General features: G+C 66.6%; 55 protein-coding genes, 1 tRNA gene and 1 pseudogene (2 of these 57 only partly in view). 23 read left to right on the plus strand and 34 right to left on the minus strand.

Annotated elements, in window-relative coordinates; genetic code table 11:
• From CDO44_RS21105 to CDO44_RS21155, 11 genes are all read right to left on the minus strand, one after another.
• Positions 1-279 carry the 5' portion of a RidA family protein gene (locus tag CDO44_RS21105; protein WP_087782253.1) on the minus strand. 141 nt of this gene lie to the left of the window's left edge, so 279 of the gene's 420 nt are visible here — the first part of the coding sequence; its start codon is at positions 277-279; the stop codon falls past the left edge of the window.
• Positions 280-328: 49 nt separating this feature from the next.
• Positions 329-1348 (minus strand): aromatic ring-hydroxylating dioxygenase subunit alpha, encoded by a 1020-nt coding sequence (locus tag CDO44_RS21110; protein ID WP_087782254.1) that lies wholly within the window; start codon positions 1346-1348, stop codon positions 329-331.
• Between the two features lie 10 nt (positions 1349-1358).
• The gene (locus CDO44_RS21115) at positions 1359-1586 is read right to left on the minus strand and encodes a recombinase-like helix-turn-helix domain-containing protein (protein ID WP_198951414.1); all 228 of its coding nucleotides are present in this window, start codon (positions 1584-1586) and stop codon (positions 1359-1361) included.
• Complete coding sequence (locus CDO44_RS21120; RefSeq protein WP_087782256.1) at positions 1583-1906, minus strand: hypothetical protein; 324 nt, start codon at positions 1904-1906, stop codon at positions 1583-1585. Before CDO44_RS21120 ends, CDO44_RS21115 begins: the two co-directional genes overlap by 4 nt.
• A gap of 84 nt (positions 1907-1990) precedes the next feature.
• Positions 1991-2962, minus strand: a complete 972-nt coding sequence (locus tag CDO44_RS21125; RefSeq protein ID WP_087782257.1) for a VOC family protein — start codon at positions 2960-2962, stop codon at positions 1991-1993.
• A 14-nt stretch (positions 2963-2976) separates the two neighbouring features.
• On the minus strand, positions 2977-4452 hold the full coding sequence (locus tag CDO44_RS21130) for an aldehyde dehydrogenase (protein ID WP_087782333.1): 1476 nt from the start codon (positions 4450-4452) through the stop codon (positions 2977-2979).
• A gap of 6 nt (positions 4453-4458) precedes the next feature.
• The gene (locus CDO44_RS21135; protein WP_087782258.1) at positions 4459-6138 is read right to left on the minus strand and encodes a thiamine pyrophosphate-binding protein; all 1680 of its coding nucleotides are present in this window, start codon (positions 6136-6138) and stop codon (positions 4459-4461) included.
• Complete coding sequence (locus CDO44_RS21140) at positions 6131-6928, minus strand: SDR family oxidoreductase (RefSeq protein ID WP_087782259.1); 798 nt, start codon at positions 6926-6928, stop codon at positions 6131-6133. The genes CDO44_RS21135 and CDO44_RS21140 overlap by 8 nt, the downstream gene beginning before the upstream one ends.
• Positions 6928-7770 carry an IclR family transcriptional regulator gene (locus CDO44_RS21145; RefSeq protein WP_087782260.1) on the minus strand — a complete coding sequence of 281 codons (843 nt, stop codon included), beginning with the start codon at positions 7768-7770 and terminating at the stop codon, positions 6928-6930. Before CDO44_RS21145 ends, CDO44_RS21140 begins: the two co-directional genes overlap by 1 nt.
• Before the next feature lie 271 nt (positions 7771-8041).
• A complete protein-coding gene (locus tag CDO44_RS21150) occupies positions 8042-8359 on the minus strand; it encodes a chaperone modulator CbpM (protein WP_087782261.1) in 318 nt (105 codons plus the stop codon).
• 2 nt (positions 8360-8361) lie between these two features.
• Positions 8362-9291 carry a DnaJ C-terminal domain-containing protein gene (locus tag CDO44_RS21155; protein WP_087782262.1) on the minus strand — a complete coding sequence of 310 codons (930 nt, stop codon included), beginning with the start codon at positions 9289-9291 and terminating at the stop codon, positions 8362-8364.
• 226 nt (positions 9292-9517) lie between these two features.
• Here CDO44_RS21155 and gluQRS point away from each other — a divergent pair, with 226 nt between their 5' ends.
• Complete coding sequence (gene gluQRS, locus CDO44_RS21160) at positions 9518-10423, plus strand: tRNA glutamyl-Q(34) synthetase GluQRS (RefSeq protein WP_087782263.1); 906 nt, start codon at positions 9518-9520, stop codon at positions 10421-10423.
• A 21-nt stretch (positions 10424-10444) separates the two neighbouring features.
• Here the strand turns inward: gluQRS and CDO44_RS21165 are convergent, their stop codons facing one another.
• Positions 10445-11851, minus strand: coding sequence for a DEAD/DEAH box helicase (locus CDO44_RS21165; protein WP_087782264.1), 1407 nt, complete (start codon positions 11849-11851; stop codon positions 10445-10447).
• A gap of 181 nt (positions 11852-12032) precedes the next feature.
• On the opposite strand from CDO44_RS21165, the gene CDO44_RS21170 reads away from it, so the two are divergent.
• Together CDO44_RS21170 and dinB are read left to right on the plus strand one after the other, a co-directional pair.
• Positions 12033-12767, plus strand: coding sequence for a glycosyltransferase family 2 protein (locus CDO44_RS21170; protein WP_087782265.1), 735 nt, complete (start codon positions 12033-12035; stop codon positions 12765-12767).
• Between the two features lie 39 nt (positions 12768-12806).
• Positions 12807-13883, plus strand: coding sequence for a DNA polymerase IV (gene dinB, locus CDO44_RS21175; RefSeq protein WP_087782266.1), 1077 nt, complete (start codon positions 12807-12809; stop codon positions 13881-13883).
• Here dinB and CDO44_RS21180 read toward each other — a convergent pair.
• The 10 genes from CDO44_RS21180 to sugE all read right to left on the minus strand — a co-directional run bounded on the left by CDO44_RS21180 (position 13850) and on the right by sugE (position 21962).
• A complete protein-coding gene (locus CDO44_RS21180; RefSeq protein ID WP_087782267.1) occupies positions 13850-14059 on the minus strand; it encodes a heavy-metal-associated domain-containing protein in 210 nt (69 codons plus the stop codon). The genes dinB and CDO44_RS21180 overlap by 34 nt on opposite strands.
• Before the next feature lie 60 nt (positions 14060-14119).
• Entirely contained in the window at positions 14120-15388 is a 1269-nt protein-coding gene (locus tag CDO44_RS21185) for a TIGR03862 family flavoprotein (protein ID WP_255407811.1), read from the minus strand.
• Entirely contained in the window at positions 15376-16215 is an 840-nt protein-coding gene (locus CDO44_RS21190) for an IclR family transcriptional regulator (protein ID WP_087782268.1), read from the minus strand. The genes CDO44_RS21185 and CDO44_RS21190 overlap by 13 nt, the downstream gene beginning before the upstream one ends.
• Before the next feature lie 85 nt (positions 16216-16300).
• The gene (locus CDO44_RS21195; protein WP_233146297.1) at positions 16301-17071 is read right to left on the minus strand and encodes an SDR family oxidoreductase; all 771 of its coding nucleotides are present in this window, start codon (positions 17069-17071) and stop codon (positions 16301-16303) included.
• A gap of 21 nt (positions 17072-17092) precedes the next feature.
• On the minus strand, positions 17093-17941 hold the full coding sequence (locus tag CDO44_RS21200) for an ABC transporter permease (RefSeq protein ID WP_087782270.1): 849 nt from the start codon (positions 17939-17941) through the stop codon (positions 17093-17095).
• Positions 17941-18936: an ABC transporter substrate-binding protein gene (locus tag CDO44_RS21205; protein WP_087782271.1), complete on the minus strand. Its 996-nt coding sequence runs from the start codon at positions 18934-18936 to the stop codon at positions 17941-17943. Before CDO44_RS21205 ends, CDO44_RS21200 begins: the two co-directional genes overlap by 1 nt.
• A gap of 62 nt (positions 18937-18998) precedes the next feature.
• Positions 18999-19784 carry an ABC transporter ATP-binding protein gene (locus CDO44_RS21210; RefSeq protein WP_087782272.1) on the minus strand — a complete coding sequence of 262 codons (786 nt, stop codon included), beginning with the start codon at positions 19782-19784 and terminating at the stop codon, positions 18999-19001.
• Between the two features lie 355 nt (positions 19785-20139).
• Positions 20140-20685: a GTP cyclohydrolase I FolE gene (gene folE, locus CDO44_RS21215; RefSeq protein ID WP_087782273.1), complete on the minus strand. Its 546-nt coding sequence runs from the start codon at positions 20683-20685 to the stop codon at positions 20140-20142.
• Positions 20686-20831: 146 nt separating this feature from the next.
• Positions 20832-21638, minus strand: a complete 807-nt coding sequence (gene murI, locus CDO44_RS21220; RefSeq protein WP_087782274.1) for a glutamate racemase — start codon at positions 21636-21638, stop codon at positions 20832-20834.
• A 9-nt stretch (positions 21639-21647) separates the two neighbouring features.
• The gene (gene sugE, locus CDO44_RS21225; protein ID WP_087782275.1) at positions 21648-21962 is read right to left on the minus strand and encodes a quaternary ammonium compound efflux SMR transporter SugE; all 315 of its coding nucleotides are present in this window, start codon (positions 21960-21962) and stop codon (positions 21648-21650) included.
• A 317-nt stretch (positions 21963-22279) separates the two neighbouring features.
• Between sugE and gdhA the strand changes: the two genes are divergently transcribed.
• Positions 22280-23623 (plus strand): NADP-specific glutamate dehydrogenase, encoded by a 1344-nt coding sequence (gdhA, locus tag CDO44_RS21230; protein WP_198951415.1) that lies wholly within the window; start codon positions 22280-22282, stop codon positions 23621-23623.
• Positions 23624-24062: 439 nt separating this feature from the next.
• Here gdhA and CDO44_RS21235 read toward each other — a convergent pair whose 3' ends face one another.
• A complete protein-coding gene (locus CDO44_RS21235) occupies positions 24063-25127 on the minus strand; it encodes an AI-2E family transporter (RefSeq protein ID WP_087782276.1) in 1065 nt (354 codons plus the stop codon).
• A gap of 117 nt (positions 25128-25244) precedes the next feature.
• Positions 25245-26156: a LysR family transcriptional regulator gene (locus tag CDO44_RS21240; protein ID WP_087782277.1), complete on the minus strand. Its 912-nt coding sequence runs from the start codon at positions 26154-26156 to the stop codon at positions 25245-25247.
• Between the two features lie 104 nt (positions 26157-26260).
• Here CDO44_RS21240 and CDO44_RS21245 point away from each other — a divergent pair, with 104 nt between their 5' ends.
• The 6 genes and pseudogenes from CDO44_RS21245 (at position 26261) to CDO44_RS21265 (ending at position 32672) form a co-directional block, all read left to right on the plus strand.
• A complete protein-coding gene (locus CDO44_RS21245) occupies positions 26261-27298 on the plus strand; it encodes a TauD/TfdA family dioxygenase (RefSeq protein ID WP_158213373.1) in 1038 nt (345 codons plus the stop codon).
• A 207-nt stretch (positions 27299-27505) separates the two neighbouring features.
• Positions 27506-28178, plus strand: a pseudogene (locus tag CDO44_RS28415) (Bug family tripartite tricarboxylate transporter substrate binding protein).
• 134 nt (positions 28179-28312) lie between these two features.
• Positions 28313-29044 (plus strand): N-acyl homoserine lactonase family protein, encoded by a 732-nt coding sequence (locus tag CDO44_RS28420; RefSeq protein ID WP_369824702.1) that lies wholly within the window; start codon positions 28313-28315, stop codon positions 29042-29044.
• A 172-nt stretch (positions 29045-29216) separates the two neighbouring features.
• Complete coding sequence (locus CDO44_RS21255) at positions 29217-30194, plus strand: tripartite tricarboxylate transporter substrate binding protein (RefSeq protein WP_158213374.1); 978 nt, start codon at positions 29217-29219, stop codon at positions 30192-30194.
• A 4-nt stretch (positions 30195-30198) separates the two neighbouring features.
• Positions 30199-31602, plus strand: a complete 1404-nt coding sequence (locus tag CDO44_RS21260) for an MmgE/PrpD family protein (protein WP_087782281.1) — start codon at positions 30199-30201, stop codon at positions 31600-31602.
• A 2-nt stretch (positions 31603-31604) separates the two neighbouring features.
• Entirely contained in the window at positions 31605-32672 is a 1068-nt protein-coding gene (locus CDO44_RS21265; RefSeq protein ID WP_087782282.1) for a mandelate racemase/muconate lactonizing enzyme family protein, read from the plus strand.
• Here the strand turns inward: CDO44_RS21265 and fusA are convergent.
• Positions 32669-34780 (minus strand): elongation factor G, encoded by a 2112-nt coding sequence (gene fusA, locus CDO44_RS21270; RefSeq protein ID WP_087782283.1) that lies wholly within the window; start codon positions 34778-34780, stop codon positions 32669-32671. The genes CDO44_RS21265 and fusA overlap by 4 nt on opposite strands.
• Positions 34781-35002: 222 nt before the next feature.
• Between fusA and prpF the strand changes: the two genes are divergently transcribed.
• The 4 genes from prpF (at position 35003) to CDO44_RS21290 (ending at position 39287) form a co-directional block, all read left to right on the plus strand.
• Positions 35003-36172, plus strand: a complete 1170-nt coding sequence (prpF, locus tag CDO44_RS21275; RefSeq protein WP_087782284.1) for a 2-methylaconitate cis-trans isomerase PrpF — start codon at positions 35003-35005, stop codon at positions 36170-36172.
• Positions 36173-36306: 134 nt separating this feature from the next.
• Complete coding sequence (locus CDO44_RS21280; RefSeq protein WP_087782285.1) at positions 36307-37260, plus strand: tripartite tricarboxylate transporter substrate binding protein; 954 nt, start codon at positions 36307-36309, stop codon at positions 37258-37260.
• A gap of 53 nt (positions 37261-37313) precedes the next feature.
• Positions 37314-37796, plus strand: coding sequence for a tripartite tricarboxylate transporter TctB family protein (locus CDO44_RS21285; protein ID WP_087782286.1), 483 nt, complete (start codon positions 37314-37316; stop codon positions 37794-37796).
• Positions 37797-37799: 3 nt separating this feature from the next.
• Complete coding sequence (locus CDO44_RS21290; RefSeq protein WP_087782287.1) at positions 37800-39287, plus strand: tripartite tricarboxylate transporter permease; 1488 nt, start codon at positions 37800-37802, stop codon at positions 39285-39287.
• Positions 39288-39333: 46 nt separating this feature from the next.
• Here CDO44_RS21290 and CDO44_RS21295 read toward each other — a convergent pair whose 3' ends face one another.
• The gene (locus CDO44_RS21295) at positions 39334-40092 is read right to left on the minus strand and encodes a DUF2238 domain-containing protein (protein ID WP_087782288.1); all 759 of its coding nucleotides are present in this window, start codon (positions 40090-40092) and stop codon (positions 39334-39336) included.
• Positions 40093-40286: 194 nt separating this feature from the next.
• Here CDO44_RS21295 and CDO44_RS21300 point away from each other — a divergent pair, with 194 nt between their 5' ends.
• The 3 genes from CDO44_RS21300 to CDO44_RS21310 all read left to right on the plus strand — a co-directional run bounded on the left by CDO44_RS21300 (position 40287) and on the right by CDO44_RS21310 (position 43316).
• Entirely contained in the window at positions 40287-41045 is a 759-nt protein-coding gene (locus CDO44_RS21300) for an SRPBCC family protein (RefSeq protein ID WP_158213375.1), read from the plus strand.
• A gap of 350 nt (positions 41046-41395) precedes the next feature.
• Positions 41396-42400, plus strand: a complete 1005-nt coding sequence (locus CDO44_RS21305) for a Bug family tripartite tricarboxylate transporter substrate binding protein (RefSeq protein ID WP_369824700.1) — start codon at positions 41396-41398, stop codon at positions 42398-42400.
• 61 nt (positions 42401-42461) lie between these two features.
• A complete protein-coding gene (locus CDO44_RS21310; RefSeq protein ID WP_087782290.1) occupies positions 42462-43316 on the plus strand; it encodes an alpha/beta hydrolase in 855 nt (284 codons plus the stop codon).
• A 2-nt stretch (positions 43317-43318) separates the two neighbouring features.
• Here CDO44_RS21310 and CDO44_RS21315 read toward each other — a convergent pair whose 3' ends face one another.
• The 3 genes from CDO44_RS21315 to CDO44_RS21325 all read right to left on the minus strand — a co-directional run bounded on the left by CDO44_RS21315 (position 43319) and on the right by CDO44_RS21325 (position 44707).
• Positions 43319-43534 carry a hypothetical protein gene (locus CDO44_RS21315; RefSeq protein WP_087782291.1) on the minus strand — a complete coding sequence of 72 codons (216 nt, stop codon included), beginning with the start codon at positions 43532-43534 and terminating at the stop codon, positions 43319-43321.
• A 61-nt stretch (positions 43535-43595) separates the two neighbouring features.
• Positions 43596-44123, minus strand: coding sequence for a chromate transporter (locus CDO44_RS21320; protein WP_087782292.1), 528 nt, complete (start codon positions 44121-44123; stop codon positions 43596-43598).
• Entirely contained in the window at positions 44120-44707 is a 588-nt protein-coding gene (locus CDO44_RS21325) for a chromate transporter (protein ID WP_087782293.1), read from the minus strand. The genes CDO44_RS21320 and CDO44_RS21325 overlap by 4 nt, the downstream gene beginning before the upstream one ends.
• A gap of 148 nt (positions 44708-44855) precedes the next feature.
• Here CDO44_RS21325 and CDO44_RS21330 point away from each other — a divergent pair, with 148 nt between their 5' ends.
• From CDO44_RS21330 to CDO44_RS21340, 3 genes are read left to right on the plus strand one after another with little or no spacing between them, the layout of a single operon-like run.
• Positions 44856-45608: a GntR family transcriptional regulator gene (locus tag CDO44_RS21330; RefSeq protein WP_087782294.1), complete on the plus strand. Its 753-nt coding sequence runs from the start codon at positions 44856-44858 to the stop codon at positions 45606-45608.
• A 55-nt stretch (positions 45609-45663) separates the two neighbouring features.
• Entirely contained in the window at positions 45664-46629 is a 966-nt protein-coding gene (locus tag CDO44_RS21335; protein WP_233146298.1) for a tripartite tricarboxylate transporter substrate binding protein, read from the plus strand.
• Between the two features lie 28 nt (positions 46630-46657).
• Positions 46658-47359: a DUF1028 domain-containing protein gene (locus CDO44_RS21340; protein WP_158213376.1), complete on the plus strand. Its 702-nt coding sequence runs from the start codon at positions 46658-46660 to the stop codon at positions 47357-47359.
• A gap of 26 nt (positions 47360-47385) precedes the next feature.
• On the opposite strand, the gene CDO44_RS21345 is transcribed toward CDO44_RS21340, so the two are convergent.
• On the minus strand, positions 47386-48414 hold the full coding sequence (locus CDO44_RS21345; RefSeq protein ID WP_087782297.1) for an STAS-like domain-containing protein: 1029 nt from the start codon (positions 48412-48414) through the stop codon (positions 47386-47388).
• A gap of 157 nt (positions 48415-48571) precedes the next feature.
• Positions 48572-48650: transfer RNA gene (locus tag CDO44_RS21350), tRNA-Ile, on the minus strand.
• 69 nt (positions 48651-48719) lie between these two features.
• Between CDO44_RS21350 and CDO44_RS21355 the strand changes: the two genes are divergently transcribed.
• Both CDO44_RS21355 and CDO44_RS21360 read left to right on the plus strand, forming a co-directional pair.
• Positions 48720-49526 (plus strand): AraC family transcriptional regulator, encoded by an 807-nt coding sequence (locus tag CDO44_RS21355; protein WP_087782298.1) that lies wholly within the window; start codon positions 48720-48722, stop codon positions 49524-49526.
• Between the two features lie 76 nt (positions 49527-49602).
• Complete coding sequence (locus tag CDO44_RS21360; RefSeq protein ID WP_087782337.1) at positions 49603-50241, plus strand: LysE family translocator; 639 nt, start codon at positions 49603-49605, stop codon at positions 50239-50241.
• A 50-nt stretch (positions 50242-50291) separates the two neighbouring features.
• On the opposite strand, the gene CDO44_RS21365 is transcribed toward CDO44_RS21360, so the two are convergent.
• The 3 genes from CDO44_RS21365 to prpB all read right to left on the minus strand — a co-directional run bounded on the left by CDO44_RS21365 (position 50292) and on the right by prpB (position 53995).
• Positions 50292-51743 (minus strand): bifunctional 2-methylcitrate dehydratase/aconitate hydratase, encoded by a 1452-nt coding sequence (locus CDO44_RS21365; protein WP_087782299.1) that lies wholly within the window; start codon positions 51741-51743, stop codon positions 50292-50294.
• Positions 51744-51894: 151 nt separating this feature from the next.
• Complete coding sequence (gene prpC, locus CDO44_RS21370; protein ID WP_087782300.1) at positions 51895-53070, minus strand: 2-methylcitrate synthase; 1176 nt, start codon at positions 53068-53070, stop codon at positions 51895-51897.
• Between the two features lie 34 nt (positions 53071-53104).
• Positions 53105-53995, minus strand: a complete 891-nt coding sequence (prpB, locus tag CDO44_RS21375; protein ID WP_087782301.1) for a methylisocitrate lyase — start codon at positions 53993-53995, stop codon at positions 53105-53107.
• Between the two features lie 216 nt (positions 53996-54211).
• On the opposite strand from prpB, the gene prpR reads away from it, so the two are divergent.
• Positions 54212-55587, plus strand: the 5' portion of a protein-coding gene (gene prpR, locus CDO44_RS21380; RefSeq protein ID WP_087782302.1) for a propionate catabolism operon regulatory protein PrpR. The gene runs 607 nt beyond the window's last position; only the first 1376 of its 1983 coding nucleotides appear in the window; its start codon is at positions 54212-54214; its stop codon lies beyond the right edge, outside the window.

Consider the following 55587-nt stretch of genomic DNA (forward strand, 5'->3'; position numbering starts at 1 on the left):
GACTTCCTCCTTGTCCTGGATGCTCGTCACGTAAATCACCAGTTTATAAATATTTTGCACCCCTCCGCCAGCCGCCTCGACCAAAGCGCGGATTTTGCCCAGCACAATAAGGGTTTGTTCGTAGGTGCTCAGCGGGGCGGCTGCGGTCGACTCCGGGTTGGCGGTCATGCCCGACATGGCGATCTCGTTGCCCAGGACCAGGCAGTTGGACCAGGTCGCCGTCTCGCGCTCGGGCACGGACGGCGCGACCACGCGCCGGGCTACGCTAGCTTGATTCATCGCGTCCTCCGTTGGCGGAGGCGATTCCCCAGACGGGGAATCGCCCCTCTCACAGCGCCTTGCCCTTGAGCTTCTCGAACTGGTCGGTAGCGAGGTTGCGCAGGTGGCGACGCAGGCGCACCAGCCCGATGTCGTGCTGGTACAGGTTTTCACGCTGGTTGGCGTCGGGCTCCATCACCTCCAGCACTTCGCGATCCTGCTCCAGCACGGCCCAGTGGCGGGCTTCCAGGCGGTTGCGGTACAGGAACTGCCAGGCGTGGCGCTGCCAGCCCGAGACCTTGCGGCAGCGCCAGTGGAAAACGGCAGCCAGGTTCTCGGAGATAGGCGTGTAGGTACCGACGATGGCGAAGCTGCCGCCGGGGCCGCCGGTAGCCGGATACGGAATCTCCAGGCGCAGCCAGTGCAGGCCGGTATTGGCCCACTCGGTCCAGTCGAAGTTCACGCCGCGCTGGCCCTTCTTCTCGAACACGAAGCCGTGCTCGGTGTCGCGCACGCCGAACTCGGCCACGGAAGACCCTTCGGCCATCGAGTGCGACTGCTTGTGCAGGTAGGTCCCGTGCATGGGATCCATGACGTTGTCGATGACGTAGCGGTAGTCACCGCGCCATTCGGTGTAGCACAGGAAGGAAGCGAACTCGTCCGAGGTCAGCTCTTCCGGCAAGGTGAAGTCGGGCGCTTCGTCGACGTTGGTGGCCGAGTTGTACAGGAACACCGCGCCGTTGCGCTCGACCACGTGGAAGGCGCGCGCGGCGCGCTTGCCTTCGAGGCTGCAGCCGGGGCTGCCCGGCACGCTGGTCACCACGCCATCGTTGCGCACCTGCACGCCGTGGTAGCCGCAGGCGATGCGGTCGCCCAGCAGGATGCCGCGCGACAGCGGCGCGCCGCGGTGCGGGCAGTGGTCTTCCAGCGCGTACAGCTTGCCGGCCTCGTCGCGCCAGAACACGAGTTTCATGCCCAGGCGGCGCAGCGAAACCGGCTTGTCGGCGATGAAGTGGGACGGACAGATCGCGTACCACGTGTCTTTCAGGCCGTTCGCCAGCAGGGCGTCGGGGCTATCGATCTTGGTCATGACGGACTCCTCAGGCGGTCTCGGCCAGGCGGGCCAGTTCGGATTGCAGCAGTTCCTCGGTCCAGGGCACGCCATTGGGTGCCGGGGGTCCGGCCTGGTTCAGGTATTCGACGATCGGCGCGAGCTCATGCTTGCCCGCCGCGAAGGCGCGCTCGAGCGAGTCGCCCAGCAGGCTTTCCCATTCGGTGGGGGGACGGCGCCGCGCCTGATGCGGTTCCAGATAGCGATCTTGCATCATTTACCTCCGTTGCGTACGCGTTCGCGGATGCGTTCGCGAACGGGAACAAAGTCATAAGTGGGATAGCACTCGGTGCGGAACACCCCCCAGGCCGAGCGCTCGAGTTCGACATTGACCGTGGCCAGCAGATGCGGCGGCACCTCGAGCGTCACGATCTGCCCCAGCCCCATCGCCACGGTCCAGGACACGATCTTCACGCCTTCGGGCGGGAACCGCTCCCACCAGTCGGCTTCCTTGAGCTTGGTCTGGACCGCGTCCAGATTGTTCGACTGATCGTGCTTGAGCAGCACGGTCAGCATCACATTCGATGATTCAGCCATGGTTTCTCCAACGTCCCCCAGACGCAGGATGCGGCGGATCCGGCTCCGCCGGACCACCCGCATCGTCCCCCTGGGGGGCGCGCGTCAGCGCCTAGGGGGGGTCTTGTCCGTCAGAAACTTGCCGTCGGGCGCTTTCGCGTTCTTCTGGCGGCGAGTGTTGCCGTCCAGGCCGCCGTCGATCGCCCATTCGGCGAACACCGTCGGACCGGGCTCGAAATCGCGGGCTTCCCACTCGGCATCGAGGTAGTCGTCGTCGGCGTAATACTCGATGAGGCCACCGCCCGGGAAATTGAAGTACCAGAAGTAGGCCGACGATATCGGATGCCGGCCCGGACCGAGCTGCGTGCTCCAGCCATGGCGGGCCATCGCCATGCCGCCGCCGAACACCTCGTGGATATCGCGCACCGCGAACGCAACGTGGTTCAGGCCGGCGCGCGGCTCGGGCGGCTGCAGCAGGAACAGGTCGTGGTGGCCGCCTTCGGGCGCGCAGCGCATGAAGGCGCCCTTGCCCGGATAGCGGTCGGAAGCCACGAAGCCGAAGTTCTCGGCGTAGAACTGCTCGCAGGCCTTCACATCCTTGACGAAGAACACCACGTGCCCGACTTCGATGGGCGTGGCGCGCTCGTAGATCGGGCTGCGCTGGTTGCGGCGGGCCTTGGTTCCCCAGGTATTCATGCCCGGGCTGTCGAGATCGATGTCGATCTTGCGGGTGGTCTGGAAACGCACGGCCAGACCGTTGGGATCGGTACAACCGACCCGGCCGCCGTCGTTCACGTAGCCCGGCTTGTCCTTCAGGCGAGCCGCGAAACGCTCCAGCACTTCGTCGCTGGACACGCCCCACACCACTTCACGCAGCGTCGGGCCATCCTCGATCGCCGGCGGCAGCCCAGGGAAATCGGTGGTCTTCACGATCACCCGGCACTTGTTCAGCGATTCGAACACCAGCGACTTGTCCGTTTCCTCGACCAGCGTCAGGCCCCAGTCGGACAAGAACTGTTTGCACGCGGCCAGATCGTCGGCCCCGTAGGTGATTTCGTCTATACCCAATACGTCCATTTGGCTCTCCTACCTCAGTTTGCCCAAGGCAAAGGATTCTGGTTCAGACCCCAGTACATGCCCTTCTGTTCCATGTACTGCAGGATGCCGAGTCGGCCCTTCTCGCGGCCGATGCCGCTGTCGCGCCAACCGCCGAACGGCGTGGAGATCGAGAAGAACTTGTAGGTGTTGATCCACACCGTGCCGGCCTGCACGGCGCGGCCCACGCGCCAGGCGCGCTTGTAGTCGCGGGTCCAGATGCCGGCGGCCAGCGCGTACACGCTGTCGTTGGCCTGCTCGATCAGGCTTTCTTCATTGTCGAACGGCATCGCCACCAGCACCGGCCCGAAAATCTCTTCCTGGCTGATCCGCGCCTGGTTGGTCAGGCCTTCGATGATGGTGGGGCGATAGAAATATCCCTTGTCATAGATGCCGCCCTCGGGACGCTGGCCACCCGTGCGGATGTGCCCACCTTCTGAGACACCCATCTCGACGTAACGTTCGATGGATTCGCGATGGCGGCCCGTGATCAGCGGCCCCATCTGGGTACGCTCGTCGGCGGGATCGCCCACGCGCAGCGCCGCGGCGCGCTGGGTCAGGCGGTCGAGGAATTGTTCGTAGATCGACGAGGCGACGAACAGTCGCGAGCCGGCGATGCAGGACTCGCCAGAGGAGCTGAAGATGCCGTACAGGACGCCGTTCACGGCGTGGTCCAGGTCCGCGTCCTCGAACACCATGGTGGGCGACTTGCCGCCCAGTTCCAGCGACACGGGCATCATCTTGTCCGCGGCGATGTGGGCGATGTGCTTGCCGGTGGTGGTGCCGCCGGTGAACGACACGCGCTTGACCAGCGGATGCTTGGTGATGGCGTCGCCGATGACCGAGCCCTTGCCCGGCAGCACGCTGATGATGCCCTTGGGCACGCCCGCTTCTTCACAGATGCGGGCCAGGTCCAGCGCCATGATGGGCGTGACTTCGGCCGGCTTGACGACCACGGCGTTGCCCGCGGCCAGGGCGGGGGCCAGCTTCTGCGCCTCGCTGGCGATGGGCGAGTTCCACGGCGTGATGGCAGCCACCACGCCCATGGGGTCGTACACGCTCATCGACACATAGTCCCCGCGCGACGGCGTAATGACTTCTTCCAGCGTTTCGCAGGCCGCGGCGAAGAACTGGAAGGTGCCGGCGGCGCTGGCTACCAGCGCGCGCGTCTCGTTGATGGGCTTGCCGTTGTCCAGGCGCTGGCGCTGGGCGAGGTCCTCGGCGCGCTCCCGGATCAACTGGGCGATGCGGTAGAGCACGGCGGCCCGCTCATGCGGCTTGCGCTGGGCCCAGCCGCTGGTGCGGAACGCCTTGTCGGCGCCTTGTATCGCTTCTTCCACGTCGTCCAGGCTGGCCGCGTTCAGATAGGCCACCGGTTCGCCGGTGGCGGGATAGAGCGTGGCGTAGCGTTCGCCGCCGCCCTCGCGCCAGGTGCCGGCGACGCAGATCGGAAGGGTCTTGTCGGAAATCATCATGGTTCAGGCTCCCGCCTTCTCGGCCGCGGCCTTGACCGGAGGGCCGGCGAACTTGGTGTTGAAACCGCCCACCGACAGCATGTCGATCTCGACGATGAACGGCCCCTTGACGGCCAGGCCCTGCTTGATCGCGCCTTCCAGTTCGTCCAGGTGCCTGACCTTGGCGTGGCCCAGTCCCATGGACTGAGTCAGGAGCGCATAGTCGGGGGTATGCAGTTGCACGTAGTGCTTGCGGCCGCCGTAGACGGCGTCCTGGATGTTCTTGATGACGCCGTACGACTGGTCGTTCATCAGGATGATGAGCATGTCGGCCTGCTCCTGGACGGCGGTCGCCAGCTCGCCCAGGTTCAGGATAAAGCCGCCGTCGCCGGCCAGCGTGAAAGTCTTCTTGCCGGAAGCGGTCACGGCCGCGCCGACGGCGGTACCCACCCCCATCGCCAGGCCCAGGCCGATGCCGCCGCCCAGCGCGTGCACGCCGGCCTTCGGATCGTGCAGGCACGGCAGGCGGTTGCCCCAGATGCTGTTGGACAGCGTCACGTCGCGCACCCAGTTGAAGGACTCGCCCACCACGGACTGCAGGGTGTCGATCAACTTGGTGTAGGGACCGACGTCGTCGCGCAGCTTGGCCATCGCGGCCTGCTTGGTGGTCTGGAGGTCGTCGATGAATTTCGGATCGACGGCCATCCGGCCTTCCAGGCGGTCGGCCAGGCCCTTGAGCGCCAGCGTGGCGTCGCCATTGACGAAGAAGTCGCTGGTGTAGGCGCGGCCATCGGCCTGCGGATCGGCGTCGATGCGATAGCGCGTGGCGGGCAGCTTGAGCGCGTACTTCAGCGTTTCGTTGCTGCGCAGCCGCGAGCCGACCACGACCAGGGCGTCCACGGTCTGGTACAGGTTCTCGACCGGCTTGACCGCGGTGAACGACCCCAGGCAGGCGGGATCGTTCTCGGGAATCACGCCGCGGCCCTGGGTGCTTGTGATCACGCCGAAGCCCAGCTTGACCAGGCGGCGGACCTGTTCGCCGGCCTTGCGGGCGCCGCCGCCCAGCCACAGCAGCGGGCGCTTGGCCTGCGCCAGGCGGTTGGCCAGCTCGTCCAGGGCGGCTTCCGAGGGTACCAGGTCGGCGACCGGCAGCGGGTTCAGGTCGGCGGGCATGTCGATCAACGCGGCCTGCACGTCGATCGGGATCTCGATGCTGACCGGGCCGGTGGGCGCCGTCATGGCGATCTGTACGGCGCGCTTGATCGTGCCGATGGCGGTTTCCGGCGTACGGATGCGGAAAGCGGCCTTGGACACGGCCTTCAGCATTTCGAGCTGGTGGTTGGCCTCGTGGATGAAGCCCAGGTTCTGATCCAGGTAGGGGCTGTCGATCTGGCCGGTGAGGTGCAGGAGCGGCGTACCGGCGGTGATGGCTTCCACCATCGAGCCGGCGGCGTTGCCGGCGGCCGTGCCGGTGCTGGTCACGGTCACGCCCAGGCCGCCCGTGGTACGCGCGTAGGCGTCGGCCATGTTGGTGGCGCCCGCCTCGCCACGCGCCATCACGAAGCGGATGTTGCCGCGTTCGCCGAAGGCGTCGAGGATAGGCATGTTGTGAATCGAGATGACGCCGAACGCCGCCTTGACGCCGCAGTTTTCCAGAAACTGCGCGATGGCGGCGCCCACGGTGATGCGGTTGGCATTAGGCATGACGGCAAACCCCTCCGGAGATATCGATATGGCTGCCCGTCGTGTAGGAAGACAAGGGCGTGGCAAGGAAAAAGATGGCGCGCGCGGGCTCTTCCGGGCGGCCGAGGCGGCCCAGCGGGATCTGTTTCTCGGCGGCGATGCGGGCCGTCCACTGTTCCCACGTGAGCGAGCGGTCTTTGCGTTCTTCGTAGCGGCGGCGCCACTGGCCCGATTCCACCAGGCCCAGCAGGATGCCGTTGACGCGGATCTTCTTGGGGCTCAGTTCGAAAGCCAGCGAACGGACCAGGTTGTGGATGCCGGCGCGCGCGGCCGAGGTGGCGACCATGTGGGGCTCGGGCTGGATTGCCAGGAGCGAGTTCACGCAGACGATGGCGGCGTCCTCGCTCCGCTCCAGTTGCGGAATGAAGCTGCGCGTCGGGTTGATGACCGAGAAGAACTTCAGTTGCACTTCATCGAGCCATGCCGAATTCTCGGTGCTGGCAAAGGTCGAGACGCGCCCCTGGCCCGCGTTGTTGACCAGGATGGAGGCCGTCCCGAGTTCCCGCTGCACGTCGGCGGCGAAGGCCTCGACCTGCTCGGGAACCAGCACGTCGCAGCGCGACGCGAAGATGCGGGCCTGGGGAAAGCGCGCCAACAGGCCGTCCTTGGCCTGCTGGAGCTTTTCCTCGTTGCGGCCGCAGAAGGCAACGGCCGCGCCGGCCTCGAGCAGCAGTCCCACCGTCGCCAGTCCGATGCCCGAGGTCCCCCCGGTGACGACGGCGACCTTTCCGGCCAGGTTATACATAGTCATTAGGCAACCATTCCGTTCAGTTTTTTATCGAAGCCGTAGGCGTCGTCCTGCCCACGGTAATTAAGCAGTGAAGAAAGCTCGGCGGCGCTGTCGCAAACGCTGCGCGCCAGGCGTTCGAGCCTCGAGTCTTCCAACGGCACGGCCGGCATCGCCACGCCCAGCGCGGCGACGATGGCCCCGCCCTGGGTGCGGACCGGCGCGGCCAGGGTGGAAATACCGGACTCGAAAAACCCCTCGTGCAACAGGTAGGGACGCCTCCGGTCCCGCTGCAGCAGCGCATGAAGCTCTTCGACGCTGCGCGGCGTAAAGGAATTCACCGCGGCCAGCGTTCCGTCGGGATAGAGCGCGCGCAGCTCGTCCAGCGCCATCTCCGCCATGAGCACGCGCCCCAGCACCGTCGCGTGGGCGGGCAGCCGTGTACCGACGTTGACGGAACTGGCCAGCGGCGTGTTCGCCGCGGCCTTCGCCACATAAACGATATCCGGACCATCGCGCACGACCAGATGGCACGACAGGTTGAATTCATTGCGCACGCGCTCGAGCAGCGGCGCGCCCAGCTGCGTGAGTTCCAGGGATGCGAGGTATTCGAAACCCAGGCGCAGCACCGCCATGCCCAGGGAATAGTCGCGGCCGTTCTCGGCGCGCTGGACGAACCCCAGGCGCTCGAGCGTCGCCAGCAGGCGAAAGACCGTGGTGCGCGGCACGCCCAGGCGGCGCGCCAGGTCGGGCGCCGTGACCGTGCCGTCCCCCTTGCCTACTTCGCAGAGCACGCGCAGCCCCCTTTCCAGCCCTGGAACGACATATTTTTCCTGCGCGGCGTCCGATGAGGAGAGGGGTTTCACGGCGAGAGACGAGTAAAGGAGCGATCCCGGGCGTCCGTTTCAAATATGAACTATCAAACCATCCACGGAACAAGACAGAATATAGCGGTTGAAAAGAACGTGTGCGACTAGGGTAAACCCTCGAAATGTGGGGAATTCAGCTTGGGCCTCGCCGCGGGCAAACGGCACGGGTCCGCTGGATCGGCGAAGGCCGGCGCGCTCGGTGAACGACGGGGAACCCCGACGACGCGCGCCAATGTCCAATGTCTCGCCGGGACAAGGCCCGCGTGCGTCAGATGGCGTTGACGTCGACGCCGAGCACGCGCAATTTCGTCTTGAGCCGGCGTATTTCGTTGCTCATGTCCAGAATCAGCGCGGCGGCGTCCAGGCTGGCGTCGAAGTCGCGCTGCAGGCTGCGCGCCGCCAGCGCCCGCTGGAGCGCCCCGCTGTCGAAGCGCCAGTCGGCCGGGCGGCCGCTGGCCTCGATGATGCCTACCTTCACCAGTTGCAGCACCCAGGCCTCTTCGGCGCCGCAGGCCCGGGCCAATTCCCCGGCGTCGAGCGGCTTTTCGCTTCCCACCAGCGTGGCGGTGACGGCCACCGTCTTCATCGTCAGTCTCCCAGGTTCCGGCGCGGATCGAACGGCACTTCCTGCGCCAGGTTTCTATAGGCCTGCCTGGCCTTTTCGGTGTCGGCCGGCGGCCATACCACCTCGAGCACCAGGTAGAGGTCGCCCGCCGGATCGCCCGGTATGCCCCGGCCCTTCAGGCGCAGCTTGCGTCCGTTGCGCGAGTTCGCCGGCACCGTGACGTCGACCGGCCCGCCCGGAGTGGGCGCGCGGACGGACGCGCCCAGCATGGCTTCCCAGGGAGCAACCGGCAGGCTCATGTACAGGTCCCGGCCCTCGACCCGGTACCGGGAATGGGGCTTGAAGCGGATCTCCAGGTAGAGATCGCCATTCTCGCCCCCGCCCATGCCGGGCATGCCCTGGCCCGCCAGCCGGATGAACTGGCCTTCGCGCACGCCGGCGGGAATGCGGACATTGAGCGTGCGTTCCTGCAACCTGGGCTGCCCTCTCTCGTCGTGGCCGATGGAGCGCAGCGAGATGTCGCGCGTCGCGCCGTGCAGGGCATCCTCGAGGTCGATCTCGATGGCCGCGTGATGATCTTCGCCGCGGGCGCGCATGTGTGCGCCGCCGGGACGCCGGCGGCCGCCGAACAAGGACGAGAAGAATTCGCTGAATGCCGCATCGTCGCCCGAGCTCGCGCCGCGGAACTCGAATCCGCTGTCCCAGCCGGGCGGCGGACGGAAATCGCCTCCCGCCGACACGCCGGCGGCAAGGTTGTCGTACGCGGCGCGCTTCTCCGCATCCTTCAAGACCTGGTAGGCCTCGTTGACGTCGCGCATGCGCTGCTCGGCGTCGGCCTCCTTGCTGACGTCCGGATGGTACTTGCGCGCCAGCTTGCGGTAGGCATGCCGGATGTCGTCGTCCGACGCGCCCCGTTCGACGCCCAGGATAGCGTAGTAGTCCTTGAACTCCATAGCCGCGGTCTCGCAAGAGATGAAGCCGGCAGGGCACGCGGCCGGGCCGGCTGATTACTCTAGAGATGAGGACGCACCCGCCGATTTCAATCGGCCCCGAGCCCGCCCGGGCTGCGGGGGGCCGCCCGGACGGCTCTTCCCGTGCCAGTCTATCAGGGAGCGGCGCGGAATTTGTATCGTATGCTTGAGGGCCTCATTGAACATTCCTTGGACGATCTCCGTCCCGATGCAAGCGCTTTCGTCCAGACCGCCCCAGGATTACGTCGGCCGCTTCGCGCCCAGCCCTACCGGACCGCTGCACCAGGGCTCGCTGGTCGCCGCGCTGGCGAGCTACCTCGACGCCCGCGCCCATGGCGGGCGCTGGCTGGTCCGCATCGAAGACCTGGACGCGCCGCGGGTGGTAGACGGCGCGGACCGCGTCATACTGGGCCAGTTGCAGGCCCTCGGCCTGGCGTGGGACGGCGAGGTGCTGCGCCAGTCCTCGCGCCATCACGCCTATCGCGAGGCCTTCGACCGGTTGCGCCGGCAAGGCGCGGTTTACGCCTGCGGCTGCACCCGCAAGGAGATTGCCGACTCCATCCTCCATGCGCGCGGCTATCTGCCCGCGGGCGAATTGCCCTACCCCGGCACCTGCCGCGACGGACTGCATGGCCGGCCTGCGCGCGCCTGGCGCCTGCGGGTGCCGCAAGGCCGGGTGCGCGTCGTCGACCGCTGGATGGGCCCGGTCGAGCAGGACGTCGCCGCGGAGGTCGGGGATTTCGTGCTGTTCCGCGCCGACGGCATGTGGGCGTACCAGCTCGCCGTGGTGGTGGACGATGCGGCGCAGGGCGTCACCGATGTCGTGCGCGGGGAAGACCTGCTCGGCTCGACGCCCAGGCAGAAAATCCTGCAGGACATGCTGGAGTTGCCCGCTCCCCGGTGGATGCACGTGCCGGTGGTAGTCAATGCCGAAGGTCAGAAACTATCGAAGCAGACCGGCGCCGCCGCGATCGATGTGCGGCAACCCCTGGCCGCGCTGGAAGCGGCATGGCGCCACCTGCAATTCGAACCGCTGCAAGCCGGCGAGGTGTCGGCGTTTCTTGCCGAGGCGGTCCGCCGCTGGGCGCGGCGGTGGCGCATCGGAACCGGTTGAGGCGCCGCGGCGCGGCCTTGGCTAGGACGCCGTGCCGTCCTTCTTGCCGCCGCCCAGCAAGACCGCCAGGGGACGCTTGGCGGCCGGGCGGGACGGCGCGGATGACGCTTCGGGGCCGGCGGGCTCGGTATTGGCCGCGGGCACATAGGGACGATAGAAGAAATCGTCGACCGGCGCGGCGGGCGCCTGGTAGCGATGGCGCTCGCTCCGGCCGCCCGTCCCGCGCGAGGGACGCTCCCTGCGCGCGGACGACGCCAGCAGCGAAGATGGCAGGTCCAGTTGTCCGCGCGGGATCTGGCGCTTGATGAGCTTCTCGACGTCCAGCAGGAATCGCTCTTCCTCGGGCGTGAACAGCGCGATCGCCTCGCCTGTCGCGCCGGCGCGGCCCGTACGGCCGATACGGTGCACGTAGTCTTCGGCGTTGTAGGGCAGGTCGTAGTTGATGACGCAAGGCACGCCGGCCACGTCCAGGCCACGCGCCGCGACGTCGGTCGCCACCAGCACTTCCAGTTCGCCGGCCTTGAAAGCCTCCAGTGCCTTCATGCGGTCGGCCTGGGTCTTGTCGCCATGGATGGACTCGGCGCGCACGCCGTCGCGCTCCAGTTCGCGGGCCAGGCGGGCGGTGCCGATCTTCGTGTTGGAAAACACGATGACCTGCTTGAGGCCGCGCGACTTGACCAGGTGCACGACGGCGGCGCGCTTGGCGTCGCTGCCGAGCTTGTAGGCGATCTGGCTGACGGTGTCGGCCGTCGCGTTGCGTGCCGCGACCTCGATCTCGACCGGCTGCGTCAGGTAGGAGCGCGCCAGCTTGCGGATCTCGTTGCTGAAAGTGGCCGAGAACAGCAGGGTCTGGCGCTGCTGGGGCAACAGCCGGATGATGCGCTCGAGGTCGGGCAGGAAGCCCATGTCGAGCATGCGGTCGGCCTCGTCGAGCACCAGCATGGCGACCTGGCCGAGGTTGATGGTCTTCTGCTCGACGTGGTCGAGCAGCCGGCCCGGCGTGGCGATGAGCACCTCGCAGCCGCGCCGCACCTCTTCCTTCTGGGGACCGATGTCGACCCCGCCGAAGACCACGGCCGCGCGCAGGGGCGTGAACTGGCTGTAGCGCTTGACGTTGTCGGCCACCTGGTCGGCCAGCTCGCGCGTGGGCGTGAGGATCAGCGCCCGCACCGGATGCCGTGCCGGCGACGCGCTGTGGTTGGCCAAGGGCATGAGCCGATGGAGGATGGGGAGAGTGAAAGCCGCGGTCTTTCCGGTTCCGGTTTGCGCTGCGCCCATTACGTCGCGGCCGTTCGTGACGACCGGTATCGCTTGCGCCTGGATAGGCGTCGGAATGGTGTACCCGGTGGCGACGACCGCCTTGAGTATGTCCGGGTGCAGGCCGAAATCGGCAAAAGAACTGGGCCCTGATGCCGCTGTATCTGTCATGGTGGGCGGACCACCAATGCCGCAACACGATGATGCGTATCAATAGTCCAGAAAAATCAAAGACTTAGATTTTACCCCAAAAGTCCACCCGGCCACCAGGCGAAAAACCGGCCCCACGCCACGCCGGACGCCGGCTCGGCCATGCTGTAATGGCGCCATCGCCATCCCGCTTTGCCGCGCCATGCGCCTGTCCGTCATCATCATTACCCGCAACGAGGCCCGTAATCTGGCCGAGTGCCTGGAATCGGTCCGCTTCGCCGACGAGCTCGTGGTTCTCGACTCGGGAAGCACCGACGAAACGGTGGAGATCGCGCGCCGCCACGGCGCGCGCGTCGAGGTCGCGCCGGATTGGCCGGGCTTCGGCCCGCAGAAGAACCGGGCGCTCGACATGGCCACCGGCGACTGGGTGCTGTCGCTCGACGCCGACGAGCGGGTCACGCCCGAACTGGCCGCGGCCATCGCCCAAACGCTGCGCGACCCGGCATACGATGCCTACGACATGCCGCGGCTGTCCAGCTTCTGCGGCCGGTTCATCCGGCACAGCGGCTGGTGGCCGGACCGCGTGCTGCGCCTGTTCCGGCGCGGCACCGCCCGCTTCAGCGACGACCGGGTGCACGAAAAGGTGGTTCCGGCCGGCAGCGTCGGGCACCTCGAACCGCATCTGCTGCACTACACGTATCCCGACCTGGACAGCGCGATCGCGAAAATGAACCGCTATTCGACCGACAGCGCGCAAGCGATGCACGCGCGCGGCCGGCGAGCCTCGATCGGGACGGCGATCGGCCACGGCGCATGGACCTTCGTGCGGCTGTATCTTTTCAAGCGCGGGTTCCTGGACGGCCGCCACGGATTCCTGCTGGCGGTCACGGCCGCCGCGGGCAGCTTTTACCGGTACGCCAAACTCAGCCTGCAATGAGCAGGAGCGCCGAGCCGTACGCTTTTTTCCCACGTCCCCATGCGCAAGATCATCCATTGCGACTGCGACTGCTTCTACGCGTCGATCGAGATGCGCGACGACCCCAGCCTGCGGGGGCGCCCGCTGGCGGTGGGCGGCCGGCCGGAAACGCGCGGCGTGGTGGCTACCTGCAATTACGAGGCGCGCAAATACGGCGTCCACTCGGCGATGTCGTCGGCACGGGCGTTGCGGCTGTGTCCGGACCTGCTCATCATCCCGCCCGCCATGGACAAGTACCGGACCGCGTCGGCCCAAATCATGGCGATCTATCGCGACTACACCGAACTGGTGGAACCGTTGTCGCTGGACGAGGCCTATCTCGACGTCAGCGGCACTGACCGGCTGCAAGGCAGCGCCACGCTGATTGCGAACGAAATCCGCCGCCGCGTGGCGCAAACCGTCGGCATTACCGTCTCGGCGGGCGTCGCCCCCAATAAATTCGTCGCGAAGATCGCGAGCGACTGGAACAAGCCCGATGGCCTGTTCGTCGTGCCGCCCCGGGACGTCGACGCCTTCGTGGCGGCGCTGCCCGTATCCAAGCTCCACGGCGTCGGCAAGGTGACCGGCGCGCGCCTGAAGGCACTGGGCGTCGATACCTGCGCCGACTTGCGCACGTGGGAACTGGAGCGGCTGCGCGAGCACTTCGGGGTGTTCGGCGAACGCCTGCACGACCTGTGCCGGGGCATCGACCACCGCGAGGTCTCCCCCACCCGCGAGCGCAAGTCGGTAAGCGTCGAACAGACCTTCGCCACCGACCTGCCTACGCTGGACGCATGCCAGGAATTGCTGCGCGGCATGCTGGACCAGCTCGATGCGCGCGTGCGCCGGGCCGACGCCCAGAACCACATCCAGAAACTGTTCGTGAAACTACGGTTCTCGGACTTCAACCGCACTACCGCGGAAGGCGTCGGCGCGGCCCTGGACGAGGAGCAATACCGCATCCTGCTGACCACGGCCTTCCGCCGCAACCCGCGGGCAGTGCGGCTGATGGGACTGGGCGTGCGGCTGGGCGCCGCCGACGGGCAGCTGGCGCTCTTCGGCGATCAGCCCGCCGCTTCGGAACGCGACACTGTATAACCGGCATCCTCGATCAGGCGGGCGACGCGGGCCGCATCGTCGGCGTGTTCGATCCGGACCCGGCCCGCATGGAGATCGACCTCCACGCGGGCTTCGGGATAAACGGACCGGACGGCCTGCGTGACGGCCTTGACGCAGTGGCTGCAGCTCATGCCTTGTACCTGGAATTGCAACATAGCGGGACTCCTCATCTCATGTGACGTAGCCGCAGTATCGGCCTTGTCATGATGGGAAGGTCAAGAGGCAGGAGCGGCGGGAGCCCCATGACCTGTCAGCGCTAGCCAGCGAGCCGCGCCCTGCCCCGCCCAGCGCCCGCTCGCCAGGCAGGCCGTCAGCAGGTAGCCGCCGGTGGGAGCCTCCCAATCCAGCATCTCTCCGGCGCAAAACACGCCGGGCAGCCTGGCCAGCATGGCGTGCGCATCCAGTCCGGCAAAAGAGATGCCGCCCGCGCTGCTGATGGCCTCTTCGATCGGACGAGGGGCGCGCAACGTGAGCGGCAATGACTTGATCCACCGCGCAAGCCGCGCGGGGTCATGGAAATCGGCCGCGGGGACGGCCTCGCGCAGCAATCCGGCCTTGACGCCATCCACCCGCACCCGCGCGCGCAAATGGTTGGCAAGGGACTTGCTGCCGCGTGGCCAGGCCAGTTCCTCCGCCACCCGTTCAAGGCTGAGGCCCGGGGTCAGGTCCAGCAAAACCGTCACGCCGCCGTCCCGCGCGATGGCGTCTCGCAAGCGTGCCGAGGCCGCATAGATCAGGCTGCCCTCGACGCCATAGTCCGACACCACGAACTCGCCGCTGCGGCGCCATGCGTCGCGCCCGTCTCCCAGGGCCATGGTCACGGCGCGCACCGGGTGGCCGGCATGGCGGCCCCGGAAGTGCTCGCTCCAGCCGATCTCGAAGCCGCAATTGGCCGGCGCCAACGGAACGATGTCCACCCCGCGCGCGGCGAGCAGCGGCACCCAGGCGGCGTCCGAACCCAGCCGGGGCCAGCTCGCGCCGCCCAAGGCCAGCACCGTGGCGCCGTGGCGCCGCGCCACGGCGCCGGACGGCGTATCAAAAACAAGGGCGCCATCGTCCTTCCAGCCTCGCCAGCGGTGGCGCATGTGCAGGCGCACGCCCTGCCCCCGCAAGCGGTGCAGCCACGCGCGCAGCAGCGGCGCGGCTTTCATTTCCTTGGGAAACACGCGGCCCGAAGAGCCGACGAAGGTCTCGATACCCAGGCCGGCGGCCCAGTCGCGCACGGCGCCGGCTCCGAAAGACGCCAGCATGGGGGCGAGCGCATCGGCGCGGTCGCCGTAGCGCGACAGGAACCGTTCGGGAGGTTCGGAATGGGTGATGTTCAACCCGCCTATGCCGGCCAGCAGGAATTTGCGTCCGGCCGACGGCATCGCGTCATAGACGTCGACCGCGATGCCGGCCTCAGCAAGCGCCTCGGCCGCCATCAGGCCCGCGGGCCCGGCGCCGACCACGGCGGCGGAATGCGCCGCCGTCAGTTGTGCCACAAGTTGGCGACCTTGCCCATGGCCTGCATCTTCTCGGGCGAATAATTCAGCAGCCGCGACAACTCCATGGCGGTGTTGCGCACCCGGCCCACCAGATCGTCGATGCGGTCCGGTTCGAAGCGCGACGAGGGAATGGTGGCGCCGAGCGCGGCGACGATGCGGCCGGTGCCGTCGCGCACCGGTGCGGCAACGGTCGATACCCGCGCTTCGAAGAACGCTTCCTGCAGCACGTAGCCGCGTTCGCGGTCCTTCTGCACCATCTCGTAGAGTTCGAGCACCGTATGGGGCGTGCTGGACGAATAGCTTTCCAGGTGTTCTTCGGGAAACAGCTCGCGCAACTCATCCAGGCTCAGGTCCTCGAGCAGGACCCGGCCGAGCACCGTCGCATGCGCGGGCAGCCGGGTGCCGACGTGAACCGAGCTGGTGAAAGGCGTAGGCGCCGAAGACTTGGCGACATAGACGATGGAGCGGCCATCGCGCACGACGAGATTGCACGAGAAACCGATTTCCCCGCGCAGGCGCTCCAGCAGCGGCGCGCCCAGCTCCGTGAGCTCGAGCGAGGCGAGGTACTCGAACCCCAGCCGCAGCACCGCCAGGCCCAGGCGGTAGTCGTGCCCGCCCTCGGCCCGCTGCACGAAACCCATGGACTCCAGGGTCATCAGCAGGCGGAACACGGTCGAGCGGGGCAGGTTCAGCCGGCGCGCCAGCTCGGGCGCCGACAGCTTCCGGTCGCGATGGTTGAATTGACCCAGCAACAGCAGCCCGCGCTCCAGCGCGGGGACTAGATACTTGTCCTGGGCGGCTTCCGAAACGTTCCCTTTGCTCATGTGTGACCGACTATCCACTCGTAGCTTGCGGGACGGAATGATACCGGCCCGGAAGTGCGATGCCGGTCACACCGCCGCCCTTCTTTCAATTCATCACGAATCCGCCGTTGACCGGCAGCAGCTGGCCTGTCACGAACCTGGCCAGGTCGGACAAGGCGAAGATCACCGAACCGCTCACGTCGTCGGGTACCTGCTCGCGGCTGATCGCACGCTGGTCGTGGTAGAGCCTGTGCCGCGCCTCGGGCACGTATTCGGTCGCCTCGACCAGGGTCAGCCCCGGCGCGATGGCATTGACGGTGATGTTGTCGGCGCCGAACTCGCGCGCCAGCGAACGCGTCATCGAGACGACCGCCCCCTTGCTTGCCACATAGGCCAGCAGGTTGGGCGCACCCCACATCGCCGTATCCGAGGCGAGATTGACGATCGCCCCCCGGCCGGAGGCCTTGAGCGCCTCGTGGCACGCCACCGACATGAGCCAGGTGCCCCGCACGTTGACCTGCATGACCCGATCCCAGACTTCGACGTCCAGCTGGTGCGCGCTGCGTCCGCCCGAGTTGGTGATCGCGGCGTTGTTGACCAGACCGTCCAGCCCTCCCAGCGCCTGGACGGCCTCGCCGGCGCACCGCTCGACGGAACCCGGATCGGCCAGGTCGACCTCGATGCCGTGCACCGGAAAACCGCGGGCCTGCAAGGTCTCGACCGACTGGCGCAGCGTGTCGGCCAGGATGTCGGCCATTGCCACCTTCGCGCCGGCCTGGCTCAGCGCCACCGCGAACTCGTAGCCCAGCCCGCGCGCCGCTCCCGTCACCAGGATGCGGCGGCCCTGCAGGAGATTACCGATATTGCTTGAATCCAACGTTGCTCCCATGAACCGCGCTCAGACCGTGGTGGTCGCCGCACGCGGCAGATAATGAAGGACGCGCTTCTCCGCCCAGACGACGCCCGCATAGGCGACGATACCGATCAGCGTGAGCACGGCGATGGTGACGAATACGGCAGCGGTGTTGCCCTGCCCTTCGCCGTCGACCAGCAGAAAGCCCAGGCCCAGGTTGCCGCCCACCAGCTCGCCCACGGTCACGCCGATGACGGCCAGGGTGGAGGCGATGCGCAGGCCCGAGAACAGCGCCGGCAGCGCCGACGGGAACTCGACCAGGCGGAAGATCTGCCAGCGGCTGGCGTTGAGCGTGCGGACCAGGTTGACCATGTCGGGATCCACGGTGCGCACGGCCGACAGCACATTGATCATGACCGGGAAGAACACGATCAGGATCGCCACCAGGATCTTCGGATAGATGGTATAGCCCAGCCACATGACGAACAGCGGCGCGAACGCCACCTTGGGCGCGATCTGCAGCGCCAGGATGTACGGCGACAGGATCGATTCCGTGGTGGGCGACAGGCCCAGCACCACGCCCACCACCAGGCCCAGCAGCGCGCCCAGGATGAAGCCGACGATCACCTCGAACGCGGTGATGCCGCTGTGCATGAGCAGCTCGCTGTTCTGCCACATGTGGCCGAACTCCTGGACCACGCGGCTGAAGCGGGGCAGGATGAATTCCGGCATGTTCAGCAGTCCCGGCCCCCACTCCCAGGCGGCCAGGAACACGAGCAGGACCAGCAGGCTGCCGCTCGCCGTGGCGACCTTGCCCGCGAAGAACGGGCGGGCGGCCGGCTTGGCGGTGCGCGCCACCGCGGGCGCGCCTTCATTGGATACGGATACGGACATTACCGCTCAACTCCGACGAACTGGTTCGTATAAAGATCGGTCAAGGGCGCGGCCTTGGACACGATGCCTTCCGAAACGTAGAACTTCTGCACCTCGGCCAGGCGGGCGGTGTCCATCTGGCCCAACACCTTCTGGTCGGCGTACACGTACTTGTTGTACAGGCGCAGGATGCGCTCGAGCTTCTCTTCCTTGCCCTTGAAGGCCGGCGCGGCCTGGGCGTAAGTGGCGGCGGCGCTCTTGGGATCCTTCATCACGTCCTGCATGCCGCGCAGGGTCGCGCGCACGAGGCGCTTGATCAGGTCCGGATTCTTCTTGATCGTCTCGTCCGAGGCGATGATGGCCTGCGCCATGCTGTTGAAGGGTTTGTCGATCTTCAGGTACTCGGCATTGCCGTTGGTGGCCTCGTCCGCATCGACCAGCCAGTCGGGCGTGGCGGCCATGCCGTCGGCCTTGCCGGCGGCGAACAATTGCCACACGCCCGCGGGCCCGGCGGCCTGGATCGACACGTCGCTCTTGCTCAGGTTGTATTTCTTGAGCGTGCCCAGCAGCGCGTAGTAGGTCGTGTCGCTGTAGGAGATCACGGTCACGGTCTTGCCCTTGAGGTCGGCGACCGACTTGATCGGGCCGTCCTTCTTGACCGCCAGCGACGACAGCGAACCCGCGCCCAGGACGGCGACGGCCTTCACGGGCACGCCATTGGCGCGGACGATGATGGGCGTGTCGCCGATGGCGCCGCCGATTACCGCATTGCCGGCGCCGATCTGCTTGGCGACGTCGACCCCGCCCTTGCCGAGCACGAAGTTGACCTTGATGTTCTCATCGGCGTAGTAGCCGCGCTGCTGCGCGATCATCCACGGGGCGAAGGCCGGCAGCGTGGGCGGCGCGGGCAGCAGGTAGTTCACTTCCTCCGGCGCGGCTTGGGCGGCAAGCGGCGAGGCGACAGCCACGGCAACGGTGGCCAGTTTGAAGCTGAAGGAGACCAGAGCTTTTTTCATAGGGCTTCCTGTATGAATGGCGCCCACGGGCGCAACGTGCGTGTTGGGAGAGACGAACGGATTCAGTGCAGCTCGGCGGTTTCCTTGCCGACCTTCAGCAGTTCCATCAAACGGCCCTGCAGCGGGCCGATTTCCGGCAGCTTGCGCCGTTCCAGCGGGTTGTCGCGCATGGGCAGGTCCACGACGATTTCCTCGATGATGGTGCCGGGACGCTCGCTCATGACCAGCAGCCGGTCGGACAGCGCGATGGCCTCCACCAGGTCGTGGGTGATGAAAAGCGCCGTCTTGCGTTTTTCGTACACCATCTTGGCGAGGTCTTGCTGCAGCACCATCTTGGTCTGCGCATCGAGCGCGGAAAAAGGCTCGTCCAACAACAGCACCTGCGGATCGACGGCCAGCGTGCGGGCCAGCGCCGCGCGCTGGCGCATGCCGCCGGACAGCTGGTAGGGATAGTGTTCCTCGAACCCCTTGAGATGGCACTTGGCCAGGAGCTCGTCGGCCACGCTCTTGCGTTCCCGCGGCGCCACGCCTTCGATCTCCAGTCCCAGCTCGACGTTGGCGCGTATGGTGCGCCAGGGCATGAGCAGGTCCTTCTGCAACATGAACGCGACCTTGCGCACGGGCTTGGTCACGCGCTCTCCGCCTACGTAGACTTCGCCCTCGCTGGGCAGGTAGAGGCCCGCGCCCATGTTCAGCAACGTGCTCTTGCCGCAGCCGGACGGGCCGATGATGGAGACGACCTCGCCGCTGCGGATGGTCAGGTTGACGTCGGTGACCGCCGCGCGGGGCTGCCCCGTCTGGCGGTCCAGGAAGCGCTTGCCGACCTTGCGGAACTCGATTTCATTCATGTTGCGGGGCCTGTATAAACCGAAGCATCTATTCAACAACGACCACGGCGGAGAAATTCCGCTCGTCCCGGATGGATTGCGAAGCGGCCTGGGCGCTGCGATAGTGTGCGTCGATCGCTCCGGGTACCTCGTTTGCCGTCTTAAATACGAAACCTCATCTCATCTACGAAACAGTGGCAAAAATATAGCGCCTCGATTTTGGGGGCGCGACTGGGGTAAACCACTACCAAAGCCAAGCAAACGGCGGGCCAGCACGGAAGGGCCCAAAGGCAGCCCGGGCGGGCCTCTCATTGGTGCAAAACGCTGCCCGCCCCGGTGCGACCGTGCCATGAACGCACCATAAAGGTGCGGACAGTCAGCGAATGAGTTCTAGGAATTCGGCGCGAGTGGAAGGATTCTCGCGGAACGCGCCCAGCATGACGGAGCTGACCATCGAGGAATTCTGCTTCTCGACGCCGCGCATCATCATGCACATATGCTGCGCCTCGATGACCACGGCGACGCCGAGCGCATCGGTCACCTGCTGCACGGCCTCGGCGATCTGAAGACAGAGATTCTCCTGGATCTGCAGGCGGCGGGCGTACATGTCGACGATGCGCGCCACCTTGGACAGGCCGAGCACCCTGCCGTTGGGCAGGTAGGCGACGTGGGCCTTGCCGATGAAAGGCAACAGGTGGTGTTCGCATAGCGAGTACAGCTCGATGTTCTTGACCAGCACCATTTCATTGGTGTCGGACGAGAACAGCGCGCCGTTGACGATCTCGTCGAGATTCTGGGAATAGCCCTGGCACAGGTATTTCATGGCCTTCGCGGCGCGCTTGGGGGTGTCGCGCAGGCCCTCGCGATGCGGATCCTCGCCGAGCTTTTCGAGTATGGAGGTGTAATGCTGTTCGAGCGACATGGAGGCTCCTGTGGGTATCCTGGGAACGCGGCACGAGGCCAGCCGGATGCGGCACGGCCGCCGGCATGGAAGGCGTGAGGATACTCCATCGCCCCCGGCCGGGCCGGAAAAGCCCTACCCCGCTCCCCAGTGCCTCGCGGGACGCTTCAGCAGTATTCGGCCGGCAGGCGCTCGACCTCGGCCGTCTCACCGGTCAGGCGGGCGATGCGCCCCGCCGCCTCGGCCGGCGCGCCGCTGGTCAGGAACCGCACGCTCCCCTCGCCCGCCGCCCGGGCCAGCCCGTGGACCAGCAATTGCCGCTGCAATTGGCGGGCGAACGGCACCCCCGTTTCCAATACTGCGACGTCCGGCCCCACGTGCCGCCGTATGGGGTCGATCAGGAAGGGGAAATGGGTGCAGCCCAGGACCAGCACGTCGGCGCCTTTGGCAACCAGCTCGGCCAGCGGCTCGGCCACCAGATGGTCCCGTTCCGGGGTCCAGCCCTCCTCGGCCAGCGCCACCCACCCCGGGCAGGGCTTGAGCAGCACTTCCACACCCGGCGCCTCACGCCGTACCAGGGCGTGGAAACGTTCGCTGAGCAGCGTGCCGGTAGTCGCCAGCACGCCTATCACGCCGGACTGGGTCAGCCTGGCCGCCGGCTTGACCGCGGGTTCGATGCCGACGATGGGCAGTCCCGGATAGCGGTCGCGCAGCGCCTCGACCGCGACGGCCGTCGCCGTGTTGCATGGAATGGCCACGGCCTTGGCTCCGCGCGACAGGAAGAACTCGGCCAGGCGCAGGGCGCGTGCCACGATGTAGGCGGGGGTTTTCTCTCCGTACGGCAAATGGCCGCTATCGGCCACGTACAGGAGGTCTTCACGCGGCAAGATCTGCCGGATGGCGTTCAGCACGCTGATGCCGCCGACGCCGGAGTCGAATATGCCTAAGGGGCCGTCGTGTGCGGCGGAGGTCATGGATGCGGGTCAGGAAGCCAGTTTCAGTCCTATGATACCCGCCACGATCAACCCGAGGCTGACCAGCCGAGCCGGGGTGGCGGCCTCGCCGAACAGCAGGATGCCCAGCGCGGCCGTTCCCACGGCGCCCACGCCCACCCATATGGCATAGGCGGTGCCCACGGGCAGCGTACGCATCGCCACGCCCAGCAGCGCCATGCTGACGACCATGGCGGCGACGGTGCCCACGGAGGGCCACAGCCGGGTGAAGCCTTCGGTGTACTTCAAGCCGATCGCCCAGCCGATTTCCATCAGTCCGGCAATGATCAATATGGTCCAAGCCATGTTCGTGCTTCCTGGTTGCGGGAACGCCGCCGCCCGCCATTCCCGGCAGGATTGCCGTCTTGCTGCGTCCCTATTTTATCGTCTGGAAAGGCACTCAGCCCCCGCTCCGTCCCCATTTGAAGATTGCACTAAATAAGTGCATAAAGTCGTCAATTATCGGCATGATGACGGAAAAACGCGTTTACAATGCCGCGTTTTTTCGGTGCAACGCACCGGATCAGAGCAACGCCGCACGCAAAAGGTGCAGCCCTCGACGCCGCTCGCAGCCCCTCGCGGCAGGACGACCCCAAGCGCCCGGACATTCAACGGAGCCGATATTGAAACACGCCAGCCTAGACAGCTTTCTTGCGCAGGTTGCCCTGCGCGACCCTCATCAGCCGGAGTTCCTGCAGGCCGTCAAGGAAGTCATGACGAGCCTCTGGCCCTTCCTGCAAAAGCACCCGCGCTACGCCGAGCACGGCCTGCTCGAACGGCTGGTGGAATCCGAGCGAGTCATCCAGTTCCGCGTATGCTGGGTCGATGACCGCGGCCAGACCCAGGTCAATCGCGGATTCCGCATCCAGCACAACTCCGCCATCGGGCCCTACAAGGGCGGCATGCGGCTGCATCCTTCGGTCAACCTGTCCATCCTGCGCTTCCTGGCGTTCGAACAGACCTTCAAGAATTCACTCACCACCCTGCCGATGGGCGGCGGCAAGGGCGGCGCGGACTTCGATCCCAAGGGCAAGAGCGACGGCGAGGTCATGCGCTTCTGCCAGGCCTTGATGCTCGAACTCTACCGCCATCTCGGCCCCGACACGGACGTGCCGGCGGGCGACATCGGCGTGGGTGCGCGCGAGGTCGGCTTCATGGCCGGCATGATGAAGAAGCTGTCCAACAGCGCGGCCGCGGTGTTCACGGGCAAGGGACTGGCCTTCGGCGGCAGCCTGATGCGTCCGGAAGCCACGGGCTACGGCACCATCTATTTCGCCGAACAGATGCTGCATCGCAAGAGCCAGAGCTTCGACGGCAAGACCGTCTCGATCTCCGGCTCGGGCAACGTCGCGCAGTACGCCGCCGAGAAGGCCATGGACCTCGGCGCCAAGGTCGTGACCCTGTCGGATTCGGACGGAACGCTGCACGTGCCGGGCGGCATCGGCATCGACATGCTCAAGGAGATCATGGATCTCAAGAACGTCCAGCGCGGCCGCCTCTCGGAATTCGCGGCGCGCAACAAGCTGGCGTTCGAGGCGGGCAAGCGGCCCTGGCACATTCCCGTCGACATCGCCCTGCCCTGCGCCACGCAGAACGAGCTGGACGGCAACGACGCCGAAACGCTGGTGCGCAACGGCGTACTGTGCGTGGCCGAAGGCGCGAACATGCCGTCCACCCTCGAGGCGGTGGACGTCTTCGTCCGGGCCGGCACGCTCTACGCGCCGGGCAAGGCCAGCAACGCCGGCGGCGTGGCGGTGTCGGGACTCGAAATGGCGCAGAATTCGCAACGCCTGTCGTGGCACCACGCCGAAGTCGACGAACGCCTGCGCGCCATCATGAAGGACATCCACGAGAACTGCGTGCGGCACGGCACCCGGCCCGACGGCAGCATCAACTACGTCGACGGCGCCAACATCGCCGGCTTCGTGAAGGTGGCCGACGCCATGCTGGCGCAAGGCATTTATTAGGGAAGCCCACCCCACGCGGCCTGTGGCCGCGCCCCTCAAGGGGCGGCGCTGGACGGAGAGACCACCCCTCGCGGCTTGCGCCGCGCCCCTCAAGGGGCGGCGCTGGAAGGAGAGACCACCCCTCGCGGCTTGCGCCGCGCCCCTCAAGGGGCGGCGCTGGCGGACCGGCAAAGCCGGATCCGCGGCGCCCTGGGTATAGTACGAGTTTCTTAAATTGCTACACCGTGGCTACCGCTGGCAGCCAGCGAAGCACAAGCGCCCCACCCCAAGATAACGGTACTAGATCCAGGATGCGGTGGATCCGGCTCCGCCGGTCCACTCGCATCGCCCCCTTGAGGGGGACGCGCGAAGCGCGGAGGGGGTGGGCCTTCCCTGCGCGAAGCGCGGAGGGGGTGGGCCTCCCCTGCGCGAAGCGCGGAGGGAGTGGGCCTCCCCTGCGTCAGCGCATAGGGGGGGGCGGCTCTCTCAGCCACTCGCGCCAGATGGCTACGAGCAGCGCCATCAGCACCGGGCCGACGAACAGGCCCACCAGGCCCATGGTCTGCACGCCGCCGACCAAGCCGACGAAGGTCGGCAGGAACGGCAGCTTGACCGGTCCGCCGACGAGCCGCGGACGCAAGGTCTTGTCGACGACGAAGAGTTCGAAGGTGCCCCAGGCGAACAGGCCGATGCCGGCCACGAGCTTGCCCGATCCGATCAGGTACAGCGACACCATGGTGAAGGCCAGCGGGGCGCCGCCCGGCACCAGCGCCATGAAACCCGTGATCAAGCCCAGCAGCGCGGGCGACGGCACGCCCGCTATCCAATAGGCCACGCCGAGCACCACGGCTTCGCCGATGGCGATCAGGCCCATGCCGGTGACAGTGGCGCTGATGGTGGCCGGCACCACGCGCGAGAGCCGGGTCCAGCGCACCGGCAGCACCCGCTCGCCCACCGTGTCGAGCTGGGCCACGATGCTCTCGCCGTCCTTGTAGACGAAGAACAGGATGATCAACATGAACACCACCGTCAACGCGAGGTGAAAGACGTTGCCGGTGGTGGACAGCACGACCCGGTAGATATTGCCCAGGTGTTCGCCGCTGATGAGCTGCACCCATGCGCCGAGGGCATGCGGCCGGGACAGATGTTCTTCCCAATAGCCCGCAAGGCGCTCGCCTATCAGCGGCAGGCCGCTGACCCAGTGCGGCACGGGCAGGCCTTCGCGGTTGGCCTCGAGCAGCCAGCGGATGAGGTTGCTCGCTTCCTGGATGGCGTAGGACAGGCCGAAGGCGAACGGCACGATCAGGCCGACCACGATGACCAGCAGCGCGCCGCTGGCCGCGAGCGCCGTGCGGCCGCCGCAGATGCGGACCCAGCGCCGGTACAAAGGCCAACTTGCCAGGCCGATGATCAGCGCGGCCAGGCCGGGCACGAGAAATCCGCTGAAGAAATACGCGCCGGCGAGCAGCATCAGGATCAGCAGCCAGCGGGCCACGAGGCGAGCGGAAAAGACAGGAGGCGTCATGAACGGTTGCGAGCGGAATACCGAAGAACGTCGCCGACAACTGTACCAGCTACCCAGAGGGTTGCGGGCGGGATCGCGCATCCGCATGCGACGTATCGGGCATCCGGCACGCAGCCGTCATGCGGACCCCGTGTTCCGTTCCCAGGGCGGCACGGGAGAGAACTCCGCGCGCAGGAAGTCCAGCAAGGCTTGCACCCGCTCGATCTGCATGCGGTTTTCCGGGACCATGGCCCTGACCCAGATATCGGCCACGCGGAACTCCGGTAGCAAGGTGACCAGGCGGCCGGCCTGGATCGCGGGAAGCAGCAGGTAGGAGGTCAATAGCGTGACGCCATTGCCTTCCAGCGCATTCTGCAACAGGATCAACCCATCGTTCGAGTCCACGCGCGGGGTCACCGATACGGCCACGGGGCCGGTCTTGCCCTCGAATGTCCAGGTCGCGCCCAGGGGCTGGAAGTTGAGTATCTGGTGCCGCAGCAATTCCGAGGGATGCCGCGGCGCTTCGTTGCGGGCAAGATAGGCTGGCGCGGCCACGGCCAGCCGCGGCACGGCGCACAGGCCGACGTCGACCGATCCTCCGAACGATGCGGGAAACATGCCGATCGCCATGTCGAAGCCTTCCTGCACGGGATCGACAGGCCGGTCCAGCGCCAGCACGTCCATGGTGATGTTGGGATGTTGATTCTGGAAGCGCGCCAGCATCCCGCCCAGATAGAACGCGCTCAGCGTGGTGGGCACCTTGATGCGCAGGCGCCCCTCCAGCGCCCGCGGCCTTTTCTGGAGTTGCGCGATGGCGTCGTCCAGGTCATTGACGAGTCGCGCGGCGGTGGGCATGAAGAGCCGCCCCGCTTCGGTTACCGACACCCTGCGCGTGGTACGTTCGAACAGCCTCTGCCCAGTTCGCCATTCCAACTGCTCGACCCGCTTGGTGACGACGGACGGCGCCACCCGCAACCGCCGGGCCGCGCCCACGAAGCTGCCGGCTCTCGCCACTTCGAGAAAGGCCTTCAGGTTGGCGATGGTGTCCATGATTATTCTCGCTTCGAGAATTGATATCGCGCTATTTGGCCGATTGTAGGGGGAAGTGCGAGCAGTTAGAGTGTTTCCACCCCATGGAAGCGGTGGAGACGAGAATGGCGACGTTGGATTTTCAGCCCGCACGCGGGCCCTCTGCCTGGACGGGGCAAGGCATGCGGGATTCGCGGCAATGGATCTACGAGCTGGACGACGAGGACCGCGCCGACGTCGCGTCGGCGCTCTCGCACGTACGGACTCGCGGCCTGACGATTCCCTTCGGCAAGGAAGACTTCCCGCTGGGCCGCTTCGCCGTCCGCATGGCTCGCATCCTGGCCGAGGTCGAGACGGGCGCAGGCGTCGTGCTGATGCGCGGGCTGGCCGTCGACGAATACGGCCTGGAAGGCACCAGGCTGGTGTACTGGGGGCTCGGCGTCCACATGGGGACCGCGCTGGCGCAGACTCCGTTTGGAGACCTGCTGGTCGACGTGCGGGACACCGGTGGCGATCAATACAGGAACCCCACCCAGCGAGGCTTCCATACCGCGCGCCGGCTGCCCTTCCACAACGACCAGGGCGACGTCGTCGGACTGCTGTGCTACAGGCGGTCCAAAAGCGGGGGCCTGAGCTGCATTGCCAGCGCCGCTGCGGTCCACAACGAAATACTGCGCACGCGTCCGGACCTGCTGGAGGTGCTCTACCAGCCCTTCTACTGCGATGCCCGCGGCGAGGAACCCCCGGGCCGCCCTCCCTACTACGTGGAGCCGCGCTTCTCGATGCTGGACGGCCGGCTGTTCACCCAGCATGGACGCACCTACGTCGACTCCGCACAGCGCTTTCCCGACGTGCCGCGCTTGACGGCACACCAGGACGAGGCCATGCGATACGTCGACGAACTGTGTGCCAGCGACACGTTCCGGCTCGACATGGATTTCCGGCGAGGCGACATCCAGTTCCTGAACAATCGCGTGGTCCTGCACTCGCGCACCGACTTCGAGGACTATGAAGAACCCGAGCTGAAACGGCTGCTGATGCGATTGTGGCTACGCACCCCGGGCTACGGCGCCATACCCGCCTATTTCCACGAGCGCTTCCAGGACATGGATCACTGGCTGAAGCACCCGCTCGAACGCAAGCCGAAGGCGCAGGCCGCCTGACCGCGGCTCCCGCGACGGATCCCGATTTTTTTCGTTCACGAGGCCGCTATGAAGACCCTGCAGACATGGATGGGAACGCTAACCCTCGCGCTGGGCGCAATCGCCCCGGGCCGGTCGGCGGAATGGCCCACGCACCCCATCAAACTGGTCGTTCCCTATACCGCCGGCGGGCAATTCGACATCGTCGCCCGCATGCTGGCCGAGAAAATGGGAGCCAGCCTGGGCCAGCCCGTGGTGGTCGAGAACAAGCCGGGCAACAATACGCTGATCGGCGCCGATTACGTCGCCAAGTCCGGCAACGACGGCTATACCTTGCTGTACGCGGGCGCGAACATGTTCTCCATCGCGCCCCACCTCTACAGCCGGATGCCTTTCAAGCGCAGCGACTTCCAGACCGTCTCGCTCGTCAGCGAACTGCCCATGGGCCTGATCGTCAACGGCAAGCTCCCCGTGCGCACCCTTTCCGAGTTCGTCGACTACGTCAAGGCCCATCCCGGCAAGCTCAGCTTCGGGACCTCGGGGGAAGGCGGCGCCCAGCACCTGCTGTGCGACCGGCGAGCTGCGCATACTGGGCGTCTCGAGCGCCCAGCGCCTGGCCGGCCATCCCGACATTCCGACGTTCGCGGAACTGGGCGTGCCCGACGCCACCGTCGCATCGTGGGGAGGCATCGTCGCGCCCGCCGGCTTGCCGCCCGCCGTCTTTGCCGCCCTGCGCAAGGCCGTGGTGGCCGCCGCCGCGGACCCGCAAGTTCAGGAAAAAATCGTTTCCAGTGCCGCGGTGCCCAGGACCACCACACCCGAGGAATTCGACCGCGTCATCCAGGCCGATTCGGACAAGTGGCGGAATGTCATCAAGCGCCTTGGGCTCAAATTCGACTGACCGCACCGCACAAGGACACCCGCATGACCGATTGGAACATATGGGGCTTTTGCTATGCCCTGGGCCGCCTGCCCCACGACTTCCTCAGCGGCGCGCCGGTGGCGAGCAATCGCGGCACCGTGGAAGTGCCGATGATGATCTCGCTCCTGAAATCCAGCCGGGGCCAGCTCGTCCTGGTCGATACCGGCTTCGATTCGGGCGCGTCGATGACGGGCAGGAGGTTCGACGATTTCGTGCGCAGCGACGTCCTGCTGGAACGCTTCGGCGTCGATCCCCGCAAGATAGAGACGCTGGTGTTGACCCACATGCATTTCGACCATGCGGGCAACCTGCGCGGCTTTCCCAACGCGCGGATCTACGTGCAACGCTACGAGTACGAGTCGTGGAAGCGCGTCATCGAGGAATTCGGAGAGCAGACGTCCAAGAGCCACTGGGCCTTCTCATCGCTGAACGTGGCCGACTTCCACGCGCTGGAGGCCGCCGCGCGGGACGGCCGGGTGGTGTTCCTGGACGGCGACGCGGCGGTGGCCGAAGGCGTCACGTGCCGGCTGGCCAAGGATACGCACACCTTCGGCAGCCAGTGGCTGGAAGTGGCCACCCCGGACGGCGCCTATGTCATCGCGGGCGACTGCTGCTATACCTACGAGAACCTGGAACGCATGTGGCCGCCCGGCTACATGCAGGGGAATGCCTGGAACATGCTGCGCGAGTTCCGGCGCATGAAAGACGTGGCCGGCGACGACCTGCGGCGCCTCGTGCCGGGGCATGACATCGCCTTGTTCGACAGGCACCCCGGCGGCAGGCGCGAGGAAACTCGCTTCATCGAAGTTCATCTCGCCAAGGGTGGCGCGTCCTTCCTCGAATGATGGAGCTCCGGGCTCGGGTGACGGCAATCCCGGAACGATGATGCGCGATGCGGCGGGACGGCGGGGCCTCGTCGATTATTTATGGAGTTTTCGCCCTGCGAAACGACGCTGTGCTGTAATCCTCGCACTCGGTGCCACGCCTAGAGAGCACGAACAAACGAGGAGACATACGGTGTTCACCTATCGCATCCGCGCGCTCTGCCTGGTATTTGCGAGCCTTTGCTGCGCAGCCGGCGCCCACGCGCGGGATACCGACTATCCCTCCAAGCCGGTCAAACTCGTCGTTCCCTACGCGCCCGGGGGTCCCACCGATCTGGTCGGACGTTCTCTCGCGGCGGCCCTCGCGCGGCGGCTCGGCCAACCGGTCGTCGTCGAGAACAAGGCCGGCGCCGGCGGCGTCATCGGCACCAGTTCGGTCGTGAACGCCGCGCCGGACGGATACACCTTGCTTTTGGGCCTGCAGGGCCCTATCACCATCAATCCCGCGCTGACCAAGGTACCCTACGATCCGTTCCGCGATCTGGTCGCGGTGCGGATGATCGCCACCGCTCCGATGATATTGATGGCAAGCAAGAAATCGGGCATCAGGACAGTCGGCGAGATTACGGCGCGCGCGAAGGCCGGTGCCGCCGGCCTGAACATCGGCTCCTCGGGAACGGGTACGCTTCCCCACGTCGCAGCGGAGCTGGTCAAGCACGAGACCGGCGCGAATCTGGTCCACGTCCCGTACAAAGGGGCGGGCCCGGCGCTGATCGATCTTCATGCGGGGCACATCGACTTGCTGTTCACAGACCTCCAGGTAGGCCTCCCGTACGTACAAGCCGGCCAGGTGACGGCGCTGGCCACCACGGCGCCCGACCGGTTGCCGATGCTGCCGAACGTGCCCACTCTCGCCGAGAGCGGGCTCGGCAACATGAGGCTGGCGGGATGGTACGGCGTGTTCGCGCCCCAAGGCGCCTCGGCGGACGTCTTGTCCCAGCTCGACCGTGCCATCGACGGCGTATTCCGCGACGAGGCCTTCATGCAAACACTGGCGAACCAGGGTTCCAAGCCGAGCACGCTGAGCGGGCCGAAGTTCGTGGAGTTCCTGCGCGGCGAATACGACCAGTGGTCGCGCCTGGGGCGATCCATCACCATCAAGATGGACTAGGGCCATGGTCGGATTGAGCGAACGACTCGCGGACTGGGCCATGGGACTGTCGTGGGACGGCATTCCCCGGGACGTCAAGGACCTCGCACGGCTGCAGATCCTCGATGCGGTCGGGGTCATGCTCGCGGCCAGGCCATTGGAACCGGTCCATGCCGCGGCCCGCGCGATGGCGCGGACCGACGCCGGCTCGCAAGCCAGGAGCCTTGGCTTCGACGAACCACTGTCGCTGGCGGGCGCCGCCTTCGTCAACGGCGTCATGTCCTCGCTGCTGGAATTCGACGACACGCACATCGAGTCGTTCGTCCATCCGACGGTAGCGCCATTCTCGGTCGCCCTTCCCTACTGCCAGTCATCGCGCCTCGGCGGCGCCCGGCTGATGCAGGCGGTGATCGTCGGCAGCGAGCTCAGTTGCCGGCTGGGCCTGGTCTCCCCCGTGCGCCTGCATGGCGTCGGTATTCATCCGACTGCGATCATGGGTGCGTTCGGAGCCGTGTACGCACTCGCCTCCCTGGCGGAGCTCGATCGCCGGCAAGTCGCCGACGCAGTCGGCCATTGCGCCAGCATGTGCGGTGGCTTGATGGCTTCATGGGAAGATGGCGCGTCGACCAAGACGCTGCACGTGGGAATGGCGGCGAGCCAAGCCGTGCGCGCCGTCGCGCTGGGACAGGAAGGCATCAGCGGCCCTCGTTTCGTCTTCGAAGGTCGCTTCGGCTGGTTCCAGACGCATCTTCAGAAGGTCGAACCGTCGGCCTTTCGGTACGCCATGGCGACCGACCGGCTAGGCAGCCGCTGGGAGCTGCTCGAGGTGGCTTCCAAGCCATATCCCAGCGCGTTCACCATTCATCCTTACATCGACGCGGTACTCGCGCTCAGGGCCGCGCACGCGATAGTACCCGCCGACATTGCCGAAATCCGCTGCCGCATCGCGCCCACCTCCGTGGCGACCTTGTGCGAACCGGCAGCCGAGAAGCTGCGCCCCTTGACCACCTGGCATGGCCGCATCAGCTTGCAGCATTCGCTTGCCGAGGCCATGGTGCGTGGCAGTATGGGCAAACACGCCTATAGCCCCGAGGCGCTGGCGGATCCAGCCATCAACGCCTTGGCCGACAAGGTAGTCTACGAGGCACATGCCTCCCTGAGCGCCGATCCGAAAAAGGCCGGCGCGCACGTTTCGATCCGGCTGAACGACGGCTCGCGTTTCGAGCACGTCATCGACAGTGTGCGCGGCACCCGCGCCAATCCCATATCGGAAGCTGACTACATCCGGAAATTCCGCTCGAATGCCGACGGGGTCATCGCGCCCGGCAAGATCGACGAAGCCATTGACCGCCTGATGCAACTGGACAAGCTCGACGATGTCGCTCCGGTATTCGATGCCCTGGCTGCACCGACCCTCCTTCCCGACTAGCCATGCACATTGCCCAAGTTTCCGTCATACCCTGCCCCCAGCGCATGCGCGACGCCTCCTGGAAGTTCGCCCGGGCTTCCGTGCCGACCATCGACGGCTACCTGCTGGCCCTCACCGATGACATCGGCACGACCGGACTGGGTTATGCGCATGCCATTCCGGCCATCACGAGCCACGGCGAAGGCGTGCGGACCGCGCTCGAGCTGCTCGCGCCGATCGTCTCCGGCAGGCGGCTGGACCAGATCGCCGCGATCATGAACGATGTCGACCGCAGGCTGGCTTTCCAGCACAGCGCCAAGGCCGCCATCGACATGGCGCTGCACGACCTGCTGGCCAGGCGCCTGGGCGTACCGATCAACGTCTTGCTGGGCGGCCAGGTCCATGCCGAGCTGCCGCTGTCTCGCATCCTGTCCATCAAGCCGCCCTCGGAGATGGCCGCCAACGCGGCCGCGCTGGCGGCCGGCGGATATAGGCAGCTCAAGCTCAAGCTGTCCGGCGACACCGACCTGGACGTCGACCGTGTCGCCGCCGTACGGGCGGCGGTCGGGCCGGACGTCGTGCTGACGCTGGACCCCAATCAGTCCTACCACGCCAAGCAGATGATGGCCGCCTTCTCGCGCATGGAACAGTACGACATCGCGCTGATAGAACAACCCGTGCCGGCCCATGACTGGGCGGGCCTCTCATTGCTCACGCGCAGCCTGCCCACCGCGATCGAGGCCGACGAAAGCGCCGTCACCGTGCAGGACGTCCACAGGCTGGTCGCCGACCGTGTCGTCGACGCCATCAACCTCAAGGTCACCAAACTCGGCGGCTTCCGCCATTTCATGGAAGCCGTGCACATCTGCGAAGCGGGCGGCGTGATATGCCGCGTCGGCGCCGCGTTCGGACCGGCGCTCATGCAGGCCATGAACGCCCATGCCGCCAGTGCGATCGCCGCCCTGCCCTACGCGTGCGAGCTGTCCGAGCACCAGCAACTGCTCGACGACCCCTGCACCGACCTGCCGGTGGCAAACGGCGTGCTGACCGTCCCCCGCACGCCGGGCTGCGGCGTCGAGCTGGCGGCCTAGCCCGACTGCTTGCGCGCCCCGATCACCGCCTCGGCCACCTGGCGCGGCACCTCGGCGTAGTGCTTGAACTCCATGGTGTAGGTCGCGCGCCCCTGCGTCAGCGAGCGCAGCGTGGTCGAGTAGCCGAACATTTCCGCCAGCGGCACCTCGGCGTGCACCAGCTTGCCGCCGCCGCCCGCGATGTCTTCCATGCCCTGCACCATGCCGCGGCGCGAGGAAAGATCGCCCATGACGTTGCCCATGAAATCCTCGGGCGTCTCGACCTCGACGCTCATCATGGGTTCGAGCAGCACCGGGTTGGCGCGGCGCATGGCTTCCTTGAACGCCATCGAACCGGCCATGCGGAAGGCGTTCTCGTTCGAATCGACGTCATGGTAGGAGCCGAAGGTCAGGGTGACCTTTACGTCCACCACCGGATAACCGGCCAGCACACCGGACGCCAGCGTGTCCTGGATGCCCTTGTCGACCGCGGGGATGAACTCGCGCGGCACCACGCCGCCCTTGATGGCGTCGACGAATTCGTAGCCCTTGCCCGCGGGTTGCGGCTCCAGCGTGATCACGACGTGGCCGTACTGGCCGCGGCCGCCCGACTGCTTGATGAACTTGCCCTCGACGTCGCGCACGGCGGATCGCACCGTCTCGCGATAGGCCACTTGCGGCTTGCCCACCGTCGCCTCCACGCCGAACTCGCGCCGCATGCGGTCGACCAGGATCTCCAGGTGCAGCTCGCCCATGCCGGAGATGATGGTCTGCCCGGACTCTTCGTCGGTGCGGACGCGGAAAGAGGGATCCTCCTGGGCCAGCCGGTTCAGCGCCAGGCTCATCTTTTCCTGGTCGGCCTGCGTCCTGGGTTCGACCGCCTGCGAAATGACCGGGTCCGGGAAGGACATCCGCTCCAGGATGATGGCGTGGTCCGGGTCGCACAGCGTGTCGCCGGTGGTGGCTTCCTTCAGGCCCACGGCAGCCGCGATGTCGCCGGCATAGACTTCCTTGATCTCGCGGCGCTCGTTGGCGTGCATCTGCACGATGCGCCCCAGCCGCTCGCGCTTGCCCTTGAGCGGGTTGAAGACCGTATCGCCCGACCGCACGATGCCGGAGTACGCGCGAAAGAAGATCAGCTGGCCGACGAAGGGGTCGGTCATGATCTTGAAGGCCAGCGCCGAGAACGGCTCGTCGTCCGACGGATGGCGCTCGATCTCGTGGTCGTTCTGGTCCACGCCCTTGATGGCGGGCACGTCCACCGGCGACGGCAGATAGTCGATGACGGCATCGAGCATGGCCTGCACGCCCTTGTTCTTGAACGCGCTGCCGCACAGCATGGGCACGATCTCGCCCGCCACGGTGCGCTTGCGCAGCCCGCGCTTGATCTCGTCCTCGGTCAGGGCGACGCCGTTCAGGTACTTGTCCATCAGCTCGTCGTCGGCCTCGGCCGCCTCTGCCACCATCTTGTCGCGCCACTCCTCGGCGGTCGCCTGCAGTCCGGCCGGGATGTCGCGGTACTCGAAGCGCACGCCTTGGGTGGCTTCGTCCCAGATGATGGCCTTCATCTTGACCAGATCGACCACGCCCTCGAAATGCTCTTCCGCGCCCACGGGGATCTGGATGGGTACGGCCCGCCCTTTCAGGCGATCGACGATCTGCCGCTGCACGCGGAAGAAGTCCGCGCCGACGCGGTCCATCTTGTTGACGAACGCGATGCGCGGCACGCCATACTTGTTGGCCTGGCGCCAGACGGTCTCGGACTGCGGCTGTACGCCGCCGACCGAGTCGTACACCATGCAGGCACCGTCGAGCACGCGCATGGAGCGTTCGACCTCGATGGTGAAATCGACGTGCCCCGGGGTGTCGATGATGTTGATGCGGTGTTCCGGGTAATTGCCCGCCATGCCTTTCCAGAAGGCCGTGGTGGCCGCCGACGTGATGGTGATGCCGCGCTCCTGCTCCTGCTCCATCCAGTCCATGGTGGCGTTGCCGTCATGGACTTCCCCGATTTTGTGGTTGACCCCGGTGTAGAACAGGATGCGTTCGGTCGTCGTCGTCTTGCCGGCGTCGATGTGGGCGCTGATGCCGATGTTCCGGTAGCGCTCGATGGGGGTCTTGCGGGTCATGGCTATCTCGTCGAAAGGTTGGGGGGAACGAACCGCGAGCCGCGCCGGTTCCGGGGGGAATCGGCAGAGAAAGCTAGTTTGCACCGATTCCGGCCGGCCGGGGAGGGGCGGCACGCCACAGCCTGGCGGCCGCCCGGGCATTCCCGCGCGCCTCGTAGTAACCTCGCACATATATGGGCGCGTTTCCTGAAAACAATCTGAAAAAAGCAAATCCGATCCGCCATGACCGCCACCGAGACACAGCGTGCCATTCCCGCCCTCTACATGCGCGGCGGCACGAGCAAGGGCGTGTTCTTCCTGCCCGGCGATCTCCCTCCTGATCCTGCCGTCCGGGACCGGGTACTGCAGAGGGTGGTCGGCAGCCCCGACCCCTACGAGAAACAGATAGACGGCCTGGGCGGCGCCACCTCCAGCACCAGCAAGGTGGTCATCGTCGGCCCCAGCGGCCGGCAGGACTGCGACGTCGACTACTGGTTCGGCCAGGTCGCCATCGGCCAGCCCATGATCGACTGGAGCGGCAACTGCGGCAATCTCAGCGCGGCGGTAGGCCCCTTTGCCATCCACCGCGGCCTGGTGCGGCCGGCAGGCGACGGCATGGCGGAGGTCCGCATCTGGCAAGCGAACCTCGGCAAGAAGATCGTCGCCCACGTCCCCGTGCGCGGCGGCCAGGTCCAGGAACTGGGCGACTTCGAGCTCGATGGCGTGACCTTCCCCGCCGCGGAAGTCCGGCTGGAATTCCTCGACCCAGGCGGCGGCGACGGCCCGGACGGCGCGATGTTCCCCACGGGCAACACGGCCGATGACTTGACCATTCCGGGCGTGGGGGAAATTCGCGCGACGCTGGTCGACGCCGGCAACCCCACCGTCTTCGTTCCCGCCTCGGCGCTGGGACTGGCAGGCACCGAACTGCAGTCCGATGTCAACGGCAATGCCGGCGTGCTGGCCCGTGCCGAGGCCATCCGCGCCCACGCCGCGGTCGCCATGGGCCTGGCGCCCGATGCCGCTCATGCGACCACCCACCGCCAACATACGCCCAAGCTCGCCTTCGCCGCCCCGCCCGCGGCCTATACGGCCTCCAGCGGCCGCGCCGTCGGCACGGACGACATCGACCTGAACGTACGCATCTTTTCCATGGGCAAGCTTCACCACGCAATGACGGGCACCGGCGCGGTGGCCATCGCCGCCGCGGCCGCCGTGCCCGGCACGGTGCTGGCCGACCTGCTGGGGGGCGCCCGCGACGGACTGCGCTTCGGCCACCCGTCGGGCACGCTGAAGGTCGGCGCGCAGGCGCGGTGCCAGGACGGGCGGTGGAGCGTCGCGCTGGTGGCCATGAGCCGCAGCGCCCGCCGGCTCATGGACGGCGTGGTGCTGGTGCCGCCATGGCGGGACTGAACCTGCCCTGCGGCGGCGCCCGCGGGACCTCGCGTACGCCGGCGTTTGGGCGGATACTGTCTTCGTAGCGGAACGGCTGCCTGCCGTTCCCTCCCCGGCGGATCGGCCGCCGACATCGCAGCAAGGAGACATGCATGAAGTTCGTCAAGAAATCGGTTGCAGCCTTCGTCATCGCCGTCATGCCGCTGGCCGCCATGGCCGCGCCCGCCAAGGTCATGGCCCCCGGCGGACCAGGCGGGGGCTACGATGGCGCCGCCCGGATACCGCTGCAGGTGATGCAGCAGACGGGCATCTTCACCGACGGTTTCCAGGTCACCAACAAGGGCGGCGCGGGCGGCACCATCGGGCTGGCCGAGTTCTTCCGGACCAGCAAGGGCGACGACAACGCGATCATGTCCATCGGCGCGATTCTGGTCGGCGCCATCATCACCAACAAATCCCCCGTCACGCTGGACCAGGCCGTGCCCCTGGTGAGGCTGACCGACGACGCCGGCGCCATCGTCGTGGCGGCCAACTCGCCCATCAAGACCATTGCCGACGCGGTCCAGGCCCTGAAGGCCAACCCGGGCGGCACGGCCGTGGCCGGCGGATCGATAGGCGGCACCGACCACGTCACCGCGGCGCTGATCGCCAAGGCGGCCAAGATGGACCCCACCAAGGTCAACTACCTGCCCTACACCAGCGGCGCGGAAGTCGTCACCTCGCTGGCCAGCGGCCAAGGCAAGATCGGCATCTCCGGCCTGTCCGAATTGAAGACCTTCGCCGACCAGGGCCGCATCCGCATCATCGCGGTCTCCTCCGAGAAACGCCTGCCCGGCGTCAACGCGCCCACCCTCAAGGAAAGCGGCTACGACGTGGTCGTCGGCAACTGGCGCGGCATCATCGGCGCCCCCGGCATGAGCAAGGCCGGACGCGACATGTGGCTGCAGCGCTATGCCAAGCTGCATGCCTCGCCCGAATGGAAGAAGACGCTGGCCGACCACGGCTGGGACGACGCCTACCTGGCCGGCGACGACTTCGCCGCCTTCCTGACCAAGGAGAAGGCGCGCCAGGCCGAAGTGCTCAAGGACGTGGGGCTGGTCAAGTAGATCCGCACCGACACGAGGCACCGGGCGCCGCCGGCGCCCATCGGAGACACACGATGACAACTCCCCAAAGGCGCCCCTGGTGGCTGGGCCTGGCGGTCGTATTCATAGGCGCGGTCTGGCTCTACGAGGGCGGCACGCTGCCGCAGATCGGCGGCTATGCCGCGCTGGGCCCGGGCTTTTTCGTCAGCGCGATAGGCGTGGCCCTGATCGTCCTGGGCCTCATGCTGCTGGTGCAGATCGCGCGGGGGGAGACCTTCTCCCCCCAGGAAGTGGAGAACGCCGAGGCCGATGCCGGCGCCTCGTGGCCTGCGCTGCTGTGGGCGGCGGCGGGCGCCGCGCTGCCGCTTTTGACCATGAAGCCGCTCGGCTTCCCCCTGACCGCCATGGGCTCGTTCGCCCTGGTCACGCGGGCTTTCGGCTCGCGGCGCGTCGTGTTCGATTGTGCCGTCGGCCTCGCGCTCGGCGCGATCTGCTGGCTCGGATTCTCGCACCTGGGCGTGGGCCTGGGCGGCGCCTTTCCTCCGGCCGGGTGGTAATCGATGGATACCTTCAACTCCCTGCTTGCGGGGTTCGGCGTCGCGTTACAGCCGATGAACCTGTTCTGGGCCTTCCTCGGTTCCGCGCTGGGGACCGCCATCGGCGTGCTGCCCGGCATCGGCCCGGCACTCACGATCGCGCTGCTGCTGCCGGTCACGGTGCAGATCGCGCCGACGGCTGCGTTCATCATGTTCGCCGGAGTCCTGTACGGCGCGATGTACGGCGGCTCCACCACGTCCATCCTGCTCAACGCGCCGGGCGAGAGCGGCTCCATGATGACCGCGCTCGAGGGCAACAAGATGGCCAGGGCCGGACGCGGCGCCGCCGCGCTTGCCACCGCGGCCATCGGCTCCTTCGTGGCCGGCACCATCGCCACGCTGGCCCTGAGCTTCGTGGCGCCGGCCATCGCCGAGCTCGCATTCGTGTTCGGGCCGGCCGACTACTTCGCGCTGATGGTGCTGTCCTTCACCTCGGTCTCGGTGGTGCTGGGCACATCGCGCGTACGGGGCTTCATCTCGCTCTTCCTCGGCCTGGCAATGGGCGTGGTGGGCATAGACGGCCAGACTGGGCAGGCCCGCCTGGCATTCGGTTCCGCCGACTTGCTCGACGGCATCGAATTGACGGTGGTGCTGGTGTCGCTGTTCGCGGTGGGCGAGATCCTGTACGTCGCGAGCCGCTACAACAAGGCGCCGCCGCGCATCAATCCGCTGGCGGGCGGCACCTGGATGACCCGGCAGGACTGGAAGCGGTCATGGAAGCCCTGGATACGCGGCACGGCGCTGGGTTTTCCCATCGGCGCATTGCCCACGGGCGGCACCGAGATCCCGACCTTTCTCTCCTACTCGATCGAGCGCAAGCTGTCCCGGCATCCCGAAGAATTCGGCAAGGGCGCGATCGAAGGCGTGGCCGGTCCCGAAGCCGCCAACAACGCCGCGGCGGCGGGCGTGCTGGTGCCGCTGCTGACGCTGGGCCTGCCCACGTCCGCCACCGCAGCCGTGCTGCTGGCGGCCTTCCAGAGCTACGGACTGCAGCCCGGCCCCTTCCTGTTCACCAGCAGCGGCGACCTGGTCTGGGGCCTGATCGCTTCGCTGTACATCGGCAACCTGATGCTGCTGGTGCTGAACCTGCCGCTCGTCGGACTATGGGTACGGCTGCTGCTCATTCCCCGGCCCTACCTGTACGCGGGCATCCTGATCTTCGCCATGGTGGGCATCTGGGGCGTGGCGACGTCGTGGACCGATCTCGCGCTGATGTTCGGCATCGGCCTGATGGGCTACGTCATGCGGGTGTACGACTTCCCGATCGCGCCCGTGCTCATCGGTCTGATCCTCGGCCCCATGGCCGAAACGCAACTGCGGCGGGCCCTGGCCGTGGGCGAGGGCAATCCCCTCATCCTCGTCTCCACCCCGGTATCGGCCACGCTCATCGTGCTGGCCATCGCCGCGCTAGTGCTGCCGCTGCTGCTCAGGCGGCTCAAGCGCGAAGCCTGACGCGGCGCCCGCGCGACGGCCGCTGCGGCCGCGCGGGCACAACGCTTCAGCGCGGGTGGGAGGTAGGAGGCAGATCCGCTCCCCCTGCCTGGGCCTCATGGCGCAACATGCGCCGGATTTCGTCCTCGCCGTAGGGCCGCGGATCCTTGATCCGCAGGCTCTCGGCCCATTCGCGCGAGAAATCCCGCTGCAGCCAGCGGTTCACCGCTGCCGTGGCGAGCATGGCCACCACGGCGCCGCCGGCGGCCAGGACCATGTCCTTGTGCGCGTCCCATACATCGCCTTGCGTGCCGAGGTAGGCCACGCCGAGGTCGCCGCCGAACACCTCGGCCGCCGCCCACTCGAACAGCTCGAACATGGCCGAGGTCGCGAGCGTGAACTCCAGCGGCAGGAAATAGCCCCAGAAGCCCTTGGCATCCGCCACGCGCAGGAAGACCTCGCGGATCGGATAAGCCAGCAGCAAGCCGTACGAAAAGTGGACCACCCGGTCAAAATTGTTGCGCTCCCAACCCCACAGGCTGTTGAAGCTGCGCCCGGCCAGAGCCTGCCACCAGGCATCGTACGGGACCTTCGCATAGGTGTAGTGGGCGCCGATCGCATGCAGGCAGAGGAAGACGAAGATCAACGTGTAGGAAAGGCGCGAAAAACGGAAGTGCCGCCAGCTCAGCACCAGGCCGGCGCAGAATCCCACGACCAGCACATTCTCCAGGGCCCAGTCGCCACGGTCGAGCGGGCTGATCGCCAGCGCCACCCAGATGACGGCGAACGCCGCCGCGAGCGTCGCGACGTAACGTCGATATGCCATGCCTGCCTCCATGTTTCCTCCATCGGCCATGCGGGATCCCCAGTCTACGCTACCAGCCCGCCCACGCCGCCGGGCCTATTTTTTACAGCCGGACCGCGGCAACTTTTACATCTCCCGGTTTGCGTCCCGCTGCCTCCGCGGGGCACGGCCCTTGCTACGCCGTCCGACGACGCCGCAGCGCAATGGAGACACGCATGGAAGACCGAACGAGCGCGACACCGGACGCCCCGCCTGGATGGCTCGCATCGGCGGACGGAGACCGCAATGTCGGCCCGGCAGAGCGGCTGGGCTCGGCCGCGGGGGGCTCCTTGCTCCTGCTTTGGGGACTCCGGCACGGCGGGCTGCTGGGCGACCTGGCGGCAGCCGCCGCCGCGGGCTTGTTGTGGCGAGCGGCCACGGGCAACTGCCCCGTCAAACGGGCTGTCACGGCGTCCCCGCTGGAACGGCGCATCGCGCAGGAACAGGGCTGGATCTCGGCCGCGGCGGCCACCTATGCCATCGCCATCGACCGCCCGCGCGAGGAAATCTACCGCTTCTGGCGCGACTTCTCGAACCTGCCGCGCTTCATGCACCACATCGTCAGCATCGAGGTCATCAACGACCACCGCTCGCGATGGACCGTCAAGGCCCCCTTCGGCAAGACCGTCGAATGGATCGCTCACGTGGTCGACGACATTCCCAACGAGCGCATCGCCTGGGAGGCGGAAGCGACGGCGGATATCCCCAACCACGGCTGGGTGGAATTCCGCGATGCGCCGGACGGAACCGGCACGGTGGTGCGGGCCATGATCGCCTATCAACCGCCATTGGGGCAGGCGGGCCGGGTCGCCGCCCGGCTGTCGCGCGAGAATCCCGCCCGCCAGATGGCCGAAGACCTGCGCCAGCTCAAGCGCTATCTCGAGGCGGGCGCGGCGGCGTTGCCGGCCGGCGAGGCGCAACCCGCCTCCGCCTGATCCGCCGCGCGCCATCGGCTACTGCCGGACCAATACGGGCCCCGCCTTCCCCCCAAGGAAGGGCTCCCGGCAGCTTGGGCGGTTCGCCCCGTTCTCCGGAGCGGCGCGGACCGCATCCTTTTTGTTTCGTCCGTCCCGCCCCCCGTTGCGTTTCAGCGCCGTTCCACCGTTGACACGCCGAGTGCAGGCGACCTATCGCTTTCCCTGGAATTCCATGCGCCCGGATCCGCGCGCCGAAGGTCTGCGGTATAACCACGCCGACGCATGCCTCGCATGCGGCGCCCGCCGCGGCGCGGACGACACATGCATCCGCGCGATGCCGGCTTTCTTTTTTCACGCAGATGGTCACCATGATGTACTCGCAATTCCAATCAGGCAGGCGCGCCCTGCTCGCGCTCGCTACCGCATGCGCCGCCGGTGCGGCCGCCGTTTCCCTTCCCGCCATGGCCGCGGATTATCCGTCCCGGCCCATCACCATCGTGGTCGCCTATGGAGCGGGCGGCGACACCGACGCGATGGCGCGGCTCTTCGGCGAAAAGCTGACCCAGCGCCTGGGCCAGCCCGTCATCGTCGAGAACCGGGCAGGCGCCAGCGGCATCATCGGCAGCAACTACGCCGCACGTGCCAAGCCCGACGGCTATACCCTGCTGCTCGCCCCCAGCACGTTCTCGATGGCGACCCACGTCGTCAAGACGAACGCCACCGACACTTACCATCCGGCCAGGGACTTCGCGCCGATCACCCAGACGGCCTATCAGCCGCTGCTGCTGGTCGCCAGCCAGGCCTCGGGCTATACCTCGGTGGCGCAGGTGATCAAGGACGCCAAGGCCGGCAAGGCGCTGACCTATGCCAGCCCGGGCTCGGGCTCGCCCATGCACATCCTCGGGGAACTTTTCAACCAGGCCGCCGGCGTCAAGATCACCCACGTTCCCTACAAGGGCGTGGCTCCCGCGGTCAACGACCTGCTGGGCGGGCACGTCGCGCTGAGCTGGATGACCTACGGCCCGGTGGAGCCCTATCTTGCGTCCGGCAAGGTGCGCATCCTGGCCAACGGCGCCTCGGAACGCACCCCGCTTGCGCCGGATGCGCCGTCCATGGCGGAACTGGGATACAAGAACGTCAACGTAGCGGCCTGGCAGAGCCTCTATGCTCCCAAGGGCACCCCCGCCGAGGTCATCCGCACGCTCAACGGCCACATGGCCGAAATCCTGAAAATGCCCGATGTGGTCGCGAAGATGCGGGTCTTCGGCGCCTTCGCCAAATCGAGCACGCCGGAAGCCTTCGGCAAGCTGACCGCCGACGAATACGAGTATTTCGGCAAGGTCGTCAAGGAGTTCGGCATCCAGGCCGACTGAGGAAACACCCCGCCGCCATGTCGGCGGGGAACCTCCGGCGGCGCCGGCTCTCTGATTGAGCATGTGGATCCGCCGCCTCGCCACCCTCGCTTGCCTGTTCGCGCTTGCCTGCGCGGGCTACGTGGCGCTCGACCGCTGGCAGCGCCAGATGATTTTCTCGGTCGAGCTGGGCGAGCGCTCGTGGTGGCGCGAACCGCCCGCCGGCACCGAGGTCTACGACCTGGGCATGCCGGGCGGCGACACGTTGCGCACCTGGTACTGGCAGCATCCCGACCGGGACGCCCCCACCATCCTGTATCTGCACGGCTCGCGCTGGAACCTGAACGGCAGCGCCTTCCGCATCGGCCGCTGGGCCGACCTCGGCTATTCCATCCTCGCTATCGACTATCGCGGCTTCGGCGCCTCCTCCGCCCGGCTGCCGTCCCAGGCCAGCGTACGGCGGGATGCCGAGACTGCCCTGCGCGAACTGGCGCGCCGGCAGCCGGATCCGGCCCGGCGCTTCGTCTACGGCCACAGCCTGGGGGGCGCGATCGCCATCGACCTCGTATCCCGGTCCGGTACGCCGCCGGTGGCAGGCCTGATCGCCGAGTCGACCTTCACCCGCATCCGCGACATGATCGCCACCACGCGCTGGAGCGAGCTTCCCGGCTTGGGACTGCTGGTCACGCAGCCCTTCGATTCGGTGCGTGCCATCGCTTCGCTGCGCACCCCGGTCCTGTTGCTGCACGGCACCGAAGACCGCGTCGTGCCCCACGCCATGAGCGATGCCCTATGGGCCGCGGCGCAGCACGCGCCGTTGAAGCGACTGGTCAAGATCGAGGGCGCTTCCCATTCGGGAGCGAGCCGCGCCGGCCCCGCCTACGATGAAGCCGTGCACGGCTTCGTGCGCGACGCCACCGCGGCCTATCGAGGCTGACGTCATTCCACTTCGACCTTGGCCTGGAATTGCCTTTCCAGGAACGCGATCGCCCCTGCCCGGGCCGCATCGGCCGAGGGGAAGAGCTCGCCGTCCTGCATCAGCGGAAAGCCCAGCACCCGCACCCGGAACTGATAGCCGCCCTCGCCGGGTGCCGTATCTATCTCGAAATTGCGTTCGTTGACCCAGCCACGCGCCTGCGGCGTCCAGTCCTCCACAACGACCTCCTCAGAGCGGCGCGCCGGCCGGCAGGATGCCTTCCGCGTCAAACGAGCCGCATCATCCCAGCGCGACCAGAAAGACGACCGCCCCCAGCCCCAGCATCAGGAACGGGCTGAGCCGCGTCAGCATCAGCGCCAGCGTCGAAACCGCCGCCACGCCCCAGGCCCATGCGCCACCCTCTGCCGCGCGCAGTACTGTGCACGAAGCAGCCAGAACCATGCCTGCCGCCACCGGCACCAGCCCAGCCTCCACCGCGCGTATGCAACGGGTTCCCTTGAAGCGCGTCCACAAATGGGCAAGCCCATAGACCAGCAGCGAACTGGGAATGAAGATCGCGGCCGACGCCACCAGCGCCCCCGCCAGGCCCGCCGCCTGCCACCCCACCAGCGTCACCAGCAAGGCGCCGGGCCCCGGGATGATGCGCGACAAGGCATACAAGTCCATGAACTGCGCATTGTTCATCCAGCCGTAGACGTCCACCGACTGACGGTGGATGTCGGCCACGATGCTCTGCCCGCCGCCCACCGTCAGGAAAGACAGCGGCACGAAAACCAGGACCACCTCCAGCAGCGACTTCAGGTTCATGATCCCTCGCGTGCACGAAGGCGCAGATAAGCCAGGCCGACAGAAAGCGGCGCCATCGTGCCGACCACCCACAGCAGCGGCAGGCGCAGGAAGAAAATCGCCCCGAACGTCGCGGCCATGATCGCCGCGGCCGCCATGCTTTGCGCAGCCCGCCGCGCGGCGCGCAAGCCCGTTTGCAGAGACAGCCCCACCGCGGCGGCGGCGACGCCGGCCAGGGCCACGTGCACGGAATCGGACTTGGCCGCCGCCGAGAACGCGCCCACCACCGCCAGCGCCAGGAGCATGGCCGGCACCACCAGTCCGAGTGCGCCTGCCAGCGCCCCCACGCCGCCGCGCAGGCGGAAGCCGACCCAGATCGACATGTTGATGACATTGACGCCGGGAAATGCCTGGGCCAGCGCCAGGCCGCTCAGGAACTCGGCCTCGGAAAGCCATTCCCGCCGCTGGACGAACTCGCGCATCATCCAGCCGCTCAGGCCGCCGCCGAAGCTGGTCAGGCCGATCTTGGCGAAGGCGAGAAAGAGCTGGAAGGCGGAAGGAGGCGGGGCATCGCCGGGGCGAAGGGAAGAAGGCGTCGGGATCATGGCGGACCTGGCGATCGGGAATCGCCATATTACGGATTTCGGGTGTCGGACAGCTTAATGGCCGTCGCGCCAGCGATATCATGACCGCATTGACATCATGACGTCATGCTGTCATGATGGGCTGACATCATAACGGTATGCTACTTGCATGAGCATTCCCAATCCGCTCCTCACCGAAGGCGCCGCCCCACTCTACCGCCAGGTGGCGGACCATCTCATCCAGCGCATTACCAGCGGGCAGCTCGCCCCGGGCGACGCCCTGCCTCCGGAAGACAGCCTGTGCCGCGAGTTCGGCGTGAGCCGCATCACCGTCCGCAAGGCAGTCGAAGAACTGCTCGACCGCCATCTGATCGTCCGCCGCCGCGGCGTCGGCACTTTCGTCAACGATCCGCGCCGGGCCACCAAGGCCGTGACCTTGATAGGCGTGATCGACGAGGTCCTGCCGCGCAACCAGGTAATCGTCGTCGACGAAGCCCTGACGATCCTGCCGGCCAAGCTGCGCGAGCTGTTCGGCCTGGGGACGCAGAAATGGAAATGCGTGCGCGCGGTCAACCACGTCGCCCCCAACGAACCGCTGGACTACGCGCATTTCTATTTCGCCGATCACATCGCCGGCGGGATCGGGGCCGCCGAGGTAGCCGGCCCGTTGCCACCGATCAAGTATCTCCAGACGCATTTGAATGTCCGCATCGACCATGCCGACCAGCTCGTCGAGCCCATGGCGGCCACTGCCGAAATCGCCGCCCGCCTGGACATTGCCAAGGGCACGCCTGTGCTGCGGGCCATCCGCATCTACTACGACGCGCAAAGCCGACCGGTAGAGATCGTCGATGCGGTCTATCACCCCGAACGCTACCGATACGCGGCCACCCTTTATCCCAAGGCGGGGGCCGGCAACTGATTCCTCGTCGTCTCTCAAAGGATTCGCCATGCGCTCGACCGGACGAAACGATAGGTTGTCGAAGTGGTCCAGCTGCCTGCTGCTCGGGGTGGCGGTGGGAAGCGGCCAGGCGGTCGCGCAGGACTACCCGGTCCGCCCGGTCAAGCTGGTCAGCCCCTGGGCGCCCGGCGGCGCGAACGATATCTTCTGCCGCGCGCTGGCGCAGAAACTGAGCGAATCGCTGGGCCAGCCGGTCGTCGTGGAAAACCGTCCGGGCGCGGCCGGCACCATCGGCTCCGACTTCGTGGCGAAGGCGCCCGCCGACGGATATACGCTGGTGATGGGAAGCTCGCCCACTCATTCCATCGCGCCGGGCCTCTACCCCCGCCTGCCTTACGACCCGATGCGCGACTTCACGCCCATCACACTGGCCGCCGTGGTCCCCAACATCCTGGTGGTGCACCCTTCGCTGCCGATCCGGTCGGTACCCGAACTGATCGACTACGCCAAGGCCCATCCCCGCCAGTTGAACTTTTCCTCCACGGGCAACGGTTCTTCGCAGCATCTGTTCGGCGAACTGTTCAAATACCTGGCCCGCGTCGACATCGTGCACGTGCCCTACAAGGGCACCGGGCCCGCGCTGAATGATCTCCTGTCCGGCCAGGTGCAGATGGCCTTCGAGAACCCTCCCGCCCTGCTGCCCCACATCCAGGCCGGCCGCCTGCGCGCGCTGGCGGTGGCGGGCAGCAAGCGATCGGCTTCCCTGCCCGACCTGCCCACCGTGGCCGAAGCCGGGCTGCCCGGCTACGACGTCGCCGTCTGGTTCGGCATCTTCGCGCCGGCCGGCACGCCCCAGCCTGTCGTCGCCCGCTTGCACAAGGACATCGCCGCGGCCCTCGCCTCGCCCGACATCAAGACACGCATGGACGGCTTCGGCGCGGAGATCATCGGCACGGGACCGGAGCAGTTCGATGCCCACCTGCGCGCCGAAATCCCCAAGTGGGCCGCCATCATCAAGGCGGCCAACGTCAAGGTCGACTAGCCACCATACGCTCCCCAAGGAGGTACTCATGACGTTTTCCGTGATCGCCCGCTGCCCGCGCACGGGCATGTTCGGCATCGCCATCGCCACGCGCCCCATGGCCATCGGTGCCAAGTGCCCGTTCCTGCGACCCGGCATCGGCGGGCTCGTCGTGCAGGCCAACGGCGATCCCCGCCTTGGGCCGCTGGGCCTGTCGCTCCTGGAACAGGGCTATTCCGCCCGGAAGGTGCTGAACGACATCATCGAAAGCGACGGGGAAGACAACATCGCCTGGCGGCAGATCGCCGTCATCGACAAGGACGGCCGGACCGCCGCCGTGACCGGCAAGGACAACGAGGACTGGAAGGGTCACGTCGCCAAACAAGACTATGCCGTGCTGGGCAACCGCCTGACCAGCGAACGCACGCTCACCGCCATGTCCGAAGCCTTCGAACGACACGGCGACCTGGAGCTGGCCGACCGGCTGGTGTGCGTGCTGGAAGCGGCGCGCGATGCCGGCGGCCAAGTGGCCGGCCAGCACTCCGCCGCGCTGCTGGTGCACAACAGGAAATCGTACGCGTGGGTGGATTTGCGGGTGGATGAGCACGATGAGCCCATCGGGGAGCTGCGCCGCTTGTACCAGTTGTATATGCCGCTGATTCCGTATTACGACCAGCGGCCGGCGAATCCCAGCATGCCGCGGGATGATGACTGGAGGAAAGCGACGGGGGTGCAGGGAGGGCCGAGGTAGCCAAACTCGGGGCTGAGCGGAAGCATCTACCGTGGAGCTACTGCACGCAACCACATCTTCTCGACCTGGCTGGTCATGTTCCGTGGAATCAACTCAACTTCCGGATGCGCGCTTCCATATACACGGAATAGCTCATCAGCAAAGGCTTGGCCGATTTCCTGCACCTCCGAGAAATCCAGAATGACCTTCTTGAAACGATCGAACCGTGCGATCAACCGTTTGGCCTGAGACCGGGATACCAATTGTTCGCCGCCGTATTTGGCAAGCTTCATGGGAACGACGGTTTTCGAAAAATCATAGTCTTCAGGCGCATCGGTGAACTGCTCGTAGACTTCGGCAGCAGTACGCTGACTTGCCAATCCAATTCTCATGAAAACCGTCGTGCCCTCATCAAACAAGCTTTCCTCCTCTCTCAACCAGTCGTCGGGGGAGCCGTCCTCATGATTGAATGTCAACCCATTGGCAATGATCTCAAATTGATCGAACATCCTAGAAGTAAAGAAAACTCCTTCCCCAGTATGCCTTGATGGATCGGTTGTCAGTTTTCCCTTCGATAACTCGAACAAGGCTTGCCGCATGTCGGCGAGTCCAAGCGAGTTTGTAATTTTGGCAAAAATCCCCACTCCATCATCGGAAACGACAATGCTCAACGTTTTTTCGTCTTGGCTAACCCAAACGAAGACCGACTCACCGCCGGAATGATCGATTGCGTTGTTGACCATTTCTGTAAAGCCATGCACCGCAATGCGTTGAATATTGTTTGGGAGCGAGAAGTACGGCTTGAAAGCGCTTTCCCAAATGGAGTGTTCTTCAAGCCCTGCCAAGGGATAAAGATGCGCCACCCGGCGTTTATAGCCAGGGCTAAAAACAGGATGAGTAGACGGGCCGCTGCGTGCAATCCATCCCTCTGCCTCCAGGCGCTGGATGTATTTATTGGCCGCAACACGAGAAACGCTGTATTTATCAGCGTAGTACCGCGTTAAGTCACGGGGATGTTCAACGACATCCCGGGTGACCGTTCTGACTAGTTCATCAAATTTCGACGATTTGGCCATGGCGCACTTTGTAAACCACCAACACCAACATTGTAAACCAAAAAGGCTAACATTGTAAACCTACAGCCCTCATCCTGTCGCGCAAAAGAAAACCCGCAGCGCCAGGAACGGTGCGGGTTTCACGATGAACAGTCGCGGACTAATTCAGATAAGTACTTGGTGGGCCCCCTGGGAGTCGAACCCAGCACCAACGGATTATGAGTCCGCTGCTCTAACCAGGCATGAGCTAGAGGCCCGAGGGCGCAATTCTACACCGACTTGCCCCCCGGAGACGCTGGAACGCCCGATCGCCCTACAATCCCGCCATGGACGACACCACCCAGTTCTGGCGCGACCCGGCTCTGCCGTATGCCGAGAGCAGACGCGCCTGCCACAGCCGTGCCTGCTACCGGCCTCATAGCCACCCAACCTTCTCCATCGGCGCCGTGGACGAAGGCGCCAGCGTGTTCACGGGTGCCTCGGGCGGTCCGGTAGGGCTACGTCCCGGTACCCTGGTTTTCGTGCCGCCGCAGCGCGTCCATGCGTGCAATCCCGAACCGGACCGGGAGTGGAGCTACCAGATGCTGCACCTGGATGTGCAGTGGTACGAGTCGATCCGGCGAGAGAATGGCCTTTATGCCGCGCATGCCGACGAGCCCGTCTGGATGAGCCGTGAACCGGCCTTCTACGCCGGGTTTTGCCGGCTCAACGGACTGCTGTTCTCGGATGCCGGCCCGCACGAAAAAGAAATCGCGTTGATCGAATTCGTGGCCGAGTGCGATGCCCAGGCCGGCCACCGAATTCCCCTCGTCTCGGCCCGCGGCCGGCGCGACCGACTGGCGCCGGTGCTGGACGCGCTGCAGAGTGCGGACATGCCTCCGCGTTCTTTGTCCGAACTGGCGGCGCTGGCAGGCATGAGCCGCTATCAGCTGATCCGCGCTTTCCGCGCGGAAACCGGGTTGACGCCGCATGCCTGGCAGCTCGACCAGCGCGTCAGCCAGGCCCGCGAACGGCTGCGGGCAGGCCAGCCCCTGGCCGAAGTCGCCTATGGCCTCGGCTTCGCGGACCAGAGCCATTTCCAGCGCGTGTTCAAGGGGCACGTCGGCGTCACGCCGGGCAGCTATCGCCGCTAGCGCAATTTTCTTCAATACCCGCCGCGGCGGCGCCGGCATGCTTGCGGGCCTGTTCTCCGCAAACCGATCCTGGCGCATGCAGCAATTCCTGATGATCGCGGCCGCGCACTTCCTGGCGCTGCTGTCTCCCGGCCCCGACTTTTTCCTGATTGCCCGCACGTCGCTGGCGTTGGGATGGCGGATCGCGTGCGGCGCCTGCGCCGGTATCGCGCTGGCCCATTGCGCATTCATCGTGGCTGCGTTCGCGGGCGTCTCGGCGCTGCGGCCGCACAGCGCGGCCTTCATCGCCTTGCAGGTGCTGGGCAGCCTATATCTGCTCTACCTCGGCTACTTGTTCATCCGCCATGCAGGCAGGACCACGCTCGGGCCGCCGGATGAGCCGCCTCGTCTTGCGGCGTCGGCGCAAACCGCGTCGCTGGGCCGGGCAGCGGCCATGGGTTTGCTGGTGGCGATCCTGAACCCCAAGAATGCGCTCTTCTATGCCAGCCTGGCGTCAATGCTGGCGGGGCCCGGCGCCACGGCGGCCTGGAAGACGTTCTACGGAGCGTGGATGACTTGCGTCGTCCTGCTGTGGGACCTGCTGGTAGCAGCGACGATCGGCAACGGGCGAATCCTCAAGCGATTCTCGCGCGCCTTGCCCTGGCTGGAACGCGCCTCGGGCGCGGTGCTGGCGCTGGTCGCCCTGGCGATGCTGGGCGCCCTGGCTCTGGAGTGATGCGGCGGCACGGGCCAGGCATCCGGCGTGCCGCCGCGCCATCGGCATCGTCAGATCACGTAGAGATCCACATATTCATGCACCGGCATGGCCTCCAGCGCCTGCTGGTCCAGCGACACGTCCAGGATGGCCTGCTGCTGCTTGCCCGGGAAGCGCCGCGCCAGGTTGGTCCGGAACTTGGCCTCGAGCAGCGGGATGCCGTCCTTGCGGCGGCGCTTGTGGCCGATGGGATATTCGCAGACGATTTCCTTGAGCTTCTTGCCGTCCTTGAATTCCACCGTCAGCGCGTTGGCGATGGAGCGCTTCTCGGGGTCGTGGTAGTCCTTGGTGAAGGCCGGATCCTCGACGCAGACGATCTTGTCGCGCAGCTGGTCGATGCGCGGGTCCTTCGCCACCTCGTCCTCGTAGTCGGCGGCGGTCAGGCGGCCGAACAGGATGGGCACGGCCACCATGTACTGGATGCAGTGGTCGCGGTCGGCGGGGTTGTCCAGCGGGCCCTTCTTGTCGATGATGCGGATGCAGGCCTCGTGGGTGCGGATGGTGATCTTCTTGATGTCGTCCGCGCTGCGGCCCTGCTTCTGCAGCTGCTTGTGGATCTCCATGGCGCATTCCACCGCGGTCTGCGAGTGGAACTCGGCCGGGTACGAGATCTTGAACAGCACGTTCTCCATCACGTAGCTGCCGTAGGGCCGCTGGAACTTGAAGGGCTGGCCCTTGAACAGCACGTCGTAGAAGCCCCAGGTCTTGGCGGTCAGCACCGAGGGATAGCCCATTTCCCCGGTACGGGCGATCAGGGCCAGGCGCACGGCGCGGCTGGTGGCGTCGCCCGCCGCCCAGCTCTTCCTCGAGCCGGTGTTGGGCGCGTGGCGATAGGTGCGCAGGCTCTGGCCGTCGACCCAGGCCAGCGACACGGCGTTGATCAGTTCATCGCGGGTCAGGCCCAGCATCTGGCCCACCACCGCGGTGGAAGCCACCTTCACCAGCACCACGTGGTCCAGGCCCACGCGGTTGAACGAGTTCTCCAGCGCGATGCAGCCCTGGATCTCGTGGGCCTTGATCATGGCGGTCAGCACGTCGCGCATGGTCAGCGGTTTCTTGCCCGCCGCCACGGCCTGGCGCGACAGCCAGTCGGCCGTGGCCAGGATGCCGCCCAGGTTGTCCGAAGGATGGCCCCATTCGGCGGCCAGCCATGTGTCGTTGAAGTCCAGCCAGCGGATCATGGCGCCGATGTTGAACGCGGCCTGCACGGGATCGAGCTGGAACTGGGTGCCGGGCACCTTGGCGCCGTTGGGCACGACGGTACCGGGGACGATGGGTCCGAGCAGCTTGGTGCAGGCCGGATACTCCAGCGCCTCCAGGCCGCAGCCCAGGGTATCGATCAGGCAGTTGCGCGCGGTTTCGTAGGCCAGCTTGCTGGTGATGCGCTTCTTCAGGACGTAGTCGACGATGTCGACCAGGACCTGGTCGGGTTTGGGACGGACGGCGGAAACGGCAGAAGACATGGGGCTCCCCCCTACGCGCTTCGCGCGCCCCCCAGGGGGCGGCACTGACGGACCGGCGGAGCCGGATCCGCTGTGCCCTGGGGGGGCGGCTTGCGCGGTGCGGGTTTAGTTGGTTGAAGAATACGGATGTCGTTGCAAAAGCGGACGATCTTTACTTGCGCTTGGCCAGCGGCACGAACTTGCGGTCTTCGGGGCCGGTGTAGTTGGCGCTGGGGCGGATGATCTTGTTGTCGATGCGCTGTTCGATGATGTGGGCCGACCAGCCGGCGGTACGGGCGATCACGAACAGCGGAGTGAACATGGCGGTGGGGACGCCCATCTCGTGGTAGCTGACGGCGCTGAACCAATCGAGGTTGGGGAACATTTTCTTGGCATTCCACATCACGGTCTCGAGACGCTCGGCGATCTCGAAGAGGCGGGTGTTGCCCGACTCCTTGGACAGGCGCCGCGCCACTTCCTTGATCACCTGGTTGCGCGGATCGGAGACGGTGTAGACGGGATGCCCGAAGCCGATCACCACTTCCTTGTTCTCGACGCGGCGGCGGATGTCGGCCTCGGCTTCGTCCGGCGTTTCGTAGCGGCTCTGGACCTCGAAGGCGACCTCGTTCGCTCCGCCGTGCTTGGGGCCCCGCAGCGCGCCGATCGCGCCGGTCAGGGCCGAATACATGTCGGAGCCCGTGCCGGCGATGACCCGGGCCGTGAAGGTGGAGGCGTTGAACTCGTGCTCGGCGTACAGGTTCAGCGAAGTGTGCATGGCGCGCACCCACGACGCCGGCGCCGGCTTGCCGTGCAGCAGGTGCAGGAAGTGGCCGCCGATGCTGTCGTCGTCGGTGTCGACGTCGATGCGCTCGCCGCGATGGCTGTAGTGGTACCAGTACAGCAGCATGGAGCCCAGCGAGGCCATGAGCCGGTCGGCGATGTCGCGCGCGCCGGGCAGGTTGTGGTCGTCCTTCTCGGGCAGCACGCAGCCCAGGGCCGACACGCCGGTGCGCATCACGTCCATGGGATGGCTGGCCGCGGGCAGCCATTCCAGCGCCGCCTTCACGTTCGCCGGCAGCCCGCGCAGCGCCTTCAGCTTGGCCTTGTAGGCCGCCAGCTCGTTGCGGTTGGGCAGCTTGCCGTGCACCAGCAGATAGGCGATCTCCTCGAACTCGCACTCGTCGGCGATGTCCAGGATGTCATAGCCGCGATAGTGCAGGTCGTTGCCGCTACGGCCCACCGTGCACAAGGCGGTATTGCCCGCCATCACGCCCGACAGCGCCACCGACTTCTTCGGCTTCGGCCCCGCGGCCGGCTGGTCTTTTTGATTGGATACTGTTGCGCTCATCGTCTCGCTCGCTCCATTTGGCATGGTAGGGGGCCTACCTCTTCTTGAACAAAGTATCGAGGCTCTGCTCGAACGCGTGATAGCCAATGCGATCGTACAGCTCCTCGCGCGTCTGCATCATGTCGATCACGTTCTTCTGGTGCCCGTCGCGGCGGATGGCGGTATAGACCGTTTCGGCGGCCTTGTTCATGGCGCGGAAGGCGGACAGGGGATACAGCACCATGGAAACGTCGGCGCTGCGCAGCTCTTCGACCGTGAACAGGGGCGTCTGGCCGAACTCGGTGATATTGGCCAGCACCGGCACCTTCACCGCTTCGGCGAACTTGCGATACGTGGGCAGGTCGTAGGCCGCCTCGGCGAAGATGCCGTCGGCGCCGGCTTCCACGCAGGCCTGCGCGCGCTCGATGGCGGCGTCCAGCCCTTCGACGGCGATGGCATCGGTGCGGGCGACCAGGAAGAAATCCGGATCGGTCTTGGCATCGGCCGCCGCCTTCACGCGATCCACCATTTCCGCCGCCGAGACGATTTCCTTGCCGGGACGATGGCCGCAGCGCTTGGCGCCGACCTGGTCCTCGATGTGGCAAGCGGCCGCGCCGGCCTTGATCAGGCTCTTGACGGTCCGGGCAATGTTGAAGGCCGACGGACCGAACCCGGTGTCGATGTCCACCATCAGCGGCAGGTCGCACACGTCGGTAATGCGGCGTACGTCGATCAGCACGTCCTCCAGCGTATTGATGCCGAGGTCGGGCATGCCCAGCGATCCGGCTGCCACGCCGCCACCCGACACGTAGATGGCGCGAAAGCCCGCGCGCTTGGCCAGCAGCGCGTGGTTGGCGTTGATCGTGCCGATGATCTGCAGAGGATGCTCGTCTTGCAGCGCCTGGCGGAAACGGGCGCCCGGCGAGGCTTGCCTGGAATGTGTCATGGCGATAACTCGGTCGACGGAAATGCCAGCTTACTGCAAAGACCGTGCCATGCCTCGCCCGGATGCCGTCCGACCAGCCGCCAACCGGCGCCGCGCAAGGCCGGGCGGCCGTCTTCGCCGCCATGCGGTCCTGCTTCCATGGCTCCGTTTCGAGGCAGCTTTATTTCATTTTTGAAACCTCTATAATCATCTTTGATATAGATTGCGGACGACCGCATGGCACTGGCCACCTCCCTTCCCTTGCGCACCGCACGCCCCACGATCTGGGCCATGGGCATCAGCCGGGTATCGCGCGCCTTCGCCGAGCTCACCCCCGCCTACGCCGGCCAGGCCGATTTCCGCATCGTCGACGAAGGCTTCGAGACCGCAGCCCGTTCCATCAACGAGGCGGCCAGGCAGGGCTTGGTCGACGCAGTAGTGGCGGGCGGTTCGAACGGCGCCTACCTGCGGCAGCACGTCGACGTGCCGGTCATCCTGATCAAGGTCACCGGATTCGACGTCATGCACGCGCTCACCACGGCCAAGCAGTTGTCGAACCGCCTGGCCCTGGTCACGCACGCTTCCACCTTTCCCGAGACCGAGGCCTTCAAGCAGGCCTTCGGGCTGGATTTCCCCAGCCACAGCTACGTCACGACCGAGGACGCCGCCATGCAGGTCAAGGCGCTCAAGCGCGCCGGCATGGAGGTGATCGTCGGGCCGGGACTCGTATCGGACCTGGCCGAGCAGCAGGGCCTGGCGGGCGTCTTCCTTTATTCCAGCAACTCGATACGCGTCGCGCTGGAAGACGCCATCGAGGCAGCCCGGCTGGCGCGCATCGAGCAGCGCCGGCGCGAATACCTGAACACGGTGCTCTCCCATCTGAACGAAGGCGTGGCGGCGGTCGACGCCGAAGGCCGCATCCAGTCGCTGAACCCACCCATGGAGCGTCTGCTGGGCCTGCGGCGCGATCAGGTCATCGGACGACCGCTGGAAGAGGAAGCGCCGGCGATCTCGCTCGACGGTCCGCTGCGCCATGGCCAGAAAGAGCTGGAGACCATCCAGAAGGTCAACGACAAGGTTCTGATCCTGAATCGCATCCCGATCCAGAGCGGCGGCGAACTGCTGGGCGCGGTCGTGACGGCGCAGGACGCCAAGGCCATCCAGCGCGTGGACCGCAATCTGCGCACGGGCGCCACCGCGCGCCCGGCCGGCACGCGCTACGGGCTGGAAGACCTGCTGGGCGGTTCGGCCGCCATCCAGCGCGTACGCGAACTGGCCCGGCTCTACGCCGAAGTCAGCTCGACGGTGCTGATCGAGGGCGAAAGCGGGACCGGCAAGGAGGTCCTGGCGCAGGGCATGCACCGCGCCAGCCCGCGGCGCGACTTCCCTTTCGTCGCCATCAACTGCGCCGCCTTCCCCGAACCGCTGCTGGAAAGCGAACTGTTCGGCTACGAGGAAGGCGCCTTCAGCGGCGCGCGCAAGGGCGGCAAGACCGGCCTGTTCGAAGCCGCGCACAATGGCACGATTTTCCTGGATGAGATCGGCGACATGCCGCTGGCGCTGCAGGTGCGCCTGCTGCGCGTGCTGCAGGAAAGGCAAGTGCTGCCCGTGGG

Source organism: Pigmentiphaga sp. NML080357 (genome assembly GCF_002188465.1).
Taxonomy (GTDB): Bacteria; Pseudomonadota; Gammaproteobacteria; order Burkholderiales; family Burkholderiaceae_B; genus Pigmentiphaga.

Bases quoted from the DNA above. Each gene is read 5' to 3' on its own strand.
- CDO44_RS21280 (WP_087782285.1), top strand. From the start codon at position 36,307: ATGAAGTTCGTCAAGAAATCGGTTGCAGCCTTCGTCATCGCCGTCATG.
- CDO44_RS21240 (WP_087782277.1), bottom strand. From the start codon at position 26,156: ATGGACACCATCGCCAACCTGAAGGCCTTTCTCGAAGTGGCGAGAGCC.
- CDO44_RS21135 (WP_087782258.1), bottom strand. From the start codon at position 6,138: ATGCCTAATGCCAACCGCATCACCGTGGGCGCCGCCATCGCGCAGTTT.
- CDO44_RS21285 (WP_087782286.1), top strand. From the start codon at position 37,314: ATGACAACTCCCCAAAGGCGCCCCTGGTGGCTGGGCCTGGCGGTCGTA.
- CDO44_RS21205 (WP_087782271.1), bottom strand. From the start codon at position 18,936: ATGAAAAAAGCTCTGGTCTCCTTCAGCTTCAAACTGGCCACCGTTGCC.
- CDO44_RS21110 (WP_087782254.1), bottom strand. From the start codon at position 1,348: ATGACCAAGATCGATAGCCCCGACGCCCTGCTGGCGAACGGCCTGAAA.
- CDO44_RS21155 (WP_087782262.1), bottom strand. From the start codon at position 9,291: ATGGAGTTCAAGGACTACTACGCTATCCTGGGCGTCGAACGGGGCGCG.
- dinB (WP_087782266.1), top strand. From the start codon at position 12,807: ATGCGCAAGATCATCCATTGCGACTGCGACTGCTTCTACGCGTCGATC.
- CDO44_RS21340 (WP_158213376.1), top strand. From the start codon at position 46,658: ATGACGTTTTCCGTGATCGCCCGCTGCCCGCGCACGGGCATGTTCGGC.
- CDO44_RS21235 (WP_087782276.1), bottom strand. From the start codon at position 25,127: ATGACGCCTCCTGTCTTTTCCGCTCGCCTCGTGGCCCGCTGGCTGCTG.
- gluQRS (WP_087782263.1), top strand. From the start codon at position 9,518: ATGCAAGCGCTTTCGTCCAGACCGCCCCAGGATTACGTCGGCCGCTTC.
- CDO44_RS21125 (WP_087782257.1), bottom strand. From the start codon at position 2,962: ATGGACGTATTGGGTATAGACGAAATCACCTACGGGGCCGACGATCTG.
- sugE (WP_087782275.1), bottom strand. From the start codon at position 21,962: ATGGCTTGGACCATATTGATCATTGCCGGACTGATGGAAATCGGCTGG.
- CDO44_RS28420 (WP_369824702.1), top strand. From the start codon at position 28,313: ATGATCTCGCTCCTGAAATCCAGCCGGGGCCAGCTCGTCCTGGTCGAT.
- CDO44_RS21265 (WP_087782282.1), top strand. From the start codon at position 31,605: ATGCACATTGCCCAAGTTTCCGTCATACCCTGCCCCCAGCGCATGCGC.
- CDO44_RS21310 (WP_087782290.1), top strand. From the start codon at position 42,462: ATGTGGATCCGCCGCCTCGCCACCCTCGCTTGCCTGTTCGCGCTTGCC.
- CDO44_RS21200 (WP_087782270.1), bottom strand. From the start codon at position 17,941: ATGTCCGTATCCGTATCCAATGAAGGCGCGCCCGCGGTGGCGCGCACC.
- CDO44_RS21165 (WP_087782264.1), bottom strand. From the start codon at position 11,851: ATGACAGATACAGCGGCATCAGGGCCCAGTTCTTTTGCCGATTTCGGC.
- CDO44_RS21325 (WP_087782293.1), bottom strand. From the start codon at position 44,707: ATGATCCCGACGCCTTCTTCCCTTCGCCCCGGCGATGCCCCGCCTCCT.
- prpF (WP_087782284.1), top strand. From the start codon at position 35,003: ATGACCGCCACCGAGACACAGCGTGCCATTCCCGCCCTCTACATGCGC.
- CDO44_RS21360 (WP_087782337.1), top strand. From the start codon at position 49,603: ATGCAGCAATTCCTGATGATCGCGGCCGCGCACTTCCTGGCGCTGCTG.
- murI (WP_087782274.1), bottom strand. From the start codon at position 21,638: ATGACCTCCGCCGCACACGACGGCCCCTTAGGCATATTCGACTCCGGC.
- CDO44_RS21365 (WP_087782299.1), bottom strand. From the start codon at position 51,743: ATGTCTTCTGCCGTTTCCGCCGTCCGTCCCAAACCCGACCAGGTCCTG.
- CDO44_RS21320 (WP_087782292.1), bottom strand. From the start codon at position 44,123: ATGAACCTGAAGTCGCTGCTGGAGGTGGTCCTGGTTTTCGTGCCGCTG.
- CDO44_RS21330 (WP_087782294.1), top strand. From the start codon at position 44,856: ATGAGCATTCCCAATCCGCTCCTCACCGAAGGCGCCGCCCCACTCTAC.
- CDO44_RS21130 (WP_087782333.1), bottom strand. From the start codon at position 4,452: ATGATTTCCGACAAGACCCTTCCGATCTGCGTCGCCGGCACCTGGCGC.
- CDO44_RS21300 (WP_158213375.1), top strand. From the start codon at position 40,287: ATGGAAGACCGAACGAGCGCGACACCGGACGCCCCGCCTGGATGGCTC.
- prpB (WP_087782301.1), bottom strand. From the start codon at position 53,995: ATGACACATTCCAGGCAAGCCTCGCCGGGCGCCCGTTTCCGCCAGGCG.
- CDO44_RS21295 (WP_087782288.1), bottom strand. From the start codon at position 40,092: ATGGCATATCGACGTTACGTCGCGACGCTCGCGGCGGCGTTCGCCGTC.
- fusA (WP_087782283.1), bottom strand. From the start codon at position 34,780: ATGACCCGCAAGACCCCCATCGAGCGCTACCGGAACATCGGCATCAGC.
- CDO44_RS21355 (WP_087782298.1), top strand. From the start codon at position 48,720: ATGGACGACACCACCCAGTTCTGGCGCGACCCGGCTCTGCCGTATGCC.
- CDO44_RS21170 (WP_087782265.1), top strand. From the start codon at position 12,033: ATGCGCCTGTCCGTCATCATCATTACCCGCAACGAGGCCCGTAATCTG.
- folE (WP_087782273.1), bottom strand. From the start codon at position 20,685: ATGTCGCTCGAACAGCATTACACCTCCATACTCGAAAAGCTCGGCGAG.
- CDO44_RS21115 (WP_198951414.1), bottom strand. From the start codon at position 1,586: ATGATGCAAGATCGCTATCTGGAACCGCATCAGGCGCGGCGCCGTCCC.
- CDO44_RS21290 (WP_087782287.1), top strand. From the start codon at position 37,800: ATGGATACCTTCAACTCCCTGCTTGCGGGGTTCGGCGTCGCGTTACAG.
- CDO44_RS21190 (WP_087782268.1), bottom strand. From the start codon at position 16,215: ATGAGCAAAGGGAACGTTTCGGAAGCCGCCCAGGACAAGTATCTAGTC.
- CDO44_RS21345 (WP_087782297.1), bottom strand. From the start codon at position 48,414: ATGGCCAAATCGTCGAAATTTGATGAACTAGTCAGAACGGTCACCCGG.
- CDO44_RS21120 (WP_087782256.1), bottom strand. From the start codon at position 1,906: ATGGCTGAATCATCGAATGTGATGCTGACCGTGCTGCTCAAGCACGAT.
- CDO44_RS21260 (WP_087782281.1), top strand. From the start codon at position 30,199: ATGGTCGGATTGAGCGAACGACTCGCGGACTGGGCCATGGGACTGTCG.
- CDO44_RS21245 (WP_158213373.1), top strand. From the start codon at position 26,261: ATGGCGACGTTGGATTTTCAGCCCGCACGCGGGCCCTCTGCCTGGACG.
- CDO44_RS21140 (WP_087782259.1), bottom strand. From the start codon at position 6,928: ATGACTATGTATAACCTGGCCGGAAAGGTCGCCGTCGTCACCGGGGGG.
- CDO44_RS21210 (WP_087782272.1), bottom strand. From the start codon at position 19,784: ATGAATGAAATCGAGTTCCGCAAGGTCGGCAAGCGCTTCCTGGACCGC.
- CDO44_RS21180 (WP_087782267.1), bottom strand. From the start codon at position 14,059: ATGTTGCAATTCCAGGTACAAGGCATGAGCTGCAGCCACTGCGTCAAG.
- CDO44_RS21305 (WP_369824700.1), top strand. From the start codon at position 41,396: ATGATGTACTCGCAATTCCAATCAGGCAGGCGCGCCCTGCTCGCGCTC.
- prpC (WP_087782300.1), bottom strand. From the start codon at position 53,070: ATGAGCGCAACAGTATCCAATCAAAAAGACCAGCCGGCCGCGGGGCCG.
- CDO44_RS21150 (WP_087782261.1), bottom strand. From the start codon at position 8,359: ATGAAGACGGTGGCCGTCACCGCCACGCTGGTGGGAAGCGAAAAGCCG.